The sequence below is a fragment of the Mesohalobacter halotolerans genome (assembly GCF_006120725.1).
Lineage (GTDB): Bacteria > Bacteroidota > Bacteroidia > Flavobacteriales > Flavobacteriaceae > Psychroflexus > Psychroflexus halotolerans.
In genome coordinates this window covers 173,015-230,685 of record NZ_SWMU01000003.1, presented here as the reverse complement: position 1 = coordinate 230,685, position 57,671 = coordinate 173,015, and the positions used below count along the sequence as shown (strand labels likewise).

47 protein-coding genes, 5 tRNA genes and 2 pseudogenes (2 of these 54 running past the window's edge) are annotated in these 57,671 nt (G+C 34.6%); 36 read left to right on the top strand and 18 right to left on the bottom strand.

The window, feature by feature from the left end; translation table 11 throughout:
• The 24 genes from FCN74_RS08215 to FCN74_RS08100 all read left to right on the top strand — a co-directional run.
• A protein-coding gene (locus FCN74_RS08215) for a DUF3810 domain-containing protein (protein WP_138932114.1) crosses the window boundary here: on the top strand, positions 1–1,104 show its 3' portion. 15 nt of this gene lie to the left of the window's left edge; the window shows 1,104 of its 1,119 coding nt (coding positions 16–1,119); its start codon lies off the left edge, out of view; the stop codon is at positions 1,102–1,104.
• A 20-nt stretch (positions 1,105–1,124) separates the two neighbouring features.
• Entirely contained in the window at positions 1,125–4,097 is a 2,973-nt protein-coding gene (locus tag FCN74_RS08210) for an amidohydrolase family protein (RefSeq protein ID WP_138932113.1), read from the top strand.
• A 10-nt stretch (positions 4,098–4,107) separates the two neighbouring features.
• Entirely contained in the window at positions 4,108–5,406 is a 1,299-nt protein-coding gene (locus FCN74_RS08205) for an amidohydrolase family protein (RefSeq protein WP_138932112.1), read from the top strand.
• The gene (locus FCN74_RS08200; RefSeq protein ID WP_138932111.1) at positions 5,399–5,635 is read left to right on the top strand and encodes a PspC domain-containing protein; all 237 of its coding nucleotides are present in this window, start codon (positions 5,399–5,401) and stop codon (positions 5,633–5,635) included. The genes FCN74_RS08205 and FCN74_RS08200 overlap by 8 nt, the downstream gene beginning before the upstream one ends.
• A gap of 18 nt (positions 5,636–5,653) precedes the next feature.
• On the top strand, positions 5,654–7,627 hold the full coding sequence (locus FCN74_RS08195) for a monovalent cation:proton antiporter family protein (RefSeq protein ID WP_138932110.1): 1,974 nt from the start codon (positions 5,654–5,656) through the stop codon (positions 7,625–7,627).
• A 160-nt stretch (positions 7,628–7,787) separates the two neighbouring features.
• Positions 7,788–9,851, top strand: a complete 2,064-nt coding sequence (locus FCN74_RS08190) for an amino acid carrier protein (RefSeq protein ID WP_138932109.1) — start codon at positions 7,788–7,790, stop codon at positions 9,849–9,851.
• 11 nt (positions 9,852–9,862) lie between these two features.
• Positions 9,863–10,747: a helix-hairpin-helix domain-containing protein gene (locus FCN74_RS08185; RefSeq protein WP_138932108.1), complete on the top strand. Its 885-nt coding sequence runs from the start codon at positions 9,863–9,865 to the stop codon at positions 10,745–10,747.
• Positions 10,748–10,786: 39 nt separating this feature from the next.
• Complete coding sequence (locus FCN74_RS08180; protein ID WP_138932107.1) at positions 10,787–11,959, top strand: acyl-CoA dehydrogenase family protein; 1,173 nt, start codon at positions 10,787–10,789, stop codon at positions 11,957–11,959.
• 74 nt (positions 11,960–12,033) lie between these two features.
• On the top strand, positions 12,034–12,918 hold the full coding sequence (locus FCN74_RS08175) for a tyrosine-type recombinase/integrase (protein ID WP_138932106.1): 885 nt from the start codon (positions 12,034–12,036) through the stop codon (positions 12,916–12,918).
• 107 nt (positions 12,919–13,025) lie between these two features.
• Positions 13,026–13,099, top strand: a tRNA-Thr gene (locus FCN74_RS08170).
• Positions 13,100–13,149: 50 nt separating this feature from the next.
• Positions 13,150–13,231: transfer RNA gene (locus FCN74_RS08165), tRNA-Tyr, on the top strand.
• Between the two features lie 125 nt (positions 13,232–13,356).
• A tRNA-Gly gene (locus tag FCN74_RS08160) sits at positions 13,357–13,429 on the top strand.
• Between the two features lie 88 nt (positions 13,430–13,517).
• A tRNA-Thr gene (locus FCN74_RS08155) sits at positions 13,518–13,589 on the top strand.
• 60 nt (positions 13,590–13,649) lie between these two features.
• Positions 13,650–14,837 carry an elongation factor Tu gene (tuf, locus tag FCN74_RS08150; protein WP_138932105.1) on the top strand — a complete coding sequence of 396 codons (1,188 nt, stop codon included), beginning with the start codon at positions 13,650–13,652 and terminating at the stop codon, positions 14,835–14,837.
• 65 nt (positions 14,838–14,902) lie between these two features.
• A tRNA-Trp gene (locus FCN74_RS08145) sits at positions 14,903–14,975 on the top strand.
• 264 nt (positions 14,976–15,239) lie between these two features.
• Complete coding sequence (gene secE, locus FCN74_RS08140; protein ID WP_138932104.1) at positions 15,240–15,437, top strand: preprotein translocase subunit SecE; 198 nt, start codon at positions 15,240–15,242, stop codon at positions 15,435–15,437.
• 2 nt (positions 15,438–15,439) lie between these two features.
• Entirely contained in the window at positions 15,440–15,991 is a 552-nt protein-coding gene (gene nusG, locus FCN74_RS08135) for a transcription termination/antitermination protein NusG (RefSeq protein WP_138932103.1), read from the top strand.
• A gap of 66 nt (positions 15,992–16,057) precedes the next feature.
• Positions 16,058–16,495 carry a 50S ribosomal protein L11 gene (gene rplK / locus FCN74_RS08130; RefSeq protein ID WP_138932102.1) on the top strand — a complete coding sequence of 146 codons (438 nt, stop codon included), beginning with the start codon at positions 16,058–16,060 and terminating at the stop codon, positions 16,493–16,495.
• Positions 16,496–16,513: 18 nt separating this feature from the next.
• Positions 16,514–17,212 carry a 50S ribosomal protein L1 gene (rplA, locus tag FCN74_RS08125; RefSeq protein ID WP_138932101.1) on the top strand — a complete coding sequence of 233 codons (699 nt, stop codon included), beginning with the start codon at positions 16,514–16,516 and terminating at the stop codon, positions 17,210–17,212.
• Between the two features lie 8 nt (positions 17,213–17,220).
• Positions 17,221–17,742 (top strand): 50S ribosomal protein L10, encoded by a 522-nt coding sequence (rplJ, locus tag FCN74_RS08120; RefSeq protein ID WP_138932100.1) that lies wholly within the window; start codon positions 17,221–17,223, stop codon positions 17,740–17,742.
• Positions 17,743–17,790: 48 nt separating this feature from the next.
• Positions 17,791–18,168 (top strand): 50S ribosomal protein L7/L12, encoded by a 378-nt coding sequence (gene rplL, locus FCN74_RS08115; RefSeq protein ID WP_138932099.1) that lies wholly within the window; start codon positions 17,791–17,793, stop codon positions 18,166–18,168.
• Positions 18,169–18,311: 143 nt separating this feature from the next.
• Positions 18,312–22,124 carry a DNA-directed RNA polymerase subunit beta gene (gene rpoB, locus FCN74_RS08110; RefSeq protein WP_138932098.1) on the top strand — a complete coding sequence of 1,271 codons (3,813 nt, stop codon included), beginning with the start codon at positions 18,312–18,314 and terminating at the stop codon, positions 22,122–22,124.
• Positions 22,125–22,181: 57 nt separating this feature from the next.
• Positions 22,182–26,498, top strand: a complete 4,317-nt coding sequence (gene rpoC / locus FCN74_RS08105) for a DNA-directed RNA polymerase subunit beta' (protein WP_138932097.1) — start codon at positions 22,182–22,184, stop codon at positions 26,496–26,498.
• Between the two features lie 7 nt (positions 26,499–26,505).
• Positions 26,506–26,826 carry a DUF3467 domain-containing protein gene (locus FCN74_RS08100; protein ID WP_138932096.1) on the top strand — a complete coding sequence of 107 codons (321 nt, stop codon included), beginning with the start codon at positions 26,506–26,508 and terminating at the stop codon, positions 26,824–26,826.
• Between the two features lie 96 nt (positions 26,827–26,922).
• On the opposite strand, the gene FCN74_RS08095 is transcribed toward FCN74_RS08100, so the two are convergent.
• On the bottom strand, positions 26,923–27,585 hold the full coding sequence (locus tag FCN74_RS08095; protein WP_138932095.1) for a YceI family protein: 663 nt from the start codon (positions 27,583–27,585) through the stop codon (positions 26,923–26,925).
• Positions 27,586–27,711: 126 nt separating this feature from the next.
• On the opposite strand from FCN74_RS08095, the gene FCN74_RS08090 reads away from it, so the two are divergent.
• The 4 genes from FCN74_RS08090 (at position 27,712) to FCN74_RS08075 (ending at position 31,773) form a co-directional block, all read left to right on the top strand.
• The gene (locus tag FCN74_RS08090; RefSeq protein WP_138932094.1) at positions 27,712–28,383 is read left to right on the top strand and encodes a nucleotide exchange factor GrpE; all 672 of its coding nucleotides are present in this window, start codon (positions 27,712–27,714) and stop codon (positions 28,381–28,383) included.
• A gap of 40 nt (positions 28,384–28,423) precedes the next feature.
• Positions 28,424–29,548, top strand: a complete 1,125-nt coding sequence (gene dnaJ, locus FCN74_RS08085) for a molecular chaperone DnaJ (RefSeq protein ID WP_138932093.1) — start codon at positions 28,424–28,426, stop codon at positions 29,546–29,548.
• 211 nt (positions 29,549–29,759) lie between these two features.
• The gene (locus FCN74_RS08080; protein ID WP_246062592.1) at positions 29,760–30,605 is read left to right on the top strand and encodes a DUF6268 family outer membrane beta-barrel protein; all 846 of its coding nucleotides are present in this window, start codon (positions 29,760–29,762) and stop codon (positions 30,603–30,605) included.
• A gap of 1 nt (position 30,606) precedes the next feature.
• Positions 30,607–31,773, top strand: coding sequence for a sigma-54-dependent transcriptional regulator (locus tag FCN74_RS08075; protein WP_138932091.1), 1,167 nt, complete (start codon positions 30,607–30,609; stop codon positions 31,771–31,773).
• On the opposite strand, the gene FCN74_RS08070 is transcribed toward FCN74_RS08075, so the two are convergent.
• Entirely contained in the window at positions 31,768–32,325 is a 558-nt protein-coding gene (locus tag FCN74_RS08070) for a hypothetical protein (RefSeq protein ID WP_138932404.1), read from the bottom strand. The two genes, FCN74_RS08075 and FCN74_RS08070, sit on opposite strands and share 6 nt — an antisense overlap.
• A gap of 140 nt (positions 32,326–32,465) precedes the next feature.
• Here FCN74_RS08070 and FCN74_RS08065 point away from each other — a divergent pair, with 140 nt between their 5' ends.
• Positions 32,466–33,218, top strand: coding sequence for a DUF3179 domain-containing (seleno)protein (locus FCN74_RS08065; protein ID WP_138932090.1), 753 nt, complete (start codon positions 32,466–32,468; stop codon positions 33,216–33,218).
• On the opposite strand, the gene FCN74_RS08060 is transcribed toward FCN74_RS08065, so the two are convergent.
• The 4 genes from FCN74_RS08060 to FCN74_RS08045 are packed head-to-tail and all read right to left on the bottom strand — an operon-like array spanning position 33,213 to position 38,308.
• Positions 33,213–34,604: a TolC family protein gene (locus FCN74_RS08060; protein WP_138932089.1), complete on the bottom strand. Its 1,392-nt coding sequence runs from the start codon at positions 34,602–34,604 to the stop codon at positions 33,213–33,215. The two genes, FCN74_RS08065 and FCN74_RS08060, sit on opposite strands and share 6 nt — an antisense overlap.
• Positions 34,604–35,974, bottom strand: coding sequence for an HlyD family secretion protein (locus tag FCN74_RS08055; protein WP_138932088.1), 1,371 nt, complete (start codon positions 35,972–35,974; stop codon positions 34,604–34,606). Before FCN74_RS08055 ends, FCN74_RS08060 begins: the two co-directional genes overlap by 1 nt.
• Before the next feature lie 3 nt (positions 35,975–35,977).
• On the bottom strand, positions 35,978–37,621 hold the full coding sequence (locus FCN74_RS08050) for a peptidase domain-containing ABC transporter (protein WP_138932087.1): 1,644 nt from the start codon (positions 37,619–37,621) through the stop codon (positions 35,978–35,980).
• A 6-nt stretch (positions 37,622–37,627) separates the two neighbouring features.
• Positions 37,628–38,308, bottom strand: a complete 681-nt coding sequence (locus tag FCN74_RS08045; protein WP_138932086.1) for a TetR family transcriptional regulator — start codon at positions 38,306–38,308, stop codon at positions 37,628–37,630.
• A 143-nt stretch (positions 38,309–38,451) separates the two neighbouring features.
• On the opposite strand from FCN74_RS08045, the gene FCN74_RS08040 reads away from it, so the two are divergent.
• A complete protein-coding gene (locus FCN74_RS08040; RefSeq protein ID WP_138932085.1) occupies positions 38,452–39,390 on the top strand; it encodes a DUF3667 domain-containing protein in 939 nt (312 codons plus the stop codon).
• Between the two features lie 93 nt (positions 39,391–39,483).
• On the opposite strand, the pseudogene FCN74_RS08035 reads toward FCN74_RS08040, so the two are convergent.
• A pseudogene (locus FCN74_RS08035) lies at positions 39,484–40,242 on the bottom strand (SDR family NAD(P)-dependent oxidoreductase).
• Positions 40,243–40,395: 153 nt separating this feature from the next.
• Between FCN74_RS08035 and FCN74_RS08030 the strand changes: the two are divergent.
• The 6 genes from FCN74_RS08030 (at position 40,396) to kdsA (ending at position 46,929) form a co-directional block, all read left to right on the top strand.
• Positions 40,396–42,120: a DEAD/DEAH box helicase gene (locus tag FCN74_RS08030; RefSeq protein ID WP_138932084.1), complete on the top strand. Its 1,725-nt coding sequence runs from the start codon at positions 40,396–40,398 to the stop codon at positions 42,118–42,120.
• A 68-nt stretch (positions 42,121–42,188) separates the two neighbouring features.
• Positions 42,189–42,956 (top strand): carboxypeptidase-like regulatory domain-containing protein, encoded by a 768-nt coding sequence (locus FCN74_RS08025; protein ID WP_138932083.1) that lies wholly within the window; start codon positions 42,189–42,191, stop codon positions 42,954–42,956.
• Complete coding sequence (locus FCN74_RS08020) at positions 42,953–43,645, top strand: SIR2 family NAD-dependent protein deacylase (RefSeq protein ID WP_138932082.1); 693 nt, start codon at positions 42,953–42,955, stop codon at positions 43,643–43,645. Before FCN74_RS08025 ends, FCN74_RS08020 begins: the two co-directional genes overlap by 4 nt.
• 11 nt (positions 43,646–43,656) lie before the next feature.
• A complete protein-coding gene (gene purB / locus FCN74_RS12080; RefSeq protein WP_171047143.1) occupies positions 43,657–44,994 on the top strand; it encodes an adenylosuccinate lyase in 1,338 nt (445 codons plus the stop codon).
• A complete protein-coding gene (gene menA / locus FCN74_RS12075; protein ID WP_171047142.1) occupies positions 44,995–45,909 on the top strand; it encodes a 1,4-dihydroxy-2-naphthoate octaprenyltransferase in 915 nt (304 codons plus the stop codon).
• 216 nt (positions 45,910–46,125) lie between these two features.
• The gene (gene kdsA, locus FCN74_RS08010; RefSeq protein ID WP_138932081.1) at positions 46,126–46,929 is read left to right on the top strand and encodes a 3-deoxy-8-phosphooctulonate synthase; all 804 of its coding nucleotides are present in this window, start codon (positions 46,126–46,128) and stop codon (positions 46,927–46,929) included.
• Between the two features lie 143 nt (positions 46,930–47,072).
• Here the strand turns inward: kdsA and FCN74_RS08005 are convergent, their stop codons facing one another.
• The 11 genes and pseudogenes from FCN74_RS08005 to porQ form a co-directional block, all read right to left on the bottom strand.
• The gene (locus tag FCN74_RS08005; protein ID WP_138932080.1) at positions 47,073–49,457 is read right to left on the bottom strand and encodes a heavy metal translocating P-type ATPase; all 2,385 of its coding nucleotides are present in this window, start codon (positions 49,455–49,457) and stop codon (positions 47,073–47,075) included.
• A 434-nt stretch (positions 49,458–49,891) separates the two neighbouring features.
• Entirely contained in the window at positions 49,892–50,269 is a 378-nt protein-coding gene (locus FCN74_RS12370) for a LytR/AlgR family response regulator transcription factor (protein ID WP_317128791.1), read from the bottom strand.
• Positions 50,270–50,326: 57 nt separating this feature from the next.
• Positions 50,327–50,611, bottom strand: a pseudogene (locus FCN74_RS12365) (LytR/AlgR family response regulator transcription factor); the annotation flags it as partial.
• Positions 50,612–50,649: 38 nt separating this feature from the next.
• Complete coding sequence (locus FCN74_RS07995; RefSeq protein WP_138932079.1) at positions 50,650–51,324, bottom strand: sensor histidine kinase; 675 nt, start codon at positions 51,322–51,324, stop codon at positions 50,650–50,652.
• A 162-nt stretch (positions 51,325–51,486) separates the two neighbouring features.
• Entirely contained in the window at positions 51,487–51,702 is a 216-nt protein-coding gene (locus FCN74_RS07990; protein ID WP_138932078.1) for a hypothetical protein, read from the bottom strand.
• A 146-nt stretch (positions 51,703–51,848) separates the two neighbouring features.
• Entirely contained in the window at positions 51,849–52,328 is a 480-nt protein-coding gene (locus tag FCN74_RS07985; protein WP_138932077.1) for a peroxiredoxin family protein, read from the bottom strand.
• 20 nt (positions 52,329–52,348) lie between these two features.
• The gene (gene lpdA, locus FCN74_RS07980) at positions 52,349–53,755 is read right to left on the bottom strand and encodes a dihydrolipoyl dehydrogenase (protein ID WP_138932076.1); all 1,407 of its coding nucleotides are present in this window, start codon (positions 53,753–53,755) and stop codon (positions 52,349–52,351) included.
• 114 nt (positions 53,756–53,869) lie between these two features.
• Positions 53,870–55,213 (bottom strand): MBL fold metallo-hydrolase, encoded by a 1,344-nt coding sequence (locus FCN74_RS07975; RefSeq protein ID WP_138932075.1) that lies wholly within the window; start codon positions 55,211–55,213, stop codon positions 53,870–53,872.
• Between the two features lie 91 nt (positions 55,214–55,304).
• Positions 55,305–55,976: a peroxiredoxin gene (locus tag FCN74_RS07970; protein WP_138932074.1), complete on the bottom strand. Its 672-nt coding sequence runs from the start codon at positions 55,974–55,976 to the stop codon at positions 55,305–55,307.
• Positions 55,977–56,134: 158 nt separating this feature from the next.
• The gene (locus FCN74_RS07965; RefSeq protein ID WP_138932073.1) at positions 56,135–56,932 is read right to left on the bottom strand and encodes a sulfite exporter TauE/SafE family protein; all 798 of its coding nucleotides are present in this window, start codon (positions 56,930–56,932) and stop codon (positions 56,135–56,137) included.
• Positions 56,933–57,174: 242 nt separating this feature from the next.
• Positions 57,175–57,671 carry the end of a type IX secretion system protein PorQ gene (gene porQ, locus FCN74_RS07960; protein WP_138932072.1) on the bottom strand. Its footprint extends 532 nt past the window's final position, so only the last 497 of its 1,029 coding nucleotides appear in the window; the start codon falls outside the window, past its right edge; the stop codon is at positions 57,175–57,177.

Genomic DNA, 57,671 nt, shown 5'->3' with positions numbered 1-57,671 from the left:
AAACTTTTTCAGCGTATCAAAACCTTTTGGAAATCATCAATATGGAAAAATACTAAACTGCTTTGGACGGTTTTTTTTCCAATTCAACTTTTTTTGATTTACATTATAAGACAATACCCAGAACAGGTTGAAGTATATTATTCAGCTGGAAATTATAAATCAATCGCTAGTTTTTTTCAAAAATTATTCAGTCGACTTCCGTTTTCATTCGGTGATATATTTTATATCATCTTAATATTTTTTTTAGTAAAATATTTCATTAGTATTTATAAAAGAAAACTAAAACTTAAATCATCTGATTTTTATACCATTATTTCGTTTGTATCTGTATTGTATTTTTGGTTTCATTTGTCTTGGGGTTTAAATTATTATCGTTTACCCTTACACAAACAACTCAAGGTTAAGGACGACTACACAACGGATGAGCTATTAAACTTTACTGATATATTGATTGAAAAAACAAACGCTATTCATCATAAACTTGTCACAAATGATTCATTACCCGTAAAATTTGAACACTCTGAACAAGAATATGAAAACACAGTGTTCAATAATTTTAAGCAAACAGAATTTAAAGATCAATATGTCAAATGTCAAAGTATAAAACCTTCCTTACTCAGTTTACCACTAAGTTATATGGGTTTTGGAGGTTACATCAATCCTTTTACACACGAAGCACAATATAATGACAGGGTGCCAAAATACAAGTATCCCACTTTGATTGCGCACGAAATGGGTCATCAACTGGGTTATGCTAAGGAAAACGAAGCCAATTTTGTATCTTGTTATGTCAATATGTTTAGTAAGCATGAAAAAATGCGCTATGCCGGTTTTACTTATGCCTTAAAGTTTTGTCTAAATGAAGTGTATAGACGTTCACCTGAAGATTTCGAACGTTTTAAAGCAAAAGTCAACCCCGGTATTTTAAAGAATTATAAAGAAATACAGTTGTTTTGGGAAAGCTATAAAAACCCACTTGAGCCAGTATTTAAAAACCTATATGGCAACTTTTTGAAAGTTAACAATCAACCACAAGGAATTAAAAGTTACAGTTATGTGGTAGCTTTACTAGTCAATTATTTCACAGAAAATTCTTTACCTTAGTCCAATTAAATTAATTAAGTATGCGAAATTTAATTTACCTCTTATTCTTTTTATTCAATTTAAGCCTTTTCGCTCAAGAGTATTTTCCTGATAATGAAGGTGTAAAACAACAAACCGATATTACTTATGTTTTTACTAATGCTACGATAGTTGACGGATATGATAATATGATGCGTTCTGGTCAATTGATGATTAAAGCAGACAAAATTGTAGCTGTGGGCAAAAATATAAGTATTCCCAAAGATGCCGTAATCATAGATTTAGAAGGAAAATACATTTATCCATCATTTGTAGAACTATTTTCTGATTTTGGAATTAAAGATTTTAAAAGACCTTCATCTAATGGTCAACCGCAATATGGACCATCAAGAGACGGATATTACTGGAATGACCATATCAGACCGGAACAAAATTTGACTAATTATTTTGATTTTGATGAGAAAACAGCAAAACAATTGCGAAAAGCCGGTTATGGCCTTGTTAATACTCACGTGGATGACGGAATAATTCGCGGCACTAGTAGCCTTATTGCTTTGAGCGAAAGTGAAGACATTACCAAAACTTTGGTTGCTGAACAAACCGCTCAAGTGTTTAGCTTTGACCGCAGTAATCAAACTCGTCAGAGCTATCCTACTTCAATTATGGGTAAAATGGCATTGATTCGTCAAGTTTATAATGATGCTGAATGGTATCAAACAGAAAATGCCAAAAACAAAGATTTATCGCTTGAAGCTTTTAATCAACAGCAAGATATACCTCAATTTTTTCATACTGATGACTATCTCGATGCTTTAAGAGCCGATAAAGTGGGTGATGAGTTTGGCGTGCAATACACAATTATCGGAAGCGGCGACGAATACAAGAGAATAAATGAAGTTAAGCAAACCAATGCCCAATTCATTTTACCTTTAAATTTCCCAAAAGCTTACGATGTCGAAAATCCATACCTCACACAATATTTATCGCTGTCTGATATGAAAGAATGGCATCACGCGCCTTACCTTTTTAAACGCTTTGAAAAATATCAAATTCCTTTTGCCATAACAGCTAATGGACTAAAATCGCCTGATAAACTGTTGAGCCATTTAAAAACCGCGATTGAAAAAGGATTGTCAAAAGAAAAAGCATTAGCCGCACTAACGCAAAAACCTGCCGAATTTTTAAAATTGTCAGACCAAGTTGGACATTTAAAACCTGGAGCTTATGCCAATTTTTTAATTACATCGAAAGATATTTTTGAAGACAATATGACGATTTACCAAAATTGGGTCATGGGTCAAAAACACGAATTGGCTGATATGAATCTCGTCGATATTTCAGGCGAATACCAATTGAGTTTTAATAATCAGACTTATGATTTAAAACTCAAACAAAGCAAAGGAAAGTACAGTGCCGAGTTGACAAAAGATACTTTAAAATTTGGCACAAAACTCAATTATAAAGACCATTGGTTTTACTTGACGGTAACCGATAAATCTTCTGAAAATGAGTTCAATAGATTAGCTGCAAGAATAGATCAACCCCAGTCTGATTTTCAAGGTAAAGTCTTTTTAAATAACGAAGTCACTTCAAATTTTGTGGCTAAATATCAAGACAGTAAGGAAAATAAAAAAGATGATAAATCTTCTGATAAAAAAGAAGATAAAGACGAGATGTTGCCCGTTACTTATCCCAATATGTCTTACGGATTCTCTGAAATTTCTTCGGAGCCAAAACCTATACTCGTTAAAAATGCGACTGTTATCACAGGCGAATCTGATGGGACACTTGAAAATACTGATGTTTTACTTAAAGATGGTAAAATTAATAAGATTGGTCAAAACCTAAAATCCTCTAGAGCCAAAATCATCGATGGCAGCGGCAAATTTCTCACTGCCGGTATTGTAGATGAACACTCGCATATTGCGGCAACTTCGGTTAATGAAGCTGGTCACAATTCTTCTGCTGAAGTGACAATGGAAGATGCCGTAAATCCAGATGATATTAGTATTTATAGAAGTCTTGCCGGTGGTGTGACCAGCATACAATTGTTACACGGTTCGGCTAACCCAATTGGTGGGCGTTCTGCCATCTTAAAGCTCAAGTGGGGTCAGCCTGCAGATGAAATGATTTATGACAACTCGCCTAAGTTTATCAAATTTGCTTTGGGTGAAAACGTCAAGCAATCCAATTGGGGAAGTCGCACAAGATTTCCACAAACACGCATGGGTGTTGAGCAAGTTTTTATAGACTATTTTTCTAGAGCTAAAGCTTATGGTGAAAAAAAGAATTCTGGCGAAGCATACCGTAAAGATGCCGAAATGGAAGCCCTACTTGAAATCATCAACAGCGAGCGATTTATCTCCTGCCATTCTTATGTGCAAAGCGAAATCAACATGCTGATGAAAGTTGCCGAACAATTTGACTTTAGAGTTAATACCTTTACGCACATTCTTGAAGGTTATAAAGTTGCCGATAAAATGGCTAAACACGGCGCTGGCGGTTCAACCTTTAGCGATTGGTGGGCTTATAAATACGAAGTCAATGATGCTATTCCTTTTAATGCTGCTATAATGCATAACGAAGGCGTCACAGTAGCCATCAACTCTGACGACGGCGAAATGATACGACGACTTAATCAGGAAGCTGCCAAATCTGTTAAATATGGCAATATTTCACCTGAGGAAGCTTGGAAATTTGTAACCTTAAATCCTGCTAGACTTTTACATATCGATGATAGAGTTGGGAGCATTAAAGAAGGCAAAGATGCCGATGTGGTGTTGTGGAATGCACATCCATTATCAGTTTATGCCAAGCCAGAATATACCATTATAGAAGGAAAAATTTACTTTTCTCTTGAAAAAGATAAAGAGCTGCGTCAACACATTAAAAAAGAACGCAGTCAATTGATTAATATGATGTTGAGAGCTAAAAACAAAGGGTTAAAAACTCAACCTATCAAAAAGGAAAATAAAGAATTTTTGCACTGCGACAGTGAAATTGAATTACATTAAAACACAGATGATGAAATATTTATTTAGTTTACTTATCACTTTTACCATATTTAACCTTTGTGCACAACAAACACCAGCACCTGAGCAAAGCCAACCCATTTCTATTGTTGGTGTAACAGCTCATATAGGTAATGGTGAGGTTGTAGAAAACGCTATTATTGTTTTTGAAAACGGAAAAATTACTCAAGTTAGTGATGTCAATAAAGCCCAACCTAAAGGAAAAGTCATTCAAGCCGAAGGAAAACACGTTTATCCTGGTTTTATTGCCCCTAATTCAACATTGGGATTAGCAGAAATCGACGCGGTGAGAGCCACAAGAGATGAAGATGAAATTGGCACATTTTTACCCCATATCAGAAGTGTTATTGCTTATAATGCTGAAAGTAAAATTGTAGAAAGTATGCGACCAAATGGGGTGTTGATGGGACAAATCACACCGCGAGGTGGTAGAATTTCAGGAACATCAAGCATTGTGCAATTTGATGCGTGGAATTGGGAAGACGCCATCGTAAAAGCCGATGATGGTATTCATATGAACTGGCCTAGAAGTTTTAGCCGATCGGGCAATTGGTATGACACCGATAGACGTTACGAAATTAATAAAAATTACACCAAACAATTAGACGAATTACATACTTTTTTTGATAAATCTAAAGCTTATTATCAGTCTGATGATTTCAACAGAAATACAGTTTACGAAGCTATGAAAGGCTTATTCAATGGAGAAAAAACTCTTTTTGTGCATGTTGACGCCGAAAAGGAAGTCCTTGACCTTTTGGCTTTTAAAGCTGAATACAATTTAGAAAACGTTGTCATTGTTGGTGGTGCAGAGGCACATCGTGTAGCCAACGAGATTAATGCTGCAAATGTCCCAGTATTGCTTCAACGCGTGCATTCTACGCCAAATTTTGAAGGTGATGATTACGACTTACCGTATAAATTACCTAAACTATTGAGCGATAAAGGGATTCTTGTAGGTTTAGAATCCAGTGGCCAGATGGAACGAATGAACACGCGAAATTTGCCATTTTATGCAGGAACGGCAGTTGCTTACGGTTTAGATAAAAAGGAAGCGCTTAAAATGATTACGCTCAATACAGCAAAAATATTAGGAATTGATGATTTTGCTGGAAGCTTAGAGATTGGTAAGGATGCAACATTATTTATTTCAGAAGGCGATGCTTTGGATATGCAGGGTAACAGATTAACACATGCCTTTATTCAGGGTGGAGAAATTAGTTTAGAAAGTCATCAAACTGAACTCTATAAACGATATTCTAATAAATATAACCACAAAATCGATGAATAAACCATCTCTTATTCACCGCCTTAGATTTTTTTTAGAGCGACGTGGGTTTTATGTCAGCTCAAGACTGGCTGATCGCTTGGGGATGAAAGCCAAGTCGGTCAGGTTATTTTTTATTTATGCTTCATTTGCCACATTTGGTTTTGGATTTGTGGTATATTTGACCTTGGCTTTTTGGTTTAAACTCAAAGATTTAGTTTATACCAAAAGAAGTTCAGTGTTTGACTTATAATTCAAAATTAAATCATCTATGCATCTACCTTTACTCCAAGATTTGGTAGTCATCATGGGATTTTCTATTGTTGTGGTTTTTTTACTCAACCGCTTAAAAATTCCATCTATTTTAGGGTTTTTATTTACTGGTGTTTTGATAGGGCCGCATGCTTTGAGTCTAGTCAAAGCGGTTGAACAAGTGGAAATCATATCAGAAATCGGTGTGATTTTATTGCTGTTTGTTATCGGTATGGAATTATCCATAAAACAGTTAATGTCTATTAGGAAAACTGTATTTATAGGCGGTTCTTTTCAAGTTGGTATTACGCTTTTGGTAGCTTCATCGATAGCATATAGTTTAGATTTCCCACTGAATGAAGCCATCTTTATAGGCTTTTTATTTTCGCTTTCGAGTACGGCTATAGTATTAAAATTGTTTCAAGACCGCAATGAAATTAATACACCACATGGTAAAAATGCGCTAGCTATATTAATCTTTCAAGACCTTATTGTTGTGCCTATGATGTTATTGGCACCAATCATGTCCGGGCAGTCTGATGATATTGGAGGAAGTATTCTAGAACTGATTATAAAAACCTCTATTGTCATTGTTATCACAATTGTGAGTGCGAGATACCTTGTTCCAAAATTGATGCATATTATTGCCAAAACCGAAAGCAAAGAACTTTTCTTACTCACTACTTTTGCGATTTGTTTTGCGGTTGCGTTTTTAACTTCAGAAGCCGGTTTATCTTTAGCACTTGGAGCGTTTCTAGCTGGTTTGATTATATCAGAATCCGAATACAGTCACCAAGCTACGAGTTCTATTTTGCCATTTAGAGAATTATTTACCAGCTTGTTTTTTATCTCCGTCGGGATGTTATTGAATTTAACGTACTTCATCAATAATATTCTTTTCGTTTTGTTGTTAGTGGCCTCAGTTTTTGTGGTCAAATCCATGATAGCAGGTCTGGCTGTTGCCGTATTAAAATATCCGGCACGAACAGTTATCATCACCGGTGTATCTTTATTTCAAGTGGGTGAATTTGCTTTTATTTTGTCTAAGGTTGGTATAGAATATGACTTATTATCGCCGGAAATGAATCAACTGTTCCTCTCGGTGTCTATATTATCAATGCTATTAACACCTTTCATCATTATTTTGTCTGAAAAAATTGCTTTTGGTATTTTAAAAATAAGATTCTTAGATAAAATTTTAGAAACTAAAAAACCTGAAACACAAGTTATAGATGATGAGATTGAAAACCACTTAATCATCATAGGTTTTGGTATCAATGGCTCAAATTTGGTTAAGGCCGCTCAATACATGAACATTCCTTATCTGGTTGTTGAATTGAATGCAGAAACTGTAAGAGAACAGAAAAAAAATGGTATTCCCATCATGTATGGAGATGCGACGCAAGATCATATTTTAGAATCACTGAACTTGACAACAGCACGTGCTCTGGTTATCGCCATATCTGATCCAAAAGCCACTAAAACCATCTTATCAAATGTGAGAACCATGTCTCAATCTATCTACACCATTGTCAGGACAAGATATGTCAAAGAAATTGAGGAGCTTCACGCTCTTGGTGCAGATGAAGTTATTCCGGAAGAATTTGAAACTTCTATAGAAATTTTTACACGGGTTTTGCATAATTTTTTAATCCCTCAAGAGGATATCGAAAACTTTATCAATTCCTTACGATCTGATAATTACAGTTTATTTCAAAAAAAAGCGACTTTTCCCAGGGCTTATCGTTTACCTGAGATACCTGATTTTAATATTATTTCACTTAAAGTTAATAAGGATACCAGTAAAATTATCAGAAAAACTATTGGTGACTTAGATATTAGAAATCAATATGGTATCAATATTTTAAGTATAAAAAGAAAAGAGGACTTTATCAATATTGTCAAACCCTCAGAAAAGATTTGTAGAGGCGATGTGTTGTTTGTTCAAGGCAAGCAGGAAAATATTGAAACTTTTTCTAAGTTGATTCATTAATAAATGAGCTTTAAGTTTCCCTTTTTTAAAACAAAAAAAAGATTTTTGACAATGCCTTAAATCAATTCTTTACAATTCTAAAATAGTTTTTTATTACTAATATTTTTTTAGATATTGCGGCTTGTTTATTAAATGGTTAATTAATTATAAATTTATAATTATGATAAGAAGTTTATTTTCATTGGTTGTTTTGTTTTTTTCAATTACACTATTTAGTCAAGATTTAGTGATTAAAGAAAAACTCATCAACCCTTCAGATGAAATTAATAATGGTTCAATTGAAGTAGAAGTAGATGGAGGAACACCACCATATCAATACAAATGGTCTAATCAAAGCACGCCATTGTCTTCTAATAAATCTGTCGGCCTAACAGAAGGTATTGCTTATCACATCAAAGTTACAGATGCTAATGGTCTTACAGCAGAGAAAGACATTACCATAAAAGCAGAATCGATAACAGAACATTTTAATGGCTTTTTTACACCAGTTGTTGGTGCGATGGGCAGTGTGTTGTTTTGGGATCCATTTGCTGCCATTGGTATTTATGATCCTGTTGTGTATACTAATAAAGACCTCATTTTTGCGCCTGAGTGGGATGCGGAGACTCAAGAAGTATTTACATTAAAAAAATGGCTAGTCAACTCCAATACTTCTGTAAAAAAGGGTGATGCTATTGCTGTTGTAAATTTATCTAACACCGGAGATATAGAAGTTAAAGCTCAAGAAAACGGTAAAATTAAACACAAGGTCAAAGAAGGAGAAGTTATTTATGACCCCAATAATAAAGAGGATGTGATTCAGCCAAATGCTCATGTATTTGGTGAGATTAAATATGAGAATCCCGTGGCTCTAACTTTACCAAATGGCGATAAGAAAACCAAAGGTATTCCATTTATTGTCGTTTGGTTGATTGCTGGTGCCGCTTTTTTTACATTTAGAATGGGATTCATTAATATTAGAGGATTTAAGCATTCGCTTCAACTCGCAAGAGGTAAATATGACGATCCGGATGCTCCAGGTCGAATTACCCATTTTCAAGCTTTGACAACAGCGGTGTCTGCAACCGTTGGCTTAGGTAATATAGCCGGTGTGGCGATCGCAATTTCACTTGGTGGAGCTGGGGCAACTTTTTGGATGATTTTAGCTGGTTTACTCGGTATGTCATCCAAATTTGTGGAATGTACGCTTGGTGTCAAGTATAGATTTATTAATAAAGAAGGACGTATTTTTGGTGGACCCATGAACTATTTGAGATATGGATTAGAAAAAAGAAATTTAAAAGGTCTAGGTAAAACCTTAGCTGTAATTTTTGCAGTTTTGGCCATTGGTGCTTCATTTGGAGGCGGTAATATGTTCCAAGCCAACCAATCCTTTAATGTATTAGCTGGGCAAATTCCTATGCTTGAAGGGAATGGTTTTATTTTTGGTCTTATTCTAGCAATTCTTGTTGGTGTAGTTATCATTGGTGGTATCAGTAGTATAGCAAGAGTTACTGATAAAGTCGTACCATTTATGGCTGCAACTTATGTTATCGGTGCATTTATTGTGATTGGCGTAAATATTGACAATTTGGGAGCAGCTTTCTCAGCTATTATTAACGGTGCTTTTTCACCCAGTGCACTCAAGGGCGGTTTCATAGGTGTATTAATTGTAGGCTTTCAACGAGCCGCATTTTCTAACGAGGCCGGTGTCGGTTCAGCTGCTATTGCTCACTCTGCGGCCAAAACTAACCATCCGCCTTCTGAAGGTTTTGTAGCTCTTCTTGAACCATTTATTGATACTGTAGTGGTATGTACACTGACAGCTTTAGTTTTAATTTTTACTGGTATGCACGAAGTTGACGGCTTATCTGGTGTACAGTTGACCACAGACGCATTTGGAAGTGTAGTCTCATGGTTTCCTTATGTCTTGGCAATAGCTGTATTTTTGTTTGCTTTCTCTACTATGATTTCTTGGTCTTATTACGGCATGAGGGCTTGGTCTTATATTTTTGGGAGAAGCAAAACAAACGAGTTAATTTATAAAGTCTTTTTCTTAATTTTTGTAGTTGTCGGCGCTTCTATCAGCTTAGGTGCTGTATTAGACTTTTCAGATATGATGATTCTTGCGATGTCTTTCCCTAATATCATAGGACTACTAATCTTGTCTGGTGAAGTTAGAAAAGATTTAAGAGAATACATGTCTAAACTCAAAAAAGGCGAATTATTTACACGCCAGAAATAAGTTTATAACATATGTTTTCAAAAAAAACCCATTCGGTTTTGACAAAGTCTCAACAGAATGGGGTTTTTTTGTTAGTTGGAGTCATAGTTGTTTGTCTTTTAGGGTTTGCTTATTACAATTATAAACACCCTAAATACAATCAAAACCTAATTTATATTGATAGTACAACCCAGCTAAAAATTGATTCTTTAAAATTATTAAAGGCTAAACAAGCTAAATCTTATCAATATAAAATATATCCATTTAACCCTAATTTTTTAAAAGAAGGTAAAGCTTATCGATTGGGTTTATCTGCCGAAGAACATGATAGGTTGATGGCTTTTCGTGCCAAAGGACAATGGATAAATTCGGCTGAAGATTTTCAAGAGGTGACTAAAGTTTCTGATGAGGTTCTAAACAAGATTTCACCCTATTTTAAATTCCCAGATTGGGTTGTAGCACAACAACAAGCAAAAACACGAGAAAAACCTAAAACTGTTTTAAGCTATGAGCAGAAGAAAGATTTAAATTCAGTAACAGCAGAAGATTTAGAAAAAATAAGTGGTGTTGGTAAGGTGCTATCAAAACGTATTATCGCTTATCGAAACAAAATCGGAAAATTTAGATCCGATATTCAGCTTAAAGATGTTTGGGGACTTAAGCATGATGTCATCGATAAAATTACTGCAAAAATGACTGTAAAGTCTAATTACCAGCAACCAAAGATTGATATTAATCAAGCATCGTTAATCGAGTTGTCTGAAATCCCGTACTTTGATTATGAACTGGCTAGAGAAATATTTCAACTGATAAAAGTGAAACAAGGGATTAAATCTTTTAAAGAATTATCAAAATTACAACAATTTCCTACCTCTAAAATTGATAGAATTAAATTATATTTGACAATAAATAAGTAATTCTTATTTTTTGTTAAAATAATTAAGGAAATATTAACTATGAATACAGCTTACTTTTCAGAAGACCACAAATTGTTTAGAACAACTTTAAGAGAGTTTCTCCAAAAAGAAGTCTCGCCAAATGTAGATCAGTGGGAAAAAAAAGGAAAAATAGACCCAAGTATCTGGACAAAAATGGGCGAGATGGGCTATTTTGGTTTGGCTTATCCAGAGCAATACGGTGGTATGAATTTAGATTTTTTTTATACAACGATTTTACTTGAGGAATTACAACGTGTTAATTCAGGTGGATTCGCAGCTGCCATGTGGGCTCATGCATACTTGGCGATGACACATCTCAATGCTGAAGGTTCTGAGAAATTAAAAGAAAAATACCTTACCAAAAGTATTACTGGCGAAAAAGTAGGTTGCCTTTGTATTACTGAACCCTTCGGAGGTTCTGATGTTGCTGGAATGAAAACCACAGCAGTAAAAAAACGGGATGAATACGTTATCAACGGTTCAAAAACTTTTATCACGAATGGTGTTTATGCTGACTATCTAATAGTTGCGGCTAAAACCAATCCTGAGTTGAAATCTAAAGGCATGAGTATTTTCCTTGTTGATAGAGAAAAAACAGATGGTATATCAGCAACAAAATTAGATAAACTCGGCTGGAGAGCATCTGATACTGCAGAACTCGCTTTTGATGATGTTAGGATTCCAGCATCAAATCTTATGGGTGAAGAAAACAAAGGGTTTAACTATATCATGCAACACTTTGCTTCTGAACGTTTAATTATGGGAATTAATGCTCACGCTAGAGCAGAATATGCTATTAAATACGCTTTAAGCTACATGAAAGACCGTGAGGCTTTTGGTAAAAAACTCACTGAATTTCAAGCATTGCGACATAAAATTGCTGAAATGTCCACGAGAGTGGAGATGTGTAAGCATTTTAACTATGCCGTAGCTTCAAGATTGGACAAAGGTGAATATGTCGTCAAAGAAGCTAGCATGTCTAAATTGGAATCTACAAAAATTGCAGATGAAGTTATTTACGATTGTTTACAACTACTAGGTGGTTATGGCTATATAGAAGAATATCCGCTCGCCAGAATGCTCAGAGATTCTAGATTAGGTCCAATTGGAGGTGGAACTTCTGAAATATTAAAAGAAATTTTAGCAAAGATGATTATCGATGAAAAAGATTATAAACCAGCTACAAAATAGAGATTTATAGAGAAATGTTTTTCAGTAAAATTGATACAAATGATAGTATATTTTAAAATATTTATATTTGCGACATGTCAGGTATTATTAATTTTCTCTCCTATCTTGAAAACGAAAAACAGTATTCAAATCATACTATTTCTGCCTATCAAAACGATTTAAAAGAATTTGACCATTTTTTAAATACCAATTTTAATAAAGTCACATTAATCGATGTTGATTATTTTCAGGTGAGAGCCTGGATTGCTGAATTATCTCAACAAGATTTGAAACACAAAAGTATTAACAGAAAGTTGAGTTCGCTCAAGACTTTTTATAAGTTTTTACTCAAAACAGGTCAGGTCAAAGCTTCACCAATGCAAAAATTAAAAAGCTTAAAAACACCTCAATCTTTAAGTACACCTTTTTCCATTCAAGAAGTTGAAAATGTAATTAATAGTCTAGAGTCAAAAGACTTTTTAACATCTAGACAATCATTAATAATAGAGTTACTATATGCTACAGGTATGCGGCGAGCTGAATTGATTTCATTGCAAACCCGAGATGTTAATTTAACTAAACAGCAACTCAAAGTAACAGGTAAAAGAAATAAACAACGAATCGTACCGCTGTATGATAAAATTTGTAAACGAATAAAAGTCTATTTGCAATTTAAGCAAAAAGAGGGGTTTAGACATTCAAGTTTATTGGTTACAGCACAAGATAAACCTTTATATCCAAGTTTAGTTTACAATGTCGTAAACGATGTTTTTAAAAAATTTTCAAGTAAATCCAAAACTAGCCCTCATATTTTACGTCACACCTTTGCAACACATCTATTAAATCAAGGGTCAGATTTAAATGCAATAAAAGAACTCTTAGGTCATGAAAGTCTCTCATCTACAGAAGTTTACACGCACAATAGCATAGAGCAACTCAAACAGTCTTATTATAAAAATCACCCCAGAGAATCAAATTAGTTTTTACTTTGAAAAATATGTAAAAAAAAGTAAAAATTATTTTTTCTATGAAAATTAAACTCTATATATTTGCATTCCGCAAAAAATGCGGTAAAAAGTTAATAAAAGCCGATGTAGCTCAGCTGGCTAGAGCAGCTGATTTGTAATCAGCAGGTCGTGGGTTCGAGTCCCTCCATCGGCTCGATTTTGAAATATTGAAATGCTAAAACCCGTGTGTTTTAGTGTAATTTTGGGGAGATACTCAAGCGGCCAACGAGGGCAGACTGTAAATCTGCTGACCTAGTCTTCGCAGGTTCGAATCCTGCTCTCCCCACAAGAGCAAAAGCTTTGGAGGAACCCTCAGGTTCCCCCGAAGCGTCGGGGCTGCTCTCCCCACAAGTGCAGTTAATCTGCCATGTTCTTTAATATTTAAAAGATATCAATAAGTTTAAGATAAAAGCGGAAGTAGCTCAGTTGGTAGAGCGTCAGCCTTCCAAGCTGAATGTCGCCGGTTCGAACCCGGTCTTCCGCTCTAATTTTTTACTTCAAAAAAATTTGGTGTTCTCTGTGTAGATACCAGATTTGAATAGAGTAATGATTGGGTATTTGAAATACTTTAGGCCGACGTAGCTCAGGGGTAGAGCGTTTCCTTGGTAAGGAAAAGGTCACGAGTTCAATTCTCGTCGTTGGCTCTAGATTAAATAGATAAAAAAGTTAACACTAATATATAACTAAGATTAAATACTTTACTTATGGCAAAGGAAAATTTTGATCGATCCAAACCGCACCTTAATATAGGTACACTTGGGCATGTCGATCACGGTAAAACTACATTAACTGCAGCAATCACTAAAGTGATGGCTGATAAAGGCTTTTCAGAAGCTTCAGCTTTTGATCAAATTGACAACGCTCCTGAGGAAAAAGAGCGTGGTATCACAATTAACTCTTCTCACGTTGAGTATCAAACTGAAAATAGACACTATGCACACGTCGACTGTCCAGGTCACGCAGACTATGTTAAAAACATGGTAACTGGTGCTGCTCAAATGGACGGTGCAATTCTTGTTGTTGCTGCAACTGATGGTCCTATGCCGCAGACTCGTGAGCACATCTTATTAGGTCGTCAAGTTGGTGTACCTCGTATTGTTGCTTTCTTGAACAAAGTTGATTTAGTTGACGATGAAGAATTACTAGAATTAGTTGAAATGGAGGTTAGAGACCTATTGAGTTTCTACGATTACGACGGCGATAATGCTCCAGTTATTGCAGGTTCAGCTTTAGGTGCACTAGACGGTGATGAAAAGTGGGCCGAAAAAGTTGTTGAGTTAATGCAAGCTGTTGATGATTATATCCAATTACCTGAAAGAGAGGTTGATAAAGATTTCTTAATGCCGATTGAAGATGTTTTCTCTATTACTGGTCGTGGAACAGTTGCAACTGGTAGAATTGAGACTGGTGTTGCAAATACTGGAGATCCAGTTGAATTAATTGGTATGGGAGCAGAAAAATTAAAGTCAACAATTACTGGTGTTGAAATGTTCCGTAAAATATTAGATAGAGGTGAAGCAGGTGATAACGTCGGTATCTTATTAAGAGGTATTGAAAAAGACCAAATTACAAGAGGTATGGTTATTACTAAACCTGGTACTGTTACACCTCACGCTAAATTTAAGGCTGAAGTCTATGTATTGAAAAAAGAAGAAGGTGGTCGTCACACGCCATTCCATAATAATTACAGACCTCAGTTTTATGTAAGAACAACAGACGTTACTGGTACTATTTCTTTACCTGATGGTGTTGAAATGGTAATGCCTGGAGATAACTTAACTATTACTGTTGAATTGCTACAGCCAATTGCTATGAATGTTGGTTTACAATTTGCAATAAGAGAAGGTGGTAGAACCGTAGGTGCTGGTCAAGTTACTGAAATTTTAGACTAACTTTTATCAGTATATAAGTTGAGGTAAATGCATAAATAGTTGCTATTACCTCGACTTTTTAGTAAACGGGTTTAGCTCAGTTGGTAGAGCACTGGTCTCCAAAACCAGGTGTCGGGAGTTCGAGCCTCTCAACCCGTGCAAAGTGCGAGGCGAGTAACGAGGTTTCGGGATATCCTGAGCTTGACGAAGGGAGCCTCTCAATCTGTACGAATGAAACGAGGCAATCCCTGATTTTAGGGATAATTTGAAATATATAGGTAAGCTTTTCAACCTTAAAAAAAGTAAGAAGTGAAAAGTATTATTTTGATTTAGGTTTACCTCATAACTGAATGCAGTGAGATCTTATGCAATGTGGATTTAATGCTCAGTTTAAAAATATTGTTAACAACTAATTGGGATAAAATGTCAGGTTTAATTAATTACATAAACGAGTCATACCATGAGTTAAGAAATCATGTAACTTGGCCTTCTTATGCAGATGCACAAAGATTGATGGTTATTGTTGCTGTTTTTTCTGTCTTACTAGCATTGGCTGTTTACGGTGTAGATCAATTGTTCAGTGGTGTTATTGAGCAATACTTTAAATGGGTAAAATCATAATTATGGCCGAAACATCTCTAAAAAAATGGTACGTTGTGAGATCTATTAGTGGGTCTGAAAACAAAATTAAAGACTACATTGAGAAAGAAATTGCTCATGAAGGTCTAGAAGATTATGTAGATGAAATTTTAGTTCCAACTGAAAAGGTTGTTCAGATAAGAAACGGTAAGAAAATACAAAAAGATAAAGTTTACCTACCAGGCTACATTGTTATTAATGCAAATCTAGAAGGTGAGCTTACACACATCATCAAAAATGTGAATGGGGTAATCGGTTTTTTAGGTGAGACAAAAGGCGGTGATCCAGTACCTTTAAGAAAATCTGAAGTCAATAGATTATTAGGTAAAGTAGATGAACTAAGTACAAGTAAAGAACAAGTTAATATTCCATATTCAATTGGTGAAAATATCAAAGTAATAGATGGTCCTTTCAACAGCTTTAATGGGACTATCGAAAATGTAAATGAAGAAAAACGAAAGCTACAAGTCATGGTTAAAATTTTTGGTCGTAAAACACCAGTTGAACTTAGCTTTATGCAAGTTGAAAAAATATAAATGTTACAAGATATAGATTGTTTTATTGCTTCCCACTGAAACAATCCCATTAAAAACAAAAATAAAATGGCAAAAGAAGTAAGTAAAATTGTTAAACTCCAAGTAAGAGGTGGTGCAGCAAACCCATCACCTCCGGTAGGACCAGCACTTGGTGCTGCAGGTGTCAATATCATGGAGTTTTGTAAGCAATTTAATGGTAGAACTCAAGACAAACCTGGAAAAGTACTTCCTGTTGAAATCACAGTATATGCTGATAAATCTTTTGATTTTATCATCAAAACTCCACCGGCTGCAGTACAAATATTAGAAGCTACCAAAACAAAAAAAGGTTCTGGTGAACCTAATAGAAAAAAAGTAGCGACTATAACTTGGGACCAAATAAAAGCTATTGCAGAGGATAAAATGCAAGACCTCAACGCTTTTACTGTAGAGTCTGCCATGAAAATGGTTGCTGGAACAGCACGTTCTATGGGTGTTAATGTAAAAGGTAATGCACCTTTTTAAATGATTAAATTAAATTCAATGGGACAAATCACAAAAAAACAAAAAGAGGCTAAAGCTAAAGTTGATAGAGATAATCTCTACACTGTGGCAGAAGCTTCAAAACTTGTAAAAGATATATCTAATGCTAACTTTGATGAATCAGTAGATTTAGCAATAAGACTTAATGTAGACCCTCGTAAAGCTAACCAAATGGTACGAGGTGTTGTTTCTCTTCCTAATGGAACAGGGAAACAAACTACTGTATTAGCTTTAGTTACTCCGGATAAAGCGGATGAAGCTAAAGAAGCTGGTGCTGATTACGTAGGTCTTGATGAGTATATTGAAAAAATCAAGGGTGGCTGGACAGATGTAGACGTTATTGTTACTATGCCAAGCGTCATGGGTAAACTTGGACCCTTAGGTAGAATACTAGGACCGAGAGGTTTAATGCCAAACCCCAAAACAGGTACTGTAACTATGGATGTTGCAAAAGCTGTATCAGACGTTAAAGGTGGAAAAATCGATTTTAAAGTTGATAAAACAGGAATCGTTCACGCCTTGATAGGTAAAACATCTTTTGATGCTGATAAAATTGCAGGTAACGCTAGAGAGCTTTTAGGTACTATAGTAAAATTAAAACCTAATACGATAAAGGGAATTTATATTAAAAGTATCTATATGTCCTCTACAATGTCACCAAGCGTTGCAATTGACACTAAACGTTTCACAGATCAATAACTTTAATTATGACAAGAGAAGAAAAATCAAATATAATTAAAGAGTTAACCGATAAGTTAGCTGAAACTTCAAGTATTTATTTTACTGATATTTCTGGCTTAGATGCTCAAAATACCAATAAATTAAGAAGAGCTTGTTTTAAGGCTAATATCAAATTACTCGTCGTAAAAAATACTTTAATGGCTAAAGCCATGAGTAGTACTGATAAAGATTTTGGCGAATTAGACCAAACACTTAAAGGAAACACATCAATCATGTTTTCTGAAACTGGTAATGCTCCGGCTAAAGTTATTAAAGACTTTAGAAAAAAGAACGAAAAACCCTTGTTAAAAGGAGCTTTCGTTGATCAAGCTATATACCTCGGTGATGAATATTTAGAAACACTTGTTAATATCAAGTCTAAAGAGGAAGTCATTGGAGATATTGTAACATTGCTTCAATCACCTGCTAAAAATGTTGTTTCTGCACTTCAATCAAGTGGAGGAAAACTTGCAGGAATAGTAAAAACCCTTTCAGAAAAAGAAAGTTAAAATTAAGCACTAATAAATAAATTTAAATACAATTAAAAACGATAGAAAATGGCAGAATTAAAAGATTTCGCAGAACAATTAGTTAACTTAACAGTAAAAGAGGTTAATGAATTAGCCGATATTCTTAAAGAAGAATACGGTATTGAACCTGCTGCTGCAGCTGTAGCTGTTGCAGGTGGTGGCGCCGCTGGTGGTGGTGAAGAAGCAGAAGAGCAAACAGAATTTGATGTTGTTCTTACTGCGCCAGGTGGTTCTAAATTGGCAGTGGTTAAACTTGTCAAAGAGTTAACCGGTCAAGGTCTTAAAGATGCAAAAGCTCTTGTTGACAACGCACCATCTCCAATTAAGGAAGGCGTTGCTAAAGACGAAGCTGAATCTCTAAAATCTCAATTAGAAGAAGCAGGCGCTGAGGTTGAACTTAAATAATTTCAACTATTTGATATTTAAAGGTTTAGGCCTCAGAACCAATTGTTCTGAAGGTCTAAACCATTTTGCATTTAATAATGCAAGTGTAGTTTACACAAAATTTTTATTTCAATTTTGCTAATAAGCATTAAATTCTTTCGTAGATGTCAGTAAATCAAAATGAACGTATCAGTTTTTCTTCAGTAACCAATAAACCAGATTATCCTGATTTTTTAGATATTCAGGTAAAATCTTTTAAAGATTTTTTTCAATTAGAAACCAAACCAGAAGAACGCTCTGATGAAGGTCTTTTTAATACGTTTATGGAAAATTTTCCCATAACCGATACCAGAAATCAGTTTGTTCTTGAATTCCTTGATTATTTTATAGACCCACCAAGATATTCAATTCAAGAATGTATAGAACGTGGCCTTACATACTGTGTTCCTCTAAAAGCGAGACTAAAACTTTATTGCACAGACCCTGAACACGAAGATTTTGAAACCATTGTCCAAGATGTATATTTAGGTACTATACCCTACATGACACCAAGTGGGACATTTATCGTAAATGGTGCTGAGCGTGTTGTGGTCTCACAGTTACACCGCTCTCCTGGTGTGTTTTTTGGACAATCTTTCCACGCCAATGGTACTAAGTTGTACTCAGCTCGAGTTATTCCATTTAAAGGTTCATGGATCGAATTTGCAACCGATATCAATTCAGTGATGTATGCTTATATCGATCGAAAGAAAAAATTACCAGTAACCACATTATTTAGAGCTATTGGTTTTGAACGCGATAAGGATATCCTGGAAATATTCGACCTCGCTGAAGAAGTTAAGGTTTCAAAGACAGGACTTAAAAAAGTTCTAGGTCGTAAACTTGCTGCACGTGTCCTAAATACTTGGTATGAAGATTTTGTAGATGAAGATACAGGTGAAGTTGTTTCTATTGAAAGAAATGAAATTGTTCTTGATCGTGATAGCGAACTAGAAAAAGATCACATAGAAAAAATATTGGAAACAGGTTCTAAAACCATTTTACTTCATAAAGAAGATAGTAGTAACAGTGATTATGCTATCATTTATAATACCTTACAAAAAGATCCAACCAACTCAGAGAAAGAAGCTGTTGAACATATTTACAGGCAATTGCGTAATGCTGAACCGCCTGATGAAGAAACCGCAAGAGGCATTATTGACAAGTTGTTTTTTAGTGATCAACGATACAACTTAGGCGAAGTAGGTCGCTATAGAATGAACAAAAAATTAGGTCTTGATATCCCGGAAGATAAAAAAGTCTTAACCAAAGATGATATAATTACAATTATCAAATACCTTATTGAGCTTGTTAATTCTAAAGCCGAGGTAGATGATATCGACCACCTTTCTAATAGACGCGTAAGAACGGTTGGCGAACAATTGTCTCAACAGTTCGGAGTTGGTCTAGCTAGAATGGCTAGAACCATAAGAGAGCGTATGAACGTTAGAGATAACGAAGTATTTACACCAATCGACTTGATTAATGCCAAAACGTTATCTTCTGTAATTAATTCGTTTTTTGGGACCAATCAGTTGTCTCAATTTATGGATCAAACCAACCCAATTGCAGAGCTTACAAATAAACGGCGAATGTCCGCACTAGGACCTGGTGGTTTGTCCAGAGAACGTGCTGGCTTTGAAGTTCGCGATGTTCACTTTACACATTACGGAAGGTTATGTCCAATTGAAACACCGGAAGGACCAAATATTGGTTTAATTTCTTCTATGTCTGTGTTTGGAAAAATAAACGCTCTAGGATTTATTGAAACACCTTATAGAAAAGTTGAGAATGGTGTCATTGATTTCAAAAATGAACCACTTTATCTTTCTGCAGAAGAAGAAGAAGAGAAATTGATTGCACAAGCCAACATTCCTACAAATGATAAAGGCAAAATACTCTCTGAAAAAGTAATTGCAAGAAAAGAAGGTGACTTCCCAGTTGTAGACCCAAAAGAGGTTGATTATATTGATGTGGCACCAAACCAGATCTCATCAATTTCTGCATCTTTAATCCCTTTCTTGGAACACGATGATGCAAACCGTGCATTAATGGGATCTAATATGATGCGCCAAGCTGTCCCATTATTAAGAGTAGATTCGCCAATTGTTGGTACTGGTCTTGAAAGACAAGTGGCTAAAGATTCAAGAGTATTAATCAATGCAGAAGGTGAAGGTGTTGTCGAATATGTAGACGCTCAAAAAATCACGATAAAATATGATCGTACTGAGGAAGAAAGACAAGTAAGCTTTGACTCTGATTCTAAAACATACAATCTTATAAAATTTAGAAAAACTAACCAAGGAACTTCTATCAACCTGAAGCCTATAGTTAGTGTTGGAGAAAGAGTAACCAAAGGTCAGGTTTTATGTCAAGGTTATGCTACTGAAGCTGGAGAATTGGCTTTAGGTAGAAACATGAAAGTTGCTTTCATGCCCTGGAAAGGATACAACTTTGAGGATGCCATTGTGATTTCTGAAAAAGTAGTACGAGACGATATTTTAACCTCAATTCACATTGATGAATATTCATTAGAGGTTAGAGATACAAAATTAGGAAATGAAGAGCTTACAGCAGATATTCCTAATGTTTCTGAAGATGCGACCAAAGATCTCGATGAAAATGGTATGATCAGAGTAGGTGCTGAAATTAAACCAGGAGATATCCTCATTGGTAAAATTACACCCAAAGGAGAAAGCGATCCAACACCTGAGGAAAAATTATTACGAGCAATTTTTGGAGATAAAGCCGGAGATGTAAAAGATGCATCATTAAAAGCTTCACCCTCATTAAGAGGTGTTGTCATTGATAAGAAACTGTTTGCACGTGCAATTAAAGACAAAAGAAAACGTGCAAAAGATAAAGAGCAGATCAATAAACTTGAAGCTAAATATCATGTAAAATTTGAAGAGCTTAGAAATATTTTAATCGATAAATTATTTGCTCTTGTTAATGGCAAAACAGCTCAAGGCGTTCAAAATGATTTAGGGGAAGATGTTTTACCGAAAGGCAAAAAGTTCACCCAAAAGATGCTAAATTCAGTTGAAGATTTTACACATCTTACTAAAGGGACATGGACGACTGATAAACACCTTAATAGTTTAATTGCTGATTTGCTTCACAATTATAAAATTAAGAAAAACGATCTTCAAGGAAATTTAAGACGTGAAAAGTTTACTATTTCTGTAGGCGATGAATTACCTTCTGGTATTTTAAAACTGGCTAAAATTTATGTCGCCAAAAAGCGTAAATTGAAAGTTGGAGATAAGATGGCTGGACGACATGGTAATAAAGGTATTGTTGCCAAAATTGTTAGAGAGGAAGACATGCCTTTCCTTGAAGATGGAACACCAGTAGACATCGTATTAAATCCACTTGGTGTACCTTCTCGTATGAATATTGGTCAAATTTATGAAACCGTATTAGGTTGGGCAGGTCAAAAGCTTGGTCAGAAATATGCTACACCAATTTTTGATGGTGCAACGATAGATCAAATTAATGAATTGACAGACAAAGCTGGTATTCCAAGATACGGTCATACTTATCTTTACGATGGTGGTACCGGAGAGAAATTTGATCAACCAGCAACCGTAGGTGTGATATACATGCTCAAACTCGGTCACATGATTGAGGATAAAATGCACTCGCGTTCTATTGGACCATATTCATTAATTACACAACAACCATTAGGCGGTAAAGCTCAATTTGGTGGTCAGCGTTTTGGTGAAATGGAAGTTTGGGCACTTGAAGCTTATGGCGCTTCGAGTACTTTACGCGAGATTTTAACTGTGAAGTCTGATGATGTTATCGGTAGAGCAAAAACCTATGAAGCTATAGTTAAAGGTGAACCAATGCCAGAACCTGGTTTACCCGAATCATTTAATGTTTTAATGCACGAGCTCAAAGGCCTTGGATTAGATATTAAATTGGAAGAGTAAATGTTTAGTAAAATAAACAGGCTAATATTTTAAAATTAATTCTTTTAAACTTGTACAATGACAAGACATAACGATAAGAATACTCAAGCAAAATTTAATCAAATATCAATTGGTTTAGCTTCACCTGAAAAAATTCTTGGTGAATCTAGAGGTGAAGTTTTAAAACCAGAAACCATAAACTATAGAACCCACAAGCCGGAAAGAGATGGCTTGTTCTGTGAACGCATCTTTGGCCCTGTTAAAGATTACGAATGCGCCTGTGGTAAATATAAAAGAATACGATATAAAGGTATCGTTTGTGATAGATGTGGTGTTGAAGTTACAGAGAAGAAAGTCAGAAGAGATCGAGTTGGACACATCAATTTGGTTGTTCCTGTAGCTCACATTTGGTACTTTAGATCTTTACCAAATAAGTTAGGTTACCTTCTCGGTATTCCATCGAAGAAGCTTGATATGATTATCTATTACGAAAGATATGTGGTGATTCAACCAGGTGAGGCAAAAAATGAAGATGGAGAATCATTACAAAAAATGGATTTTCTCACCGAAGAAGAATACCTCAACATTTTAGATAGCTTACCTCAAGAAAATCAATACTTAGAAGATGATGACCCGAACAAGTTTATCGCCAAAATGGGCGCTGAGTGTTTGATTGAAATTCTTAAGCGTATAGATCTTGATGAGCTTTCTTATGACCTTCGACATAAAGCCAATCACGAAACTTCTAAACAGAGAAAGACTGAAGCTCTAAAAAGACTTCAAGTTGTTGAAGCTTTAAGAGACTCTAAAAATAATCGAAATAATAATCCGGAATGGATGATTATGAAAGTTATTCCTGTTATTCCACCAGAACTAAGACCTTTGGTTCCACTTGATGGCGGACGTTTTGCAACTTCAGATCTTAACGATTTGTACAGACGAGTTATTATCAGAAACAACCGTTTAAAGCGTTTAATGGAGATAAAAGCGCCTGAAGTCATTCTTAGAAATGAAAAGCGTATGCTTCAGGAATCTGTAGACTCATTATTTGATAATACCAGAAAATCGTCTGCAGTAAAAACTGACTCCAACAGGCCATTAAAATCACTTTCAGATTCATTAAAAGGAAAGCAAGGTCGCTTTAGACAAAACTTATTAGGTAAACGTGTAGATTATTCTGCGCGTTCAGTTATTGTCGTTGGACCGGAGTTGAGTATGTATGAATGTGGCTTACCAAAAGATATGGCTGCAGAGCTTTACAAGCCATTTATAATCAGAAAATTGATAGAAAGAGGCGTCGTAAAAACTGTAAAATCTGCAAAAAAGATAATAGACAAAAAAGAACCTATCGTCTGGGATATTTTAGAAAATGTACTAAAAGGTCACCCTGTTTTACTTAACCGTGCTCCAACATTACACAGATTAGGTATACAAGCATTTCAACCTAAACTAATAGAAGGTAAGGCGATTCAGCTTCACCCATTAGCATGTACTGCATTTAATGCAGATTTTGATGGAGATCAAATGGCTGTGCACTTACCATTAGGCCCTGAAGCAATTTTAGAAGCACAACTATTAATGCTGGCTTCTCATAATATTTTAAATCCAGCAAATGGATCTCCTATTACCGTACCTTCTCAAGATATGGTTCTTGGTTTATATTACATGACAAAAGAACGTAAGTCAGACAAAGATTATAAGGTAAAAGGTGAAGGACTAACATTTTATTCTTTTGAAGAGGTTAATATAGCTTTAAATGAAGGTAAAGTTGAACTTAATTCATCAATTAAAGTTAGAGTTAAGGACAATAATCCTGAATCTGAAAAAACTCATAAGATTATAGAAACCACAGTAGGAAGAGTTATTTTTAATGAACACTTACCAGAACAAGTTGGTTACGTCAATGAGGTTCTTACCAAGAAGGCATTGAGAAACGTCATTGGTGCAGTAATTAAGAAGACTAGCGTTCCTGAAACGGCTGAATTCCTTGATAAAATTAAAAGCTTAGGTTATAATTATGCTTTTAAAGGTGGATTATCCTTTTCTTTAGGTGATATCATTATTCCTGAAGAAAAACAACAATTGATCGATGAAGCCAACGCTCAAGTTGATACTATTGTTGGAAATTACAACATGGGACTTATCACCAATAATGAAAGATATAATCAGGTTATTGATATTTGGACGGCTACCAATGCCAATTTGACCGAGCTCGCTATGAAACGTATATCTGAAGATAAGCAAGGTTTCAACTCTGTATATATGATGCTCGATTCAGGTGCCCGTGGTTCTAAAGAACAAATTAGACAACTTACCGGTATGAGAGGTTTGATGGCTAAGCCAAAAAAATCAACTTCCGGAGGTGGAGAAATAATTGAAAACCCAATTTTATCTAACTTTAAAGAAGGACTATCAATTTTAGAATACTTTATTTCCACACACGGTGCCCGAAAAGGACTTGCCGATACGGCATTAAAAACCGCAGATGCAGGATACTTAACAAGAAGACTAGTTGATGTATCTCAGGACGTAATCGTCAGAGAAGAAGACTGTGGTACGTTAAGAGGTATTGAAGTTTCTGCCCTGAAGAAAAATGACGAAGTTGTAGAAACATTAGGTGAAAGAATTGTAGGTAGAACTTCACTGAATGACGTTGCTGATCCAATAAGTGGTGAAGAGATTTTAAAAGCCGGTGAAGAAATTACTGAAGACAAAGCAGAAATGGTAGAAAATTCTGCATTAAACAGTATTGAGGTTAGATCACCACTGTCATGCGAATCTAAAAAAGGAATTTGTGTGAAATGTTATGGTAGAAATTTATCTACCGGAAAAACTGTTCAAAAAGGTGAAGCTGTTGGTGTTATAGCTGCCCAGTCTATTGGTGAGCCTGGTACACAGTTAACCCTTAGAACATTCCACGTAGGTGGTATTGCAGGAAACATTTCTGAAGATAATAAACTTGAAGCTAATTTCGATGGAAAAGCCGAAATTGAAGACTTAAAAACTGTCAACAGTAAAGACAATGAAGGCAATGATATTAAAATTGTCATTTCCAGAACTTCAGAACTCAAAATAGTTGATAAAAAAGCTGGAATAGTTTTATCTACAAATGTAATTCCTTACGGTTCTCAATTATTTATTAAACCTGGCGATACTGTCAAAAAAGGTGATGTGATTTGTAAATGGGATCCATACAATGGTGTTATCATATCAGAATTTGCAGGTCAAGTCAAGTTTGAAAACATCGAACAAGGTTTAACCTATCAAATTGAAACTGATGAACAAACAGGATTTCAAGAAAAGGTAATTACTGAATCTAAAAACAAGCGCAAGATCCCAACACTTCATATTTTAAATACAAAAGGTGAAAATATAAGATCTTACAATTTGCCGGTTGGCGCTCACTTGATCGTGAATGATGAAGAGAAAATTAAAGAAGGTAAAATTTTGGTAAAAATACCAAGAAGCTCTTCTAAAGCTGGTGATATCACTGGTGGTTTACCAAGATTGACAGAATTGTTTGAAGCACGTAACCCTTCTAATCCAGCTGTCGTAAGCGAGATTGATGGTGTTGTGTCTTTCGGTAAGATCAAACGAGGAAACCGTGAAATCATCATTGAGTCTAAACTTGGAGAGACAAAGAAATATTTGGTTAAACTATCCAATCAAATTTTAGTACAAGAAAATGATTATGTGAGAGCTGGAATGCCGCTTTCAGATGGTTCTGTGACACCTAATGATATATTGAATATCAAAGGGCCAAGTGCTGTACAGCAATACTTAGTAAATGAAGTTCAAGAAGTCTATAGACTGCAAGGTGTTCAGATTAATGATAAGCACTTTGAAGTTGTTGTCAGACAGATGATGCAAAAAGTCAAAATCAAAGATTCTGGCGATACGACATTCCTAGAAAATCAATTGGTACATAAACTTGATTTTATAGAGGAAAACGATAATATCTTTGGCAAAAAAGTTGTTGAAGATCCAGGTGATAGTGAAACTCTAAAAGCTGGTCAAATTGTCACATTACGCGAATTAAGAGATGAAAACTCTATCTTAAAACGTGAAGACAAGAATCTAGTTGATGCTAGAGATGCTGAATCAGCAACAGCTATGCCTGTATTGCAAGGTATTACAAGGGCATCACTACAAACCAAGTCATTTATCTCTGCAGCATCTTTCCAAGAGACGACAAAAGTGCTTAACGAAGCGGCTGTAAGTGGTAAAATAGATAAACTTGAAGGCTTGAAAGAAAATGTTATTGTAGGCCACAAAATACCAGCAGGTACTGGCTTAAGAGAATTTGACGACATTATCGTTGGTTCTGAAGAAGAACTCGACAATATGCTAAAACCTGAAGACATGCAACCAAATGTTAGTGTAAACTTAAATTAAAAACGCTATGAGCAAAGACGAGAAAGCCAAAAAAAATCAACTCAATATTCAATTAGATGAAAATATCGCTAATGGGACTTATAGTAACTTAGTGATTATAAATCACTCATCTACAGAATTTGTACTTGATTTTGTAAGCGTTATGCCAGGTGTTCCAAAATCTAAAGTTAAATCTAGAATGGTTTTAGCTCCACAACATGCTAAGCGTTTACTGAGGGCTTTATCTGAAAACATCAAGCGCTACGAAAGTTCGCATGGAGAGATAAAGGAGGACCAAAAACAACAACACAATATACCAATGAATTTTGGTCCGACAGGAGAAGCTTAAATTCAACTCAGCTGTCTCAAAACTTTTTTGCAATTTGAACTTGTTTCATACGCAATAAGTTTTGAGACAGTTTTTTATTTTTGAGATTACTACAATTTATACTTTAAAGGCCTTTATATATATTTGAAGTAAAATCTCATCACTGATAAATTTATCTTTCAAGTCATCAAAAACTGATTGTGACATAAACGAGATGCCCCATTTGGTTCTATCGATCTTAAATTGCTCACTTAAGATTTTTACAGCTTGCATATCATTTCCAAATTTAATCTCAGAAACAAATTCAACAGAATTTATCGCCCCTTTGAGTTCTAAATCGCCTTTTATTTTGAATTTATTTTTATAAGGCTCTACTGATTTGATTTTAAAGTACGCTTTAGGATACTTTTTAATATTAAAAAAGTGATCTTCCTTACCTTCTACAGTACCTTTTAAATGGTTTTCTAAGTCAATTTTGTCTTGACCTTTTAAATCTTCAACTACTATACTTTTCATCGCAATGGTAAACTTACCTGAAACTAATTTACCCTCTTTAAGTTCCATTTCGCCAGACTGAACCTTCATAGAACCATTGTGTTCTCCTGTAGGTTTTGAGCCCACCCAATTAATTATAGACGAATCTTCATCAACTTCAAATTGTCCTGAAACATTTAAAGCAGGTTCTGGTTTTGATATTTTTTCTTTTTTTTCATCAGTTTTACACCCTATTGCAACGTTGAATAAGGTTAATAGACAGATAAAGTTTAATGACTTTTTCATATGAATTAAAATTTTAATTGAAGTAAAAATACTTAATTTTGCGAATCTTTAAAATGATGACAATTTGACATAAAAGTTGTCTTGGCAATTGATTTGACAATTTAAAATATAATATAATTAATTAGTATGAAAAAAGAAAATACAACAATAAAAGATGAAGCTTTAGACAAGGATAAAAAAAGCACAAAACAATCTTCGTCTAAAGAACACAATTCAAAAGCTAAAAATAAAGCGTCAAAATCACAGGATACCCCAAAAAATGAAGCTGATTCTAAGACGCAAAATGAGGTTGATGATAAAAACACTTCACAGGAGAGCTCAGCAGATGATCAAGCAGAAGAATCTCTGACAAAAGAAGAGCAACTTCAGCTAGATGTGGAAAAACAAAAAGATAAATACTTAAGACTGTTCGCTGAATTTGAGAATTACAAAAGAAGAACAAGTAAAGAGCGTTTAGAATTATTTAAAACTGCTTCACAAGAGCTCATGCAAGCTATGTTGCCTGTTTTGGATGATTTTGACAGAGCATTAAAAGAAATCAATAAATCTAAAGACAAAAACCTTATTGAAGGAGTTGAGCTCATTAATAACAAATTGAGAGAAACACTTAGGTCAAAAGGCTTAGAACCTATGAATGTCAAAGAAGGCGATACCTTTGATGGTGACATCCATGAAGCCGTAACTCAAATACCTGCACCAGACAAATCTATGAAAGGAAAAATTGTAGATGTTGTAGAAAGAGGCTACACTTTAGGTGAAAAAATAATAAGATTTCCTAAAGTTGTCACTGGCAAATAGGTGTTACTTTAATTTGGAACAGACCAAAAAAACTAATTAGATGAAAGAAGATTATTATGATATTTTAGGTGTAGATAAAAATGCATCTGCGGCTGAAATTAAAAAAGCATATAGAAAACTAGCCATAAAATATCATCCCGATAAAAATCCAGATGATGCCGGGGCTGAGACTATGTTTAAAAAAGCTGCCGAGGCTTATGAGGTATTAAGTAATCCTGAGAAAAAAGCGAAATACGACCAATTTGGTCACTCTGCTTTTGACGGAAGCGGTGGATTTAGTGGTGGTGGCATGGATATGGATGATATATTCAGTCAATTTGGTGATATTTTCGGTTCAGCTTTTGGGGGTTCAGGTGGAGGTGGATTTTCTGGCTTCGGAGGATTTGGCCGTCAAGGACGTTCCAAAGGGAGCAACCTGAGAATACGTGTCAAGTTATCACTTCAAGACGTCGCTAAAGGCGTTGAGAAAAAAATAAAAGTTAAAAGAAAGAAGAAATCTGCTGATACATCATACAAAACTTGTCCAACCTGTGGTGGTTCAGGGCAAGTTACACGAGTGACCAACACTATTCTGGGCAGAATGCAGACGGCTTCGCCTTGTAGTGCTTGTCAAGGTAGCGGTCAAATTATTGATCAAAAAGGAGCTGGTACTGATGCTCATGGTCTTAAAGTAGAGGAAGAATTAGTATCTATCAAAATTCCAGCTGGTGTTGAAGATGGGATGCAACTCAAGGTGTCAGGAAAAGGAAATGAGGCGCCGGGAAGTGGTGTAGCTGGAGACCTTATTGTTTTGATAGAAGTAGAGGAGCACAGTTTACTCAAAAGAGATGGTGAAAATCTGCATTACGATCTTTATATTAGTTTTTCTGAAGCAGCACTCGGCGTGTCTAAAGAAATAGAAACGGTGTCTGGTAAAGTACGCATCAAAATAGAACCTGGTGTTCAAAGCGGAAAAATACTCAGATTAAAATCTAAAGGTCTTCCAAACCTCAATAGATATAGAACAGGTGACTTATTAGTTCATGTCAACGTTTGGACACCTCAAAATTTAAATCGCGAACAACAACAATTTTTTGAAAGTCAGCAAAATGCTGAAAACTTTCAGCCTAAGCCCAATACATCTGATAAATCCTTTTTTGAAAAGGTCAAGGATATGTTTTCTTAAATGTTAAATTTAACATATTTTTATTTATATTTGAACATCACTAAGTGTATTAGTGATGTTTTTTCTTTTTCATAGCAATTTTTTCCCATCCTTAAACGTTTGTTTTCGGATGGGTTTTGTTTTAAAAGAAAATTAATTGCAGTTCAATCAATCCGATGTAAAATGCTATGTAATGAGATTTTGCTTAAGCACTTTAAGTTTTCTAATATTTATGCCATTCATATTTGCTCAATCTTCTGATATCGCAAGAGTTGAATATACCTGGTTCCCACAACGTGATTCTGATAATTCATTCAGACGCTTTAAAACTTTTTTTAATTATCCCATTAAACTTAAACATGAAGATTATTTAATTCCTGGTATAGAATATCAAAATGTTGAATTTCAGTTTAATGATGAAGTCGCTTTTAATACCCAAAACCTTGATCGGTTCCAGTATTATAAGCTAAATTTAGCTTACCTCAGAAAGTTCAAAGAAAATTGGCGATATGCTGTAGAAGCCGGCGTCGTCGCTACATCAAATTTTCAATCGACTCTAACTTCAGACGATGTGCTATTTAATGGCTCTGTATATGTGATTAAATCTCGACCAAAAACCAAAACCAAAAAGAAAGCTAGGTTAATATTAGGCCTAACGTTTAATACCAATGCAGGAACGCCTTTCCCACTCCCATTTGTCAATTATTTTAAAGAAGTAAATTCAAAATTCACTTATACCTTAGGGGTTCCCAAATCTAATATCAAGTATTTATTTACTCCTAAACACATTATGCAAGTTTTTGTAACCTTAGATGGGTTTTACGCCAATGTTCAAAAAGATATTGCCATTACGAGGAATAATGTCACTGAGCAGGCTTCAGAACTGTCTATGTTGGTTGCGCTGTCAGGGTTAGGTTATCAATATAAATTTACAGACAATTTTAGTTTTTATGCATACTCTGGTTATACACTAATCAATGATATTAGATTACGAGATGAAGATGCAGACGACATTTTTACTATAAATGATAAAAATAGTATATATTTCAGATTTGGACTCAAATTTAAAGTTTACTAAAATGTCAAAATTACTTATTGTAGAAGATGAAGAAGCCATAAGACGCGTACTCGTAAAAATCCTGAAAGAAGACGATTCAAAATACCAGATTGAAGTGGCTTCTAATGGCGTCGAAGCTATAGAATTAATTAAAAATCAAGATTTTGATTTAATATTATGCGACATTAAGATGCCTAAAATGGATGGGATTGAAGTTTTAGAAAAAACCAAAGCTGAACATCCTGAATTACCCATTGTGATGATTTCAGGTCATGGCGATCTTGAAACTGCTGTAGAAACCATGCGCAAAGGTGCTTTTGACTATATCTCTAAACCACCAGATTTAAACCGCCTGTTACAAACCGTAAAAATTGCATTAGACCACAATAAATTAGCTACAGAAAATAAATCTCTCAAGCGCAAAGTCAGTAAAAAATATGAAATGATAGGAGAATCTGATGCGATGAAAGGCATAAAATCTATGATTGATAAAGTTGCGCCAACCGATGCCAGGGTTTTAATCACAGGTGAAAATGGTACTGGCAAAGAGTTAGTGGCACATTGGATTCATCAAAAAAGTGAACGCTCTAAGTCACCAATGGTAGAGGTCAATTGTGCAGCTATACCTTCTGAATTAATAGAAAGTGAATTGTTTGGGCATCTCAAAGGTGCGTTTACCTCAGCGAATAAAAGTAGAGCAGGAAAATTTGAAGCTGCCAATGGCGGTACTTTATTTCTTGATGAAGTCGGAGATATGAGTTTATCTGCTCAAGCAAAAGTCCTTAGAGCCTTACAGGAAAATAAAATTCAACGTGTTGGGAGTGATAAGGATATCAAAGTTGACGTCCGTGTCATCGCAGCTACCAATAAGGACTTAAAACAAGAAATCAAAGAGAAGAAATTCAGGGAAGATCTTTATCATCGCTTAGCTGTAATTATGATTCCTGTCCCCTCATTAAATGAAAGACCTGAAGATATTCCATCACTTGTAGCCCACTTTTTAAAAACTATTGCAAATGAACAAGGCGTCACTCCGAAAACTATTGAAAGCAAAGCATTGGAAGTATTAAAAGAATATCAATGGACTGGTAATATCAGAGAGTTGAGAAATGTTATTGAACGCCTAATAATTTTAGGAGGAGATACTATTACAGTAAAAGATGTAGAACAATTTAGTCAAAAGTCATGATTGAGGTGGTTCGTACTTCATAAAATACATTGTATCACCGCTTGGGTGTTGCCATTTGTGAAAACATTCAAATTTGTAGCGTCTGTAAACAATATAAACGCGTTTTATTCGTGTTTCTGCATAGATAGGCAATCCGGTTTCGTGAGATTTTGCAATAATCTGATCTTTCATTTTGTAGGCTATGCGCTTGTCATCAACATCACGTCCTTCAGGCATAATACCCCAAAACCAGCAGTATAGGTGTTTTTTGTGTTTTGGCCTTTGTTTTTTGACGTAACCTTGAGTTTTCAAAGCTTTCAAACCTTTTGCTATACCGGTAACGTTTATGGCCAGTTTTAAATCTGTGACCATTTCATTCCAAAACGATGTTTTGTTATCACCTTCTTCAAATAGAATAGCAATCCCATTATAGTCTTCACTGACAATAAGAGCATCACGCTCCATGGCTTTATTTATCATGTGTTCTGCTAAATAACGGAATCGCTTATCTTTATATTTATCGTCCTTGATGATTTCCATAGACGACGGCACTTGCTTTAACAAGTCTGCCATGTTTGAAGTTACCTTTTTTATGTTGATATTATCCAATTTGTTTTTTTTCAAAAGTAATTATATTCACTCAAATTTTAGGTTTATTTAAAATAAAGTAATTTATTCATTAATTATTCGACAGTATACATAAACATTAAGCTATGAAAACTATTGGTTCTATTTTGATACTTCTTTTGAGTACATCCTTAATTGCTCAAAATCGACAGCGACCCGTTTCGGTTGAGTTGGGAAAATTTTTTAACGAAGATGGTAAACGCCTGCTTTATGGTGGCCAAAAAGAAAATCAGCATTTTAATGTTTCTAATTTATCTTTGGAAGAAGATCAATTTCATTATGGCTTAGGACGAGAAGCCTTTCCAGCCTTATTAAAACCTAAATTTACAAGTATTCAAAAAGCAGACAAACACTGGGATGATAGTGATCGTTTTTTAGTTGCAAAATCTGGTGATGAAGTTAAAGCATACAGCATTCAGGATTTAACAAGACACGAAATTGTAAACGACAAATTGAATGGCAAGCCCATTATGGCAGCCTATTGTGTTCTGGCAGACCTCGGCGCTATTTATAAGCGAGATTATGGCGATAAAGTTTTTACTTTTGGGTTAAGCGGTTATACGTACTATGATCCTGATATTTGGGATGGTAAAGATGGGTTTGTTTTTTGGGATAGAGAAACTGAAAGCTTGTGGTGGCCTTTAATTGGTAAGGCGGTTTCTGGCAAAATGAAAGGTGCCAAACTACACATTTATGATAAAACTAATTGGGAAGATACGACATGGAAGCAAATAAAATTAAAATACCCAAGTGCAAAAATTTTGATATCAGGTCAGGATTTTGAGCGACCATCATCATGGCCGCAATACCAAGATGTATCTGATGTAAAAGACCTATAACTCTAGTGCTAAAATGTTGAATAACTTGGCTCTTGAGTTAAGTAACTTGTTTAGTGTTTCGATGTATTTGAGTTGGGCTTCTATATATTTAACTTCTCTTTGGTTAAGTAGAAATACAGAACTTTCTCCAAAGCTGAACTTCCGTTCTTCTCCTTCGAGTAGGGCTTGATTGTCATTTGCGATGTCCTGGCTTGCAGTGACTTGTCTCTGATAAGACAATATTTGATTTTCTATTTGACTGATTTTGTTTGTGATTTGAGTATTTACCAAGTCTAACTCAAATTCGGTTTGTTGAACTTTGGCTTTTGTAAGATTTAACTCACCTCTTTCTTTTCTCAAAAAAATAGGTAGCTTAAAGTAGACCCCAAAAGTATACTCACCAATATCATAGTTGTCAATATTACTTATATTTTCATTGATAAAATTATATTCAATATCTAATTGGGGTTTGAGCATTTCAGCTTTAAGTCTTCGCTCAATATTGAGTTGATCTAATTTGTAATTTAAGGCCCTAAGTTTTGGATGAGAATTGAGATCATAATCTTCTAAAACAATAAGGTTGGTTTGTAAAATTGCATCAACATCTGTATTGTTGAGGTCTTCAGGTGAGATATCAGGATTTAATTCTACCGGGACATTATCGTCTATCCACAAAAAGTTAGAAAGTTCTAAACGCTTTTCAATTAATTTTAGATTAGCGCGTTCTAAACTTAAGGCTCTATTTTTTTTGATGATACCAGCTTCTAAAGTATCAATAGCAGGTAAATCTCCAGCTAAAGCACTTTGTCTAATGCCGTTAAATCTTATCTCAGCTTGTTCTAGCGTATTTTCAAAGAGTTGGACTTCCTTGTTGGCTACATACCACTCAAAATAGGCTAAACTAGCTTCGTATAGTACTTTATTAACTTCCATTTGGCGCTCTGCTTCATTGAGATTTTGAAGTATTTTTGCCTGTCGAAGACCAGCCATCCTCTTATTGATAAACAGACCTTGACCTAGTGGGACTGAAATACCCGCTTTATACAAGCCATTTTCCGGGACGTTATTTTGTGGGTTAAGTAAGACGCCTGAGTTTCTTTCAAAACCAGCGGCTAGTTCAATACCAAACCAAGTCGGAATTTTAAAGCTTGAGTTTAGAATGTTGTAGTATTCTTTTTCGTCAAAATCTTTGTTATCCCAATCAATCTCTATTTTTGGATCAAAAGCCCCTCGAGCTCTCAGCAACTGAGCTTGAGCTTCTGAGATTCTCAAATCAGCTTGCTTAGCAACAGGATGGTACTGCTTTACCCAACCCAAATATTCTTCTAGTCCTAGAATACCTAAATCGCTTTGGGTTTGTCCGTAAGTACTTACAGCCAGCAATAAACAAAGCAAGGTGATACGCATTACTTCTTGGTGTTTTGGTTTTTATCCGAGTTGGTATTTTGTTTTGTTGGCAAATAATAATCTGGTGGGAAACCATTAATTTGTCTCCATATTTCATACCAAATTGGGACATCTTTAAGCAGTGCAAGTGTTTTAGCTCCAGAACCTGCCCTGATCACATCTGGCCAATTCGTTTGATTTTCATCAGGTTTTATTAACACTCTGTATTTGCCTTTTGCTGGATCTATGCTTCTTTCTACAGCAACAATTTTGCCGCCATAAGTTCCATAAGAAAGATTTGGCCAACCCGAAAAGAATATTGCCGGCCAGCCATCAAATATAATTCTAACTTCTTCGCCTGGATGCATAAGAGGCAAATCAATAGGTCTTACATAGGTCTCTACAGCCAAATCAATTTCAGTTGGCATAATGCTTACTATTTCTGCACCTTCTTTAAAGGTTTCACCAATCCCTTTTTGAATAGCCCTATTGATAAAACCATCTTGAGGGGCTTTAATGTATCTTAAGTCTGTTCTTAAAGTGTAATTTGACAATTCGTTTTCTAACTTGTTAACTTCTGCTTGGGCATCATATTGACCTGAAAGCGCAGATTGACGATCGCTTTCGGCTTTAGAAATTTTGTTTTCGTAATTTGTTTGTATCGTTGATATTTCTATTTGAGCATTTAAAACTTTATTCCGACTGGATAAAAGTTTATTTTGTTGAGATATCAGTTTTGCCTGACTTTCTTGGAGTTTTAATTTTTTATTTTCTAAATCTGTTCGAGATTTTAGACCTTCTGCTTCCAATTGATTTATACGATCATACTGACGCTGAGCAATACTAATTTGGGTTTTAGCGGCTTCTAAATCTATACTATCACTTTTTACCTGCAGCTTGGCTTGTTGCAATTTATTTTTGGTTTGTTCGAGTTTTAGTTCTCGTTCTTGTTTTAAAGCCACAATTTGCCTAGTAAGTTGCTCTGCTTTTTCGGTATATGAGCTTTGAGAAAAAATCTTTGAAGTAATCTGAGCTTTGGTTCGATCAAGAAGTTGTGGGTTTAAGTATTCACTTTTAATTTCAGAAATAAATACTATTGTGTCGCCTTTTTCAACTTCATCACCTTCGCCAACATACCATTTTTCAATTCGTCCCGGTATGGCAGATTGTATAGATTGTGGCCTTTCACTGGGGTTTAGGGTTGTGACATAACCTGTGCCTCTAACATTTTGTGTCCAAGGCAAAAACATAAAAATAAGAAATACAATTCCTATAGTAGTCATAATTTTATTAAAGGTAATATACCTGTTCTTGAAATTGACAAATTTCATCGAATCATACCTGCTAAGGTCTTCTTCTTTATTGAGTTTGTATTTAGATATGTTGAGCATGAATTATTTTATTTTACCGTTTTCTAAATAAATGACACGTTCGCAATACTCTTTCCAAATAGCATTTCTACTGGCAACCAATATTGTCCAGGGTTGTTTAGGGTCAAATAAATATTTTATAATGGTTTTGATTTCTTTGACATCAAATTCATCTAAAGGATCTTTTAAGATTAATAATTTTGGTTCAGATACTAGCGCCCTGGCCAAAATTATCTTTTTACTCATGGTATAGGATAATTGCTTACCATCAGTTGAAATATTGGTTTGCAGTCCTTTGGGTTGTGCTTTTATAAAATTATCTAAGCCTAAAACCGAACAAACTTCTTTAACTTTTTTCTCCTCAATCTCGGGGTTGTTAAATGTAATGTTTTCTTCAATACTGCCATCAAAAGGAAGGTTGTTTGGAAAAACATGACCTATAAATGAGCGATAATGTTCATTGTTTATATTTTTAATATTTATATCATTAATGAGCAATTGTCCATCACTTGGCGGTATGAGCCCAGCAATAATTTTAAGTAAGGAGGTTTTACCCGAACCACTTTGCCCCGTGATAAGTACATGTGATTTGGGCTCGATATTGAGATTGATGTCTGTTAATACTTTTTTATTAGATCTTGTGAATTCTAAATTCAAATTCACAAGCTCTAACCTTAAATCCTTAGTTTTATTAAAAGGTTGGTTTACAACTTTTTCTTCCAAGGGCATATCTGTGATTTTACCAATTTTTTCGATTGAAGTCAATACATCATAAACATTTTCAAGGCCTAAAATGAGCTTTTCAACAGAGTTTATCATCAATAGGATAACAATTTCGGCAGCTACAAATTGCCCAATATTCATCTGTTGATTGATAACCAGTAAACCACCAATTATCAGTAAACCAGCAGTGACAATGGTTTTAAATCCAATCATTTTAAAAAACTGAAGCTTTAAAATGGAGAAGTGACTTTCTCTTGCGTTGAGATAATCTATGGCTAATTCGTCATTCTTTTTTGACGATAATGAGAAACTATCAGAAACTTTAAAGCTTTCGTAGCTTCTTGCAATTTCTTCAATCCAATGCGCATTTCTATACTTACAGCTCGATTCATCTAGACTGGTTTGAACACCCAAAGGGACACTGTACTTAAAAACGACATATAATAATATGACGAGAACAAAACCGAACAAAATAAAGAAGGGATGGTAAAAGGATAAGAGTATTAAACCAAAAATAATCTGCAACAATGAAGCCGAGAAATCAATCAGAATTTTTGGTAAGCCTTTTTGTATGACCATGGTATCAAAAAATCGATTTGCTAATTCTGGTGCGTAATACCCATCGAGAGCCTGTGACTTTATTCGAGGAAATCTGTAGATAAACTCAAAGGAAGCTCTAGTGTAGATGCGTTGTTGTAAGTCTTCAGCAACTCTAAGCTGCATATACCTTAAAATCCCTTGAAAAATTACTCCGAGAAGAACCAAACTGATCAAAATTATTATTGATGCATTAAATTGCCCTCCAACAACAAGATTGATAGTAGCTTGAACCCCAAGAGGAAGAGATAATCCTACTAGACCAGCAAAAACGGCGTAAAGCAAAATTTTAAGTATGTCTTTGCGTTCAAGCTTTAATAAATTTAATAATCTTGTCCAAGGTGTCATAATCAATTAATGTTTAGGGTTTAAAACCTTTAAAATCATGTCTTTATAAAATTTGTAAACCTGAGTTTCAGCTTTACGATCAGTCAAGGATTTAAAATGTCTTTGAATGTAATACTGTTGAAGTGCACCTTCTACAATGTGACAAGCTAAAGCTTTTGGAAAATTATAAGAAGGGTCAACATTATTAATCATTTCAACTATTCTTAGAATTAAACGTTTATATATTTTAAAATTACCGTCTTCATTATCACTATCGATGTCTTTGTGATGATAAGATTTTGTAAACTCTTCAATAATGATGTCTCTTAATTTAAGTTGATCAAAATCTGAATAAGAGTCTATACCTTTTGGCTTTAAAGTTAGGATTTTTATAGCCATTAAAAGCTTTTTAGAACAATCTTCAATCGCATTGGTCTCGATTACCAGCCTGTATTCTATGATTCCCCAATACATTGCTGACAGGTATTGAAGTAACCTGTACTTATTTTCAAAATACCTGTAGATAGAGCTTTCATTTGAATCTATTTGTTGTCCTAATTTTTTAAAATTAAAACTTTCTATCCCTAATTCATGTATCATTTCAATACTTTTTGAGAGTATCTTATGGCCTAATTCTGAGCTCTCAGGATCTTTTAAATACAGACACGAGCTTATATTTAATTTTAAAGATGATAGTAAACTTTCCATTTAGCAAAAATAAAATCGCTAATATAAAAGTATTACTATTATTTAATGTTAATAAGAATATAAATTAATATTAATGAAATTTATTTATAATATTAAAATAAGTTATGAGATAATTTAGCATATTGTTTAAATTTGCTTTGAAAATGACAAAATCATTAAGAAGCCATAGAGGTGAAGTTTGTTTAAATTGTGGACATCAACTTGATGTTTCAGACCGATATTGTTCAAATTGTGGTCAGTTAAACTCAAAGGAAGAACTCACTGTAAAACAAATGCTTGCAGAATATCTAGCTGGATTGTTTTCTTATGATTCAAAGCTTTTTAAAAGTATCAAACTCATATTTGTATCACCCGGGAAGTTAGCACAGGAATATATTTCTGGTAAACGGGTGAGCTATGTCAATCCTTTTCGATTTTTTATCAGTATGGCCATTTTGTTCTTTATTTTATCCTCTTACCTCGTCAAAGATGATATCGAAGGTTTGTCAAAAAATTTGGATATTAATGATGTCGAAGAATTAGATAAAGTTGAAGTTGATACAACAAAAATTAACCAATCCGGACGTCTTAAAGATTTACTTAAAAAAAATCAGGATATTACGTTTGAAGAAGCCCAAGTAAAATTTCAGATAGATGATACTTACTATTCTAAATTAAAATTTATTATTGAAAAATCATTTTATAAATTTTTAAATGAACCACAGGACTTTTTTGATTACCTCTTTCCAAAATTACCTTTTTTTACTTTTTTTTTCATACCTGTTTTTACAGTTTTTTCTAAACTTCTTTATCTACGACGTGCATTTACCTATACTGGACACTTGATTTTTAACTACATTCAGTCCACTGTTTTTTTTATACTTCTTATCGTTTATGAATTAGTAGTTGTATTGATTGATTACGAATTTTTAGGAATATTTTCCTTGGGCTTTATCTATTACTTAATTGTGGCCAAAAAACGTTTCTACCAGCAAGGAGTTGTCAAAACTGTACTCAAGACTTTTATAAGTTCATTTTTCTATGTATTTTCAGCTTTGTTTATTTTAACACTTATGGTTTTTGCAAGTTTATTTTTCTTTTGATTTTGCCCCCAAAAATTACAAAACAAATTTTAAAGCTAAATAGTTAAAATTTGATTTTCAAAGACTTGAAGCGACATAATTTCTAAATTACGTTTATTTAAGATGCTTATTTATAATTGTACTACTTGCCTGTGCTGAGGGAAATACCACTAAATCCGCAATATTAACATGATATGGTCTTGTGATACAAAAATAGACAATATCTGCAATGTCTTCAGGCTTTAATGCTTGTTAGCCTTCATATACTGATGATGCTCTTTGACGATCACCCTTAAAGCGAACTTCACTAAACTCAGTTTCAACCAAGCCGGGATTGATTGCTCCTACTCGAATACCGTGTTTGTTCAAATCTATTCTCATGGCCTGATTAAGGGCGTCTACAGCGTGTTTACTCGCACAGTAGACATTGCCTTTTGGATATACTTCTTTGCCAGCTGTTGAGCCAATATTTATAATATGCCCACTTTGTTTTTTGAGCATAGATTTGATAATGGGTTTAGAAACATACAACAAACCTTTGACATTGATATCAATCATAGCATCCCAATCTTCCAAGCTACCATCCTGAATATAATCTAAGCCGTGTGCATTTCCAGCGTTATTAATGAGAACATCAATTGCTTTAAAGTCATTAGGTAGCGATTCTAAGGATTTTATGACAGCTTTTTTGTCTCTGACATCAAAGTTTAAACTTGTAATTTTTACATTAGACTTTAATTGGTTTGTAAGTTTTGTAAGTCTTTCTTTTCTCCTTCCGCATACAATGAGCTTAAAGTCACCCTCGTGGGCTAATTTTTGGGCTGTTGCCAGACCTATGCCACTAGTGGAACCGGTAATTAAAACAGTTTTCATAATAAGTAATATTATATAATGTGCAATACTAAGACTTTAAAACTTATTTACCAGAACGCTTAAAATATTATTAGAACTATATTTAAAATGAAAGTTCTTAAATCATAGTGATTTACAATTATATTCCGCTATCTTTGCACTCATTTTATTTTTATGACAAATTTTTCTTCTTTAGGCTTACAAGACAATCTTCTTAAAGCCATTACCGACTTAGGTTTTGAAACGCCAAGTGATGTACAAATCAAGAGTATTCCGATACTTTTAGAGCAAAAAACCGACTTGGTTGCGCTAGCCCAAACAGGCACAGGTAAAACGGCAGCTTTTGGTTTTCCTTTGCTTCAACACACAGATACTAATACAAAAACTACACAAGGCTTAATTTTATCCCCAACGCGAGAATTGTGTTTACAGATCACCAGCGAATTAGAACAATACGCCAAATATATTGACAAACTCAATATTGTTGCCATTTACGGCGGGGCAAGCTTGCAAGATCAAGCCAAACAAATTAATCGTGGTGCACAAATCATTGTCGCGACACCGGGTCGGATGAAAGACATGATTAAAAGAAAAATCATAGATATTTCAAAAATTGAATATTGCGTATTAGACGAAGCCGACGAAATGCTCAACATGGGCTTTTATGAAGATATCACTGAAATTTTATCTCACAGTCCAAAAGAAAAAAGCACATGGTTATTTAGCGCAACAATGCCTAAAGAAGTTTCAGGCATCGCTAAAAAATTTATGAACAAACCTGTAGAAATTACCGTTGGTCAACGTAATATGTCTACAAAAAATGTAAGCCATTCTTATTTTACAGTTAGTGCTAGAGACCGCTACAACGCCTTAAAACGACTAGTTGATGCCAATCCAGATGTATATGCAGTAGTATTTTGTAGAACTAAGCGAGACACCCAAAAAGTCGCAGAAAAACTCATTGAAGATGGCTATAACGCCGCCGCACTTCATGGGGACTTGAGCCAAAACCAACGCGATTTGGTGATGAAAAGTTTTAGAAACAAACAAGTACAAATGCTTGTTGCAACCGATGTTGCTGCAAGAGGTATAGACGTCGATGATATCACACACGTAATCAATTATCAACTGCCTGATGAAACCGAAATCTATACGCACCGAAGCGGTAGAACAGGGCGAGCCGGTAAAACCGGAAAATCTTTTGTCATCATAACCAAAAGTGAGCAACGTAAAATTAAAAGTATTGAACGCATTATAGGTCAAAGCTTCAAGGCAGAAAAATTGCCAACCTCAGAAGAAATCTGTGAAAGCCAAATGTTTTATCTCGCAGAAAATATTAAAAATACAGAAGTTAATCACGATATAGATTTTATATTACCAAAACTTCAGGAAGTCTTAGCAGACTTAGATAAAAATGAATTAATTAAAAAATTCTTTAGTGTAGAATTTACACGTTTTTACAATTATTATAAAAACGCACCAAGTGTAGAACAATTAGAAAATACAGCTCATAAAGACAAATCTCAAGGCAGTAAATCTTTTGGTAATGAAAACCGATATTTTATTAATCTTGGGGAAAAAGATGGTTTCAACTGGATGTCTCTCAAAGATTTCTTGAAAGAAAACTTGAACTTAGGTCGCGATGAGGTTGGAAAAGTGGACGTTAAAGGAACGTTCTCATTTTTTAACACGCCTAAGTCTCAAACGGATAAAGTTTTTAAAACGTTTGAAAATTTTCAACATAATGGGAGATCAGTTAATGTCGAAATCACTAAGGATAAAGGGAAAAGTCGTAAAAAAGGCAATTTTAAACGCAAAAATAACTCAAAATCTAAGACACATAGAAAAGGTAGAAGCAACAACCGAAATAAATCAATAGAGCGACGTCGAAATCGTTAATCTGTTAATTTTGCTTTAAGTCTATAAGATAAATTTCAATATCACTTCTATTTAATTATTTTAGACGGATGAAATTAATGGCATATATATTTTTTTTAGTCTTTACAAGTTGTCTTGTCTTTGCCCAAGATCAAGAGTCCTATAAAATTAAAGGACAAATTCTAAACGCGGCAAATGATAAACCGCTCTACAATGCTAATGTTATTAATATCAATACCGTTAAAGGCACCGTATCCAATCGTGAAGGTAAATTTAACATCAAGGCTTCTATCAACGATACCTTGTATTTCTCTTTCGTTGGTTTTAAATCTATGCAAGTCAAAGTCACTGAAGACTGGATAAAATACGGTGAGGTTAAAGTCAAAATGACGGAAGTCGCTATTGCCTTAGAAGAGGTTACCGTTAGAAATATAAAGTTAACGGGTTATCTAGAGATTGATGCTAAAAATATTCCGGTATACGATAATTTTACCTATCAAATATCCGGACTAGATTATGGGTATGAAGGTGGTAATTATCAAAAAAGCTCTTTTTCAAAAACTTTAGACGCCATATTCAACCCTACTGATTTGCTCTACAATGTATTTGGCAAAAAGCCTCAACAAATGAAAAAGTTGAGGCAAATGAAAGAAGATAAATCCATTAGAGATCTACTTGTAGATAAGTATAATCGGGAAACTTTATCTGCAGTATTGCAAATTTCTGTTTCAGATATTGAAAAAATACTTAAGCGTTGCAACTATTCGCAAGATTACATTAAAAATGCTAATGATCTACAATTACTAGATGCCATTAGTAATTGCTACGAAAACTACAAAGCGATAAATCCGGAATGAGTTCAAAGCCTTCAAAAATTGTTGTGCTATCTGGTGCAGGAATCAGTGCTGAAAGTGGTTTAAAAACTTTTAGAGACGCCGACGGTTTATGGGAAGGTCATGATGTAACAGAAGTGGCAACGCCACAAGCTTTTGAAGCAAATCCGCATTTGGTTTTAGATTTTTACAACCAAAGACGACGCCAACTCAAAACGGTAAAGCCCAATACAGCCCATCAAATTTTAGCTGATTTAGAAGCATATTTTGATATTGAAATTGTGACCCAAAATGTAGATAATTTACATGAAAGCGCAGGAAGCACAAAAGTAACTCATCTTCATGGAGAGTTGTTTAAAGTCAGACCAGTCAATAACCCCAATCATTTAATAGAATGGAAAGACGATTTACAAATGGGCGATACTGATGAGAAAGGCAATCAACTCAGGCCGCATGTGGTTTGGTTTGGTGAAGCCGTTCCAATGATGCAAAACGCCATCGAAATTGTTAAAACTGCAGATGTTCTCATCGTGATTGGAACATCATTACAAGTTTATCCTGCTGCCGGTTTGATGGACTATGCACATCAAGATATTCCTATTTACCTCATTGACCCAAAACCTGGCATCAATGAAAGCGAAAATCTTCGTATTTTTGCAACATCAGCTACGGCTGGCATGCAAAAATTAAAATCAATTTTACTCAAAAATTAATATTGTTACTTATGAGTGCATTAAATGCCATTTCGCCAATTGATGGTCGCTACCAATCTAAAACCTCAGAACTTAATGACTTTTTTAGTGAATTTGCGCTGATTCGCTATCGGGTTAGAGTAGAAGTAGAGTATTTTATCGCACTCTCAGATTTAGGTTTAAGTAGCTTAAACCCATTAAATCAAAATCAGAAAGATGAACTAAGAAAGATATATCAAAATTTTGAAATGTCTCATGCTGAATCTATCAAAACCATAGAAAAGACGACAAATCACGATGTCAAAGCGGTTGAATATTTTCTCAAAGACAAATTTGAACACTTAGGTTTAGCCAATTCTAAAGAATTTATCCATTTTGGCCTCACTTCTCAAGATATTAATAACACGAGTATACCACTATCACTTAAAGAAGCAACCGACTCGGTTTATCTTAAATTTTTAGATGAAATAATCACTAAGTTATTAGAATTATCAGAAACATGGGAAGACGTGCCAATGCTAGCAAAGACCCATGGTCAACCAGCATCGCCAACAAGATTAGGTAAAGAAATTAAGGTATTTGCCGTCAGACTACTCGAACAAAAAAAGCATTTATTACAAGTGCCATTTTCTGCTAAATTTGGTGGCGCTACAGGAAATTTTAATGCCCATCATTTAGCTTTTCCTAAAGAAGATTGGAAAGCATTTGGTAAAAATTTTACTGAAAATTATTTAGGATTATCCTATTCATTCCCAACCACTCAAATCGAACATTACGATAATCTTGCCGCTTTGTTTGATGTGATGAAGCGCATCAATACTATCATTATAGATTTAGACAGAGACGTTTGGTCTTATATTTCAATGGGTTATTTTAAACAAAAAATCAAAAAAGGTGAAGTCGGGTCATCTGCCATGCCACATAAAGTCAACCCGATAGATTTTGAAAATAGTGAGGGTAATCTTGGAATTGCCAACGCGGTGTTTGAACACCTTTCCGCTAAACTTCCTATCAGTCGATTGCAGCGTGATTTAACGGATAGCACGGTTTTACGCAATATTGGTATGCCGTTTGCCCATACACTTGTCGCCATCAAGTCCACTTTAAAAGGTTTAGATAAGTTACTATTAAATGAAAAAGCCATTCATCAAGATTTAGAAGACAACTGGGCGGTTGTCGCAGAAGCCATTCAAACGATTTTGAGACGTGAAAACTACCCAAATCCGTACGAAACGCTTAAAGCTTTAACCCGAACTAATACTGAAATTAATGCTAAAAGTATAGCTGAATTTATAGAGACTCTAGAGGTTTCTGATAAAATAAAAGCAGAACTCAAACAAATTACACCGTTTAATTATACAGGCATTTAAATGGCGGATTCAAAGATTTCAGCTTGGATTGACGCAGCTAGATTAAGGACATTGCCTTTATCGGTATCTGGGATATTAGTTGGAAGCGGTTATGCTGTTTATCACGATTGTTTTGATAGCTTAATATTTTTTCTGGCCATTTTAACAACTTTATTATTTCAAATTTTGTCCAATTTCGCCAACGACTATGGCGACGGTGTAAAAGGCACAGATAATGATGAACGCTTGGGACCACAACGGGCTTATCAAAGCGGTAAAATCACAAAACCAGAATTTAAAACAGGATTAATCATCACATCTATGTTGAGTTTTTTTTCAGCAGCTGGTCTTATTTTAGTTGCCTTTGGGTTTGACAATGCCTTGATGAGTTTTACATTTTTTATCTTAGGCCTTATTGCGATTTGGGCTGCTATCAAATACACAGTTGGTGACTCTGCTTATGGTTATCGTGGCTTTGGAGATGTTTTTGTCTTTTTGTTTTTTGGATTAGTGAGCGTTTGTGGTTCTTACGTGTTGCATGCCAAAACGATAGATTGGCAAATTTATCTCGGTGGTGCGGGCATTGGTTTGCTTAGCGCAGCTGTTTTAAACCTCAATAATATGCGCGACATTAACTCCGATAAAAATGCAGGGAAAAACACGCTCGTGGTAGCTTTAGGTCAACTCAAAGCCAAATATTATCATACTTTATTGATTGGTTTTGGAATTTTAAGTTTGATTGGATTTTATACGGTAGCAGGTTTTTCAAAATGGATTTATCTGAGCATGATAACGATGTTTTTATTAATTAAACATTTGATATTTGTTCAAAAAAATGAAAACCCAAAGCAATTAGATCAAGAGCTTAAAAAAGTAGCTTTATCGACTTTTGGAATTGCATTGTTGTTTTTTGTGATACAGTTCTTTGTAAAGTAGTTTATAAAAAAATACTCGACGTTAATGTTTCTTAGCGATTGAATTTAATATTTTAGTAAAAAATACGATAATAAACAATATGCAATATTCAGATTACAAAACTAATTGACTTTCAAGACCTCACAGGTTTTTAAAACCTGTGAGGTTTAAATGCTAAAGATTTAATATAACTTATTAATTGAATTGTTGCCCAATGCTTTATTAAAATTTTACATCATGAATAAACTCAAACATACTGATTCTAATAATTTCTTTCTTATTGCAGGACCTTGTGCCATAGAAGGTGAAGATATGGCTTTGCAAATAGCCGAAAAAGTCGTTAGCATCACGGATAAACTCAACATCCCTTATATTTTTAAAGGCAGTTTTAAAAAAGCCAATCGTAGTCGGATTGATAGCTTTACCGGTATAGGCGATGAAAAGGCTTTAAAAATATTAAGAAAAGTCTCTGAAACTTTTGATGTGCCAACGCTAACTGATATTCACAAAGAAAGTGATGCGGCTATGGCCGCTGAATATGTTGATGTGCTTCAAATTCCAGCGTTTCTTGTGAGACAAACAGATTTGGTTGTTGCCGCAGCTAAAACCGGGAAATATGTTAACCTTAAAAAAGGACAGTTTATGAGTCCGGAAAGTATGCAGCATGCCGTTCAAAAAGTTAAAGATAGTGTTAGCGATAAGGTTTGGGTCACCGACCGTGGTAGTATGTTTGGCTATCAAGATTTGATTGTGGATATGCGAGGTATTCCCACGATGAAGCAATATGCACCTACGGTTTTGGACGTTACGCACTCCCTACAACAGCCTAATCAGTCATCAGGTGTAACAGGCGGCAGACCGGATATGATAGAAACTATTGCCAGAGCTGGTGTGGTGAATAATGTTGACGGTCTATTTATAGAGACCCACTTTAATCCTGCTGAAGCAAAAAGTGATGGCGCAAATATGTTGGATTTAAGTCTTTTAGAAGGTTTATTAACTCGCTTGGTTGCTATTAGACAATGTGTTAATGGGTTTTAATAACATATTACCCAAAGACAAGAAGTCGGCAAGGTTTCAAAACCTCACAGATTTTTATCAAAGGACTGATAGGTTGAAACGTGAATAGTTTTTTAATAATAATTTCCTTATAGTGTTATTTATAGAGAAAATAATATCGTAGATTAAACTTTAATCTTTTTTCCGATAAAATGCGTCATCACAGTCGTGAAACCTACAATACTTATCGAACTTAAAGGCATTAAAATAGCAGCAATCACAGGTTCTAACTGTCCAGTAACGGCAAAATACAACCCAATAACATTGTAAAGAAAAGATAATACAAAACTGATTTTGATGGTTTTAATGCCACGATGTGCGGCATGAATAAATTTAGGTAAAAGCGATAAGTGTTTAGCATCTAAAATAGCATCACAAGCCGGCGAAAACACATTGATATTTTCTGAAAGTGCAATGCCTAAATCACTTTGTTTTAAAGCTCCGGCATCGTTTAAACCATCGCCAATCATCATGATTTTTTGCTTTTTATCTTGCTGTGCTTTGATATAATTTAATTTGTCTTCTGGTTTTTGGTTAAAATATAATGGTGTCTTGGACGGCAAGAATCGTTCTAAAAAGGCTTTTTCTCCTTTGTTATCTCCTGATAAGACCGCCAAATTGTATTCGTTTTTCAGTTGATGAAATAAATCTTGAACACCTTGTCTGTAGGTGGTTTTGAATACAAATTTACCTTTATATTGCTCATTGTTTTTATAATGAACCGCAGTTTCAAAATTTTCGCTTTCTTGAGGTGCATTGACAAAACTTGATGAACCTAATTTTACATTATGATTATTTATTCTGGCTTTTATGCCTTGTCCGAGATGTTCTTCATAATCATCTACAGTCATTATATCTTGGCTATGGAGAAAATGATACAATTGACGGCTTAAGGGATGGTTAGAATTTCTCAGCGTATTTTTAAGCAAGTTTTTATCATCATTTGTTATACTTTTTCCTTCGTAAGTAATTTCAGTGGCGTTATTTTGGGTTAATGTTCCAGTTTTATCAAATATAATTTGGTCAATACTGGTGAGTTGTTCTAAACTTTTGATGTCTTTTAAATAAAAGCCTTTTTGTCCGAAAAGACGAAGTAAATTTCCCATTGTAAAAGGTGTTGCCAGCGCAATAGCACATGGACAAGCAATAATAAGGACTGCTGTAAACACATTTAAAGCCATACTCGGATTGATCAATAGCCAAATGAGTGTTGATACAGAGGCAATGCTTAGCACACCTACTGTAAAATGTTTACTGATTTTATCTAATAATGTTTGATAGTGTTCAGGTTTTTGGTTAGTGAAGGCTTTGTTAGACCACAGTTGAGTCAAATAACTCTGTTCAACAGATTTTTCTGCGGTCATTTCTATGGAGCTCCCGACTTGTTTACCACCAGCAAATATCTTGTCGCCTGAAGTCTTGTGAACAGGCTTTTCTTCACCAGTCACAAAACTATAATCAATATGAGCTTCGCCATTCATCAAGATGCCATCAACGGGAATGAGTTCAGCATTTCTAATGAGAAGTTTATCACCAGCTTTAATATCACTTACTTTGATGTTTGCTTCAGTTTTGTTTTCAATTTTGGTAACTGCAATAGGAAAATAAGACTTGTAATCTCTTTCAAAAGACAAAAAATTATAGGTTTTTTGTTGCACAAACTTTCCAAGTAATAAGAAAAAAACCAAACCAGTCAAACTGTCAAAAAATCCAGAACCTAGACTAAAGCTGATTTCTACAGTGCTACGGATAAAAAGCGTAGCAATACCAAGAGCTATAGGAATATCAATATTAAGTTGTTTGGTTTTGAGTATGCTAAAAGCCGATTTGAAATAGTCTTGAGCGGCGTAAAAAACCACAGGTAAAGAAAATGCAAACATCAACCATCTAAAAACGGGTTTGTATTGGTCAAGCCAAAACTCTGAAACTTCAAAATATTCAGGAAAAGATAAAAACATGACATTACCAAAGGCAAAACCCGCAACACCAATTTTGTAAATCAGTGAACGGTCTATTTTGCGGTCAGGTTTATCCATATCTTCTAAACTGATATAGGGTTCATAACCAATGGAAGTCAATAGGTTAACAACAGCTTTCAGATTTGTTTTTGCACAATTGTATTGAATTTGAACGGTTTTCTTTGGAAAATTGACTTGGGAATTGCTGATATGAGGATTTAACTTATTCAAATTTTCTAAAATCCAAATACATGAACTACAATGGATATGCGGAATATATAAGTTGACAATTTGCGTTTCACCATCATTAAACTCAACTAATTTTTCTACTATTTCGGCTTGGTCTAAGAAATCGTATTTGCCTTCTATTTCAGGTGGTGTTTGGCCCGGTGTATCTTCAAGATCATAATAACAACTGAGGTTGTTTTCTGAAAAGATTTCATAAACAGTTTTGCAACCATGACAGCAGAAATGTTTGTCATAAGCTTCAATATCTGTCGGCTGACAAGGATCGCCACAGTGGTAGCATTGTTGTGTTTCTTGAGTGTTCACCTTGCAAACATAAGGCTAGCTTGATATTTAGATTATGATGTTGGTCAGTTTTTGGGGAGTTGAGGTTGTAAGGTTATAAGTTTCAAGTTTCATCCCGAATCGCATTTGCTCTTGGAACTTAGTTTTCTGGTTTTTATTTTCTTTTCTCTAGTATCTGTTTGTTATTTAAAAAATCTTCGAATTTTCAAATTGCTACAGTGATAAATTATCAACGTCACTGCGAAGGCGTATAACGATTGCGGCAGTCTAAAGTAATTTAAGTTGAATTGCCGTTACTCCTCAAATTGTTGAGATTGCTTCAAGTATCGTATGGCTTTCAGCCCTACTCCACTTTCGCAATGGCGGTTTGTTTAGTCGAGAAGTTTTTTGATTTTATAATAACCCAATTTTCAAATTTTCAAATCTTCAAATCATCAAATCATCAAATCATCAAATTAACCATCCAACCATTGCTTAAAATCCTTTACCCGTTCCCGACTGACAATCAAAGGTTCATCTATGTCTTGTCGCAATACAATTCTCAAGCGACTATTAGAGTAACTGATAATATCTTTAATGGCGTTGATATGGATGATGTAAGCTCTGTTGATTCTAAAAAATGATTTAGGAGAGACTAAGCCGTCAATCTCTTCCAGACTTTTTTCAAGCGGATATCGTCGTCCCTGTGTGGTGAGCAGGTAAGAGATTTTATGCTCGCTTAAAAAACAATCAATTTCCTCAGTTTCAAAGACTTTTAAATGCTCTCCGACTTTTACCGTAAATCGTTCTTTGTAATTTTTATCCTGAAGTTTATTTTCAAATAGAGATTTAATATCCTGAAAACTCAGATCAGTCTTTTTATGATTTGATTCAAATTGTTCAATAGCCGATTGAAGTTCGGCTTTATCAATGGGTTTGAGTAAGTAATCAATGCTATTCACTTTAAACGCTTTGAGCGCGTATTCATCGTAAGCTGTGGTGAGAATAATGGCAGAGTTTATAGTCCTGTTTTTAAACAGCTCAAACGAAAGCCTGTCGCTGAGCTGGATATCAAGAAAGATAAGATCAGGATCCGAATGTCTGTCCAGCCAATGTTGAGCATCAGAAAGGCTATGTAAAGTGGATTGAATTTTTATATTAAAATCAGCCAATAATTTTGTTAGGCGTCTTGCGGCTGGTTTTTCGTCTTATACTATAATTGCTTTAATCATGATTAATCGATTTCAAGTTGAACTAAAGGTAATTTTACAGAAAATATATCTTCGGTTTGCGTTACCACACATTTTTTATCAGTAAAGAGTTTGTACCTTGACCGGATATTATCCAGCCCAATACCGTTTCGTTTTTGACGGGTTGATGCTAGTTTTGGTTGATAATTGTTTTCAATCACCAGCATGTCATCTTCAATAAAGATATTTATGTCAAGTGGTTTTTTTTCTGAGATTTGATTGTGCTTAATAGTGTTTTCCAGCAAAAGTTGTAAAGAAAGCGGTACAACTTTAGCTTCTATTTTTGTTGCCTTCTCATCAATATTAACATTGATACTATCTTCAAACCGCATCATCAATAAATTAAGATAAGTTCGAGCGAATTTTATTTCATCAATGAGGTTGACCAAATCTTTGTTTTTTTGATCGAGGACATAACGGTAAACTTGAGATAAACCAATAGTAAAATCCTGTGCTTTGTCAGGATCTTCGTCAATTAATGCGCTCAATACATTTAAACTATTGAATAAAAAATGTGGATCGAGTTGATTTCTTAAGGCGTCAAATTTAGCGGAGTTAGATTCAGATTCGAAGGTTTTTTCTTTGAGTTTAGCGTCTTGTAAGGCTTTATAAAAATAAAAGGCGTGAAACGCTAGCGTGACCACAAAAGCAATAAGCATTGAAAATACATAATTCAAAAAATACTCATTCTCCAGGAATTGCTCAACACTTAGTCCTTCTATAAAGACTAAATGAGAGAAACGAGCGATAAAAAAAGCAAGTGTAGACCATAAAACAGAACCTACAATACCAATAATGACTAATTTTTTTGCATGCGCTTCTCAGGAATATTTAGAATATAAAAACTTAAACCCCAACACATTGACAATAGTGATAATGAAGGCATACATAAAGCTTACAACAAAGTACTTAAAATTGAGCAATACCTCAATTTCATACCCTGAAGAAATAAAGTTGATTACGCGAATAAAAGCAGATGTGATAATTGATAAAATAGCATATCTAACAATGGCTTGAAAAATGTCTCTGGCTTTCATAATTTTTTTATTCAAATATCATAGGAAAGTTAAGGTTGTAAAAGTATAATTTACTGAGCTGTAAATATACCAAGATGAGTTGCATAAAAAAGCCTTCAAATTTTTTTATAATTTGAAGGCTTAATAAAAAATCTTACTTTATATATTTACTTAATTTCATCTAAAAACCCCATGATTTCTCCTTCACCTTTATAGACTTTAATTAATTTGTGTTGTTTATCGTATAAATATGCAGTAGGATAGGAGCCAACAAAAAACACATCTGCAAATTTGTAATCATCTTCAAGTAGTATTTGAATGTTGCTTAAGTCCAATAATTTTGGAGCAAATCCTTTAAAAAATTCAAGGGTTTCCTTTTGGCCTTTAGTAGAAACAGGATATAATTTTACTCTGGCGTTTTTAAGCTTATCTACGTGTAGATTTAAAGTTTTAAAGGCTGTTTGACAATGTCTACAAGTTGGGTTAAAATAGACAAAATAGGAATACGACTCAGTTGAGACATCATCTTGACTAAATTTTTCATTATTCTGATTCCAAATTTCAAACTCCGGTAAAGATTTTGGATAATCTTGAGCTATAATTGCAGATGTTGAAATTAAAGCGATGAATAAAATTAGGTTCTTCATTTTAATTATTGTTTGATAATTTATATATGAATTGCTCTGTCTTCAGTAGCTGCAAGTGCTGCTTCTTTTACAGCCTCAGCATAGGTCGGATGCGCATGACTCATTCTAGCCATATCTTCAGCACTGGCTCTAAATTCCATTGCTGTAACGGCTTCAGCAATCAAGTCAGCGGCTCTGGCTCCAATCATATGAACACCGAGAACTTCGTCTGTTTCTTTATCTGAAAGAATTTTGACTAATCCATCAACATCGCCACTTGCTCGACTTCGCCCTAAAGCCCGCATAGGGAATTGTCCTGATTTATAATCGATACTTTCATCCTTAAGTTGTTCTTCTGTTTTGCCGACAGATGCAACCTCAGGCCAAGTGTATATCACATTTGGAATTAAATTGTAGTCTATATGTGGCTTTTGTCCGGCGATGACTTCTGCGACAAAACTCCCTTCTTCCTCAGCTTTGTGTGCCAACATGGCGCCTTTAACCACATCACCTATAGCATAAATGTTTTCCACATTGGTTTGTAATTTCTCATTGACTTCTACTTGACCTTTATCATTAATTTTTACACCGGCTTTATCTGCGTTCAATCCTTTTGTGAATGGTTTTCTGCCAACAGACACTAAACAGTAATCGCCCTCAAAAGTCACCTCTTCACCTTTTTTATTATCCGCTTTAATAATGACTTTATCACCATCTCTATCTACAGCTTTTACTTGGTGAGAAAGTGCAAATTTTACTTTTTGCTTTTTCATCACTTTCATTAATTCCTTGCTCATGGCTTTGTCCATGACAGGTGCGATTCTGTCCATGTATTCTATTACAGTCACTTCCGAGCCAAGTCTTTTATAAACTTGACCCAACTCTAAACCGATGACACCACCTCCGATCATAACCATGTGTTTAGGAACTTCTTTAAGCGATAAGGCTTCGGTAGAGGTGATGATGCGCTCTTTATCAATATCGATAAATGGTAATGAATTAGGTTTACTTCCTGTAGCAATAATGGTGTTTTTAGCTTCTATTTCGGTAGTTTCTTTATCATTATGCGTGATGATAATGTGGGTTTTATCTTTGAAAGATCCAACACCTTCAAAAGAAGTGACTTCGTTTTTATCCATTAAAAAATCAATACCTTTTGTGGTTTGCTCAACGACGCTACTTTTTCGTTCCATCATTTTTTTAAAATTGAGCTTCACATCTCCATTAATTTCAATACCGTGATCTTCAAAATGCTTAAGAGCATCTTCATAATGGTGAGACGAGTCGAGTAGTGTTTTTGAAGGAATACAACCTACATTTAGGCAAGTACCACCTTTAGTAGCATATTTTTCTATGATTGCAGTCTTTAGTCCAAGTTGAGCACAACGAATAGCCGCTACATAACCTCCTGGTCCTGAACCTATAATCAAAACATCAAACTTATCCATAGCTAGTATTTAATTTTTTTTTATTGATTATAAAATTACAATTTATCTTATAACTATAATCTTTATTTTGGAATTTGTTAATTGAGATAAATCACCTCATTGACACATAAAGATTTAAGAACTAAAATCTGACACTGCAAAGCTTAAATCATAAACTTCAGCATCTGGCTTCATGTTTTTGATAATACCAAAACCTGCTCTGCTTCTGTAGCCTCCGGCACAATGAACAACTATAGGTTTATCTACAGAAATATCTTTCGCATTCTCTCTTAAATTGTTTAAGGGATAATGCAATGCATTTTCAAAATATTTGCCATCACTCACTTCACTGTGGTTACGTATGTCGATAATTGTATAATCATCAGGATTTGATTTAAATTTTTTTAAATCTAGAGTTTTAGTATGTTCTTTAAAATTTTTTGCTAAAGTTATCACCGATACAATCTGGTTTTCATAGCCTATTCTTGCGACTCTATCCAATATGTATTGGTAATCTTGAACACTATTTATGACTAAGTAAAATTTTTCATTTGGTTTTACAATTGCACCGAGCCATGTTTCGAAAGTGTCATTTTCGTCACGTGCCATTATATTTATGCTGTTAGGTAAATGACTTGATTCGTTATCAAAATCACGTGTATCAATGATAAGATGATCTTTATTAATGTTTGAAACACTCAGTTTTAAAGGTACAGACCATATACTGGACATGAAGTTTTCAGGTCCACCTTTATTGGTGTCAACGTTAAAACCAAAATATGATGGAATAAAAGGTTGATCGTTTAATAGTTCATTGACAAATTCTACTTCAGTTTGGATTTTGAATGCCCAATTACCAACTCGCTCATTTCCAAGTGTACTTGACGAAGCATCGCTCATGTTCTTACCGCATAAACTTCCTGCTCCGTGAGCGGGATAAATTAAGGTTTCATCGGGTAAATCAGAAAATTTGTTTTGCACGGTGTGGTACATAGCTTTTGCCAATGACTCTCTTGTAGCTTTCATGTTTCCAGCGTCCTCACGAAGGTCAGGTCGACCTACATCACCTATAAAAAGTGTATCACCAGTAAATAAAGCTTTTTTAGAGGTTTCTTTATGATCGGCTAATATGCAAATACTATCAGGTGAATGCCCAGGTGTATTGATGGCAGAGAATTGAACATCATTTAATGTCAATTTATCGCCTTCATCAAAAGTTTCGTGAGGATATTCTGCACCAAGGTCTTTACTTACGTATATTTTAGCATCAGTTTCTTTGTGAATTTGGTAGTGGCTGCTTATAAAATCTGCATGAGGGTGTGTTTCAAAAACAGCAACAATTTTAGCATTATGTTTCTCAGCGAATTCATAATAGGGTTGCGGGTTTCTTGCAGGGTCAATTAATGCTATTTTTTCACCACTCAGTATTGCATATGAATAATGGGCTAAAGCTTTGTCTGTAAATTGTTTGATTTGCATACGGTTATTTATTTTATTGGTAATTCTTTTTCATAAAAATAAAGAAGGTGAAGGACAAGCCTTCACTTTCTTTATTATAAATATGGTCTCTCTAAAATTGTTTTTTGGCTAAATACCAAGTTGTTTTTTCAAGAGATTCATCTGCTATTCTGTCTTCGTAAGCTTTTAGGTTTTTTGGTGGTGGAACAATGGCCTTTTCGCCTTTCTTCCAGTCCAATGGGCATGCTGCACCATTTTCATCTGAAAATTGAAGGGCCTCAAGTGCTCTTAAGATTTCATCCATATTTCTACCTACGTTTAGTGGATAATACATGATCAACCTTATTTTCTTTGTTGGGTCAATAAAGAAAACTGCTCTTACTGCTGAAGTTTCACTTTCATTTGGCTGAAGCATTCCATAAAGCTTTGATACTTTCATATCAATATCTGCTATAATTGGAAAATCCATGTACACACCAGTATTTTCTTTTACACTGTCTACCCAACCAATATGCGAGTGAATCGAATCAATACTTAAACCCAAAAGTTCTGTATTTAAAGCTTCAAATTCTTTTTTACGAACAGCAAAACCACTCATTTCAGTTGTACATACAGGTGTAAAGTCTGCAGGATGTGAAAACATAACCGTCCATTTATCCTTAGCAAATTCTGACATTTTAATGTTTCCAGTTGTTGTCACAGCTTCAAAATCTGGAGCTTGATCACCTATTCTTGGCATGTGAATGCCTTGATCTAAGTTGTTTACTTGTTTTAATTCTTCCATAACTAGTAATTTTTAATTTATACACAAATATAAGAAATAACTATTGAATATTTAGTAACAATAGTTACAATTGATAGTTAAGCTTTCCTTAAATCAGTAAATTGAGTGTTAATTTTTCAATCAAATAGTTTCAACCCTTTTGTTTATTTAACTTTTACTTAATGTGTAAATTCCTTAAACACAATATAAAGCCCCATCACAAGGACAAACCAGCCAAAGCCTTTCTTCAATTTTTTACCATCTATAAATTTATTGAGCCAGACACCAACAAAAATGCCTATAACAGATAATCCAGTAAAAAGGCTTAAAAATGTCCAATCAATATCAAGATTTTGTACATCACCCAAAAAACCAATTAGAGATTTCACAGCTATAATCAACAGAGAAGTAGCTACAGCTTTCTTCATAGGTAGTTTGGCCAGTAAAACTAAAGCTGGGATTATAAGAAATCCACCACCTGCTCCAACAATTCCTGTTAGTATGCCAACAACGATTCCTTCTGCAATGATAAGTGGGAAATTATAACTCACTTTTTCATTAGTAGTCTTTATTTTCCTCTCCTTAATCATAGAATAAGAAGCCAAAAGCATAATGAGCGCAAAAAATAACATGATTCCCATGTCCTTTGTGATTTCAACCCCTGAGATGCTAAATAGTGATTCAGGAAGTGCAGGGACCACATATTTTCTAGTGGCATAAACAGCAATAAACGCTGGAATAGAAAAAACAACAGCGGTTTTGATACCCACAAGCCCTTTCTGCATATTTTGAAAAGCACCAACTAAACTTGCAGTCCCTACAACAAAAAGTGAATATGCTGTTGCTACTACTGGATCTTCATAAAGCATATACACCAACACGGGTACGGTAAGTATTGAACCACCACCACCAATAAGTCCCAGTACAATACCTATTACAAAAGCTCCAAAAAAACCTAAAACTTCAATTATTTCCATTTACAGCATAATTCGATTACAAAAATAGAAAAGCAAAGGTTGTGATGCAGCAACTTTTGTTACATTAAAATAGTTTGAAAGATATTAACACTAAGGTTTTAGATATTCTACAAGACTCATTGATGCCAATTGTAAATTTCAAAAGCTTTTTGTAAAGCAAACATTTGTAAGTTAGTTGTTTTAATTACTACCTGGTTAAATGTTGATGCATAAAACTATTCGATTGAAAAAAATGTAACTTGTTAGCGACTAAGGTCTATACTGACACCAAAAAAACTGGTATTGGCAGCGCGGTTAAAACGGGTATAACTATAATTGATTCTGACTTTATTAAACTTAATGCTCAAACCGCCACTTAAGCCGGCAAACGAGCGTTGATCTTCAATTCTTAATTCTTCAGCTCTTCTCAGGTTATAGCCTAATTGAATATTAAAACCACTATCTGGAAAGAACTCAATGCCCAATATGGTTCTTCTTGTAATATTGGCAAAAAACCCAGGATCATCTTCTGTGACGTTGCCATTTAAATCGACTTCATCTCTGGCAGAGTTTCCAAATGCAATATCCCATTCTTGAACATTTTCGATGGTGATATGCCACCTAAAAGGGAGCTTGCGAAATTTTTGAGAGACCCCAAGGACAACTTCAAGTGGTAAATCTTCTCTTATTTCGTTGAAGGGCTTAATTTGATAGCCTAAATTTCTCACTACACCCGAAACAATTAAATTCCATCGGTCGT

Excerpts from the sequence above, each read along its gene's own strand:
- FCN74_RS08090 (WP_138932094.1), top strand. The coding sequence starts at position 27,712 with ATGAAAAAAGAAAATACAACAATAAAAGATGAAGCTTTAGACAAGGAT.
- FCN74_RS07965 (WP_138932073.1), bottom strand. The coding sequence starts at position 56,932 with ATGGAAATAATTGAAGTTTTAGGTTTTTTTGGAGCTTTTGTAATAGGT.
- FCN74_RS08190 (WP_138932109.1), top strand. The coding sequence starts at position 7,788 with ATGATAAGAAGTTTATTTTCATTGGTTGTTTTGTTTTTTTCAATTACA.
- FCN74_RS08075 (WP_138932091.1), top strand. The coding sequence starts at position 30,607 with ATGTCAAAATTACTTATTGTAGAAGATGAAGAAGCCATAAGACGCGTA.
- FCN74_RS07990 (WP_138932078.1), bottom strand. The coding sequence starts at position 51,702 with ATGAAAGCCAGAGACATTTTTCAAGCCATTGTTAGATATGCTATTTTA.
- rpoC (WP_138932097.1), top strand. The coding sequence starts at position 22,182 with ATGACAAGACATAACGATAAGAATACTCAAGCAAAATTTAATCAAATA.
- rplK (WP_138932102.1), top strand. The coding sequence starts at position 16,058 with ATGGCAAAAGAAGTAAGTAAAATTGTTAAACTCCAAGTAAGAGGTGGT.
- FCN74_RS08020 (WP_138932082.1), top strand. The coding sequence starts at position 42,953 with ATGAGTTCAAAGCCTTCAAAAATTGTTGTGCTATCTGGTGCAGGAATC.
- FCN74_RS08025 (WP_138932083.1), top strand. The coding sequence starts at position 42,189 with ATGAAATTAATGGCATATATATTTTTTTTAGTCTTTACAAGTTGTCTT.
- FCN74_RS08055 (WP_138932088.1), bottom strand. The coding sequence starts at position 35,974 with ATGCTCAACATATCTAAATACAAACTCAATAAAGAAGAAGACCTTAGC.
- FCN74_RS08210 (WP_138932113.1), top strand. The coding sequence starts at position 1,125 with ATGCGAAATTTAATTTACCTCTTATTCTTTTTATTCAATTTAAGCCTT.
- FCN74_RS08045 (WP_138932086.1), bottom strand. The coding sequence starts at position 38,308 with ATGGAAAGTTTACTATCATCTTTAAAATTAAATATAAGCTCGTGTCTG.
- dnaJ (WP_138932093.1), top strand. The coding sequence starts at position 28,424 with ATGAAAGAAGATTATTATGATATTTTAGGTGTAGATAAAAATGCATCT.
- menA (WP_171047142.1), top strand. The coding sequence starts at position 44,995 with ATGGCGGATTCAAAGATTTCAGCTTGGATTGACGCAGCTAGATTAAGG.
- tuf (WP_138932105.1), top strand. The coding sequence starts at position 13,650 with ATGGCAAAGGAAAATTTTGATCGATCCAAACCGCACCTTAATATAGGT.
- FCN74_RS08070 (WP_138932404.1), bottom strand. The coding sequence starts at position 32,325 with ATGGCAGACTTGTTAAAGCAAGTGCCGTCGTCTATGGAAATCATCAAG.
- FCN74_RS07985 (WP_138932077.1), bottom strand. The coding sequence starts at position 52,328 with ATGAAGAACCTAATTTTATTCATCGCTTTAATTTCAACATCTGCAATT.
- FCN74_RS08100 (WP_138932096.1), top strand. The coding sequence starts at position 26,506 with ATGAGCAAAGACGAGAAAGCCAAAAAAAATCAACTCAATATTCAATTA.
- FCN74_RS08080 (WP_246062592.1), top strand. The coding sequence starts at position 29,760 with ATGCCATTCATATTTGCTCAATCTTCTGATATCGCAAGAGTTGAATAT.
- FCN74_RS08195 (WP_138932110.1), top strand. The coding sequence starts at position 5,654 with ATGCATCTACCTTTACTCCAAGATTTGGTAGTCATCATGGGATTTTCT.
- rplA (WP_138932101.1), top strand. The coding sequence starts at position 16,514 with ATGGGACAAATCACAAAAAAACAAAAAGAGGCTAAAGCTAAAGTTGAT.
- purB (WP_171047143.1), top strand. The coding sequence starts at position 43,657 with ATGAGTGCATTAAATGCCATTTCGCCAATTGATGGTCGCTACCAATCT.
- rpoB (WP_138932098.1), top strand. The coding sequence starts at position 18,312 with ATGTCAGTAAATCAAAATGAACGTATCAGTTTTTCTTCAGTAACCAAT.
- FCN74_RS08050 (WP_138932087.1), bottom strand. The coding sequence starts at position 37,621 with ATGACACCTTGGACAAGATTATTAAATTTATTAAAGCTTGAACGCAAA.
- FCN74_RS08185 (WP_138932108.1), top strand. The coding sequence starts at position 9,863 with ATGTTTTCAAAAAAAACCCATTCGGTTTTGACAAAGTCTCAACAGAAT.
- FCN74_RS08030 (WP_138932084.1), top strand. The coding sequence starts at position 40,396 with ATGACAAATTTTTCTTCTTTAGGCTTACAAGACAATCTTCTTAAAGCC.
- secE (WP_138932104.1), top strand. The coding sequence starts at position 15,240 with ATGTCAGGTTTAATTAATTACATAAACGAGTCATACCATGAGTTAAGA.
- FCN74_RS08175 (WP_138932106.1), top strand. The coding sequence starts at position 12,034 with ATGTCAGGTATTATTAATTTTCTCTCCTATCTTGAAAACGAAAAACAG.
- FCN74_RS08180 (WP_138932107.1), top strand. The coding sequence starts at position 10,787 with ATGAATACAGCTTACTTTTCAGAAGACCACAAATTGTTTAGAACAACT.
- FCN74_RS07995 (WP_138932079.1), bottom strand. The coding sequence starts at position 51,324 with ATGCTTATTGCTTTTGTGGTCACGCTAGCGTTTCACGCCTTTTATTTT.
- lpdA (WP_138932076.1), bottom strand. The coding sequence starts at position 53,755 with ATGGATAAGTTTGATGTTTTGATTATAGGTTCAGGACCAGGAGGTTAT.
- FCN74_RS08065 (WP_138932090.1), top strand. The coding sequence starts at position 32,466 with ATGAAAACTATTGGTTCTATTTTGATACTTCTTTTGAGTACATCCTTA.
- FCN74_RS08040 (WP_138932085.1), top strand. The coding sequence starts at position 38,452 with ATGACAAAATCATTAAGAAGCCATAGAGGTGAAGTTTGTTTAAATTGT.
- FCN74_RS08200 (WP_138932111.1), top strand. The coding sequence starts at position 5,399 with ATGAATAAACCATCTCTTATTCACCGCCTTAGATTTTTTTTAGAGCGA.
- kdsA (WP_138932081.1), top strand. The coding sequence starts at position 46,126 with ATGAATAAACTCAAACATACTGATTCTAATAATTTCTTTCTTATTGCA.
- FCN74_RS08095 (WP_138932095.1), bottom strand. The coding sequence starts at position 27,585 with ATGAAAAAGTCATTAAACTTTATCTGTCTATTAACCTTATTCAACGTT.
- nusG (WP_138932103.1), top strand. The coding sequence starts at position 15,440 with ATGGCCGAAACATCTCTAAAAAAATGGTACGTTGTGAGATCTATTAGT.
- FCN74_RS07970 (WP_138932074.1), bottom strand. The coding sequence starts at position 55,976 with ATGGAAGAATTAAAACAAGTAAACAACTTAGATCAAGGCATTCACATG.
- FCN74_RS08060 (WP_138932089.1), bottom strand. The coding sequence starts at position 34,604 with ATGCGTATCACCTTGCTTTGTTTATTGCTGGCTGTAAGTACTTACGGA.
- FCN74_RS08205 (WP_138932112.1), top strand. The coding sequence starts at position 4,108 with ATGAAATATTTATTTAGTTTACTTATCACTTTTACCATATTTAACCTT.
- rplL (WP_138932099.1), top strand. The coding sequence starts at position 17,791 with ATGGCAGAATTAAAAGATTTCGCAGAACAATTAGTTAACTTAACAGTA.
- FCN74_RS07975 (WP_138932075.1), bottom strand. The coding sequence starts at position 55,213 with ATGCAAATCAAACAATTTACAGACAAAGCTTTAGCCCATTATTCATAT.
- rplJ (WP_138932100.1), top strand. The coding sequence starts at position 17,221 with ATGACAAGAGAAGAAAAATCAAATATAATTAAAGAGTTAACCGATAAG.